The following is a 57671-nucleotide window of genomic DNA, read 5'->3' as shown; positions in this document are numbered from 1 at the left end:
ATCATTTTCGGCTTGCTGGTGATTCGACTGCGCCGCCCGGTGGCGCATTTGATCCGCAATCGTTCGCTGAGCCAGCGCCTGAAACAACCGTCGTTGCAGGAGTCGCTGCGGATTTTCTCGGGACTGTGGTACTGGCCAATCGTGCTGATGGTGCTGGTCTCGGCAGTGAATCTGATCGGCATCGGTGAGGACAATCAGAAGGCCCTGCGTTGCGCGTTGTTCACCACGGTGTTGCTGATTGGCACGGTGTTCCTCAGCACGATCCTGCAGCATCTGTTCAAGTCACGAAAGGCTGAGGCAATCCAGCGCAGCAGTGCCTACAAGGAGCGGTTTCTCAGCCTGCTGCACGCTTTGCTGCGGATTGTCATCGCCATCGCGTTCATCGATATCCTCGGGCGGATCTGGGGCGTTTCGCTGCTCGATTTCGCTCAGAGCAGCACGGTTGGACGAGCCATCAGTAACGCGCTGAGCAGCATTGGCCTGATCTTCCTGGTCACGTGGTTGCTGTGGGTGGTGCTCGACACAGCGATTCAGGAAGCGTTGAAGCCGCCGCTCAGCAAACGCGCGGCGCGCCAGCCAAGTACACGGGTGAAAACCATCCTGCCGCTGCTGCGCAACGCGATCAAAATCATCCTCGTGGTGATCTGCGCAATCACCACTATGGCCAATCTGGGGATCAACGTTGCGCCACTGCTGGCCGGTGCCGGGGTGGTCGGGCTGGCCATCGGTTTCGGCTCGCAGCAACTGGTGCAGGACGTGATCACCGGGCTGTTCATCATCATCGAAGACACACTGTCGATTGGCGATTGGGTGGTGCTTGATTCCGGGCATGCCGGCACCGTCGAAGGGCTGACCATCCGCACTCTGCGTCTGCGCGACGGCAAGGGCTTTGTGCACTCGGTGCCGTTCGGCCAGATCAAGGCTGTGACCAACCAATCGCGGCAGTTTGCCTTTGCGTTTTTCTCGGTGCAGTTCACTTACGACACGGATGTGGATAAAGCCATCGAGCTGATTCGCGAGACCGGTGATTCGATCCGTGAAGACCCTTTCCTCAAGTACAACCTGCAAGGGCCGCTGGATGTGTTTGGTGTGGACAAGATGGATTTGAACGGCGTGGTACTGACGGCGCAGTTCCGCACGGTATCCGGTGGGCAGTATGCGGTGAGCCGGGCGTTCAATCAGCGCTTGAAGAAGCTTGTGGATAACAGCCCGGTGGTGCATTTCGCGCAGACTTATCCACAGCAGGTTTTGTTGCCGAAGCGGCAGCAGGAGGGGGCGGTGGTGGTGAGCGAGGTGCCGCAGGAATCGCGGACTTAACGGGGTGGATTTTGGGTGGGAATGCCGGCGCTATCGCGAGCAGGCTCACTCCTACAGGAGAACGCATTCCAAATGTAGGAGTGAGCCTGCTTGCGATGGCGCCAGACCCGCCAACCTCAATGTCTGATTAATTTGCCGCGCACCTGCTCCATGCCGATCTGATCCAGCTCCAGCCAAAACTGCTGCTTTCCGGCAATCTCCGCAGCCGCCGGCAAACCATCCCGATAGACCAACCGATTACTCACCAGCGCCGGCACTTTCGTTCCTGGCAACAACGTCCCGGCCAGGTTCAATGGATCGACCCCGCACACCGCGACCAGACTGCCGTCATGCGGCCGCCGCCGTACTTCGCGCAACAATGGAATCGCCTCGGGCAAGGCAAACTGTTCCCCCGCCAAACCACTGACAAATCGTCCACCGCGAATCTCGCCCCGTGCTTCCAGCCGATGAAACGTGCGCAGCAATTCACGCCAACTCGGCAACCAGTCCGCCTCACGCTCCAGCAAGCGCCAGAACACCACGCCATATCGGCGCAACAATGTCATCGCGACATGTTCCAGAGTTTCGCTGTTATCCACAGCCGTTCCGCGCCGCAGCAACGCCCAGCGTCCGGCATCATCCATTCCACCGACAAACGCCCCGCGCCCGCGACGACTGCTGCGCTGCTGGCGTTTGCTCGGCGGGGTGATCAAGGCGCGCAGGCCGGCGAAGCTGTCGGCGTTCACCAGGCCGGCGCCAACCAGCTCCTGCAAGGCGATTTCCAGCTCGGTGCGCAGCAGATGCGCTTCATGACTCAGCTCGTCAAAAAACAGCGCGCCGTGTTGACTCAAGGCTTCAAAGACCTTCTGGGTTTTTGGCGACAGTTCGTTCACCGGCGTCTGTTCGGCCAACGCACTCCACAAACCGACCTGACTACGTGGCAGCAGCACGATCGGCGTGCTGCGCAACGCCGTGCCGCTGACTTTCTGCCGGGCACTGAGGCGCGTCCACACCAGTTTGCCGTTGCGGCACAAATCATCCAGCCAGCTCGGTGAGTAGTCTTTGAGGCGGGCCGGAAGAATGTCGCTGTCCCACGCCGAAGCGGCCGCCGCGTAGCCTTCGAACTGGCCGACAATCGCTGGCAACACGGCGCTGCCCTGACCGCGAGTTGTGGGCGACAGATGCTGCCAGTCGAACAGAAACCGCATGAAGTCCTGCAGCGCGACCGGTTCGATTTCCCGGCGAAGGCGCTTGACCGTGTAACGATGAATGCGCGCGAGCAGATGCCGTTCGCACCATTCCTCAATGTTGACCTTGGGCGTGAACTGGCCGCGTAGCACGTAACCTTCGCGCTCCAGTTGGGCAAGGGCTTGATGGACTTCAGTGGCCTGCAACGCGAGCGGTTCGGCAATCGCGGATAACGGCAGCGGTCCGAAGGCACCGAGGCGTGCGCGGATCACTTCGACCAGCGCTTCATCGAATGTCCACGCCTCATCGAATCCCGGCAACGCCTCCGGTTCGGCTTGCAATTTGGCCTGTGGATAAAGCGCTTGCAGACACGTCAGGCGTTCGCGGGCCAGCCACAAGCCATGCTCGGCATCGATCTGTAGACGGCAGGCGCGACCACTGCTGGCCAGATTTTCCAGCCATGCACGCCAGCCTTCGTTCGTTTGCACTTCCTCATCGCTGATGCACGCCAGGCGCATCAGCGCCTCATGCATTTCATCCACTGCGTTCGGCGTCGGCCACGCCTCTTCACGCACGGCGGCAATCGCGTCCGCATCCAGCGCACCGAGGTCATCGGTCGATTGCGGATCGCTCCAGCGGCGGTTGATCACTGCTTGCGTGCGCCGTTCTTCCAGCGGTGCATCGTCGAGAAAGGTGTACGGCCGCGCACTGAGAATTTCTGCGGCGAGCGGCGATGGCGCCGGCAAGTCGCGGCTGATCAAGCGCACGTCGCCACGCTCCATGCGCCGCAGCAGATTGAGCCAGCCCTTGCTGTCCATCGCCTCGTGGAGGCAATCGTCGAGAGTTTGCTCAATCAAGGGATGTTCGGGAATCTCGCGCTCGCCGGCGAGGTTTTCCAGACAGGCGATTTGGTCGGGAAACACGCTGGCGATCAGGTCTTCGCTTTTCATCCGCTGCAACTGCGGCGCAACTTTGCGCCCACCGGTAAAACGCGGCAATGCCAGTGCCACCCCGGCATTCCAGCGCCAGCGCACGCCAAACAGCGGTGCATCGAGTACGGCTTGAATTAGGATGTGCTCGGCGTTGTTGCTGTGCAGGTAACGCCAGACGTCATCGAGTTCGAAGCTGTGGCTGGTGGACAGCGACAGGACGATCGCGTCTTCGCTGGCGGCGGCCTGCAATTCGAAGTTGAAGGTGCGGCAGAAACGCTTGCGCAGGGCCAGGCCCCAGGCGCGGTTGATGCGGCTGCCGAACGGCGAATGGATGATCAATTGCGTGCCGCCGGATTCGTCGAAAAAACGCTCCATCAGCAGCGTGTCTTGCGAGGGCAGGGCGCCGAGGGTTTGGCGGGCGCGGGCCAGGTATTCGACCAGTTGCTCGGCGCTGGCGAGGTTGAGGCCGAGGGTCTGAGCCAACCAGTCGAGTGCCGGTTGCAGATTGCCGGGGCTGGCGCTGAGCAGTTCATCGAGCTGTGCTTGCAGGCGTGCGACAGCCGATGACAATTCATCGCTGCGCCCCGGCGCTTCGCCGAGCCAGAACGGAATGGTTGGCGGCTGGCCGTGGGCATCCTCGACACGGACCTTGCCGGTTTCCACGCGCAGGATGCGATAGGAGGTGTTGCCGAGCTGAAACACGTCGCCGGCAATACTTTCCACCGCGAAGTCTTCGTTGACGCTGCCGATGTTCAGGCCTTGCGGCTCGAGCATGACGCTGTAGTCGGCGTTATCGGGAATGGTGCCGCCGCTGGTCACGGCGGTCAGTTGTGAACCGCGACGGCCACGCAAGGTGCGGCTGACGGCGTCGCGGTGCAGGTAGGCGCTACGGATGCCCTGGCGACCGTTGTAGCCTTCGGCGAGCATGCTCAGCAGGGCTTGATAGTGTTTTTCGTCGAGGTCGCGGTAGGGCGAGGCGCGGCGGAACATCGCCAGCAAGGCGTCCTCCGGCCATTCCTGACAACTGACTTCGGCGATGATCTGCTGCGCCAAAACATCCAGCGGCGCGACCGGGATGTGCAGGGTGTCGAGTTCGCCTCGGCGCACGCAATCGAGCAGGGCGGCGCATTCGATCAGATCATCGCGGGTGGTGGCGAACAAACGGCCCTTGGGCGTGCCGCCCACCTGGTGCCCGGAGCGGCCAACACGTTGCAGAAACCCGGCGATAGAGCGCGGTGAGGCAATCTGGCAGACCAGATCGACTTCGCCGATATCGATGCCCAGTTCCAGCGAGGCGGTGGCGATCAACACCTGTAGCTCGCCGCGTTTGAGCCGTTGTTCGGCGTCGAGGCGAAACTCCTTGGCCAGGCTGCCGTGGTGCGCGGCTACGGCGTGTTTGCCCAGACGTTCGCTGAGGTGCCGGCTCAGGCGTTCGGCCAGGCGCCGGGTGTTGACGAATATCAGCGTGGTGCGGTGCTCGCGCGCAAGTTCGGCGAGGCGGTCGTAGACCCGTTCCCAGACATCGTTGGCCATCACTGCCGACAACGGCACGGGCGGCACTTCGATGCCCAGATCCCGTGGCCGCGCATGGCCGATGTCGATGATTTCGCAGGGGCGCTCATGGCCGACGAGAAATTGCGCCACGGCCTCGACCGGTTTCTGCGTGGCCGACAGGCCGATGCGGGTCAGCGGATCGCCGCACAGCGCCTGCAGTCGCTCAAGACTGAGGGCCAGATGACTGCCGCGTTTGCCAGCGGCCATCGCGTGGATTTCATCGATGATCACCGTGCGCGTGGTGCCGAGCATTTTTCGTCCCGATTCCGAACCGAGCAGCACGTAGAGCGATTCCGGGGTGGTCACCAGAATGTGCGGCGCGTTCTTGCGCATGGCCGCGCGTTCTTTTTGCGGGGTGTCGCCAGTGCGCACGGCGGTGGTGATTGCCAGCCCAGGCAGATTCATCTGCCGCAGGTGTTCGGTGATCCCCGCCAATGGGTTTTGCAGGTTGATGCGGATGTCGTTGGACAGTGCTTTCAATGGCGAAACGTAGACCACCAGGGTTTCGTCGGGCAGGCCGTCGGGATCTTCAAGGCCTCGGTGGACGAGGTCGTCGAGCACGGCCAGAAAGGCAGTGAGGGTTTTGCCGGAGCCGGTGGGCGCGGCGATCAGCGTCGAACGGCGCTGGCGGATCAACGGCCATGCGCGGGCCTGGGCGGCGGTGACCGTCGCGAATGTGTTGCTGAACCAGGCGCTGACGGCGGGGTGAAAGCCTGCCAGGGCCGCGTCCGTGGGGAGGGGCAGATTCATGGCTTAAGTTATGCGGGCGTAGGGAGGAAGATGCAAGTACCGTTCGGGCCTCATCGCGAGCAGGCTCACTCCTACAGGGGAATGCATTTCAATTTGTAGGAGTGAGCCTGCTCGCGGTGGCGCCAGTCGAAGCGCTACAAATATCCGGTATGTACACTTTACGGATGACGGTTGCGCACTAAACCCGCAAAATGCAACGATTCCGACAATTATCGACGACGGTTCCACAAGAGCCGTCGCTAAAGCCATCGTTCCAATCAGACTGGGCCTGCTGACTCTATGCGAATGCGCCTTATGTTACTGGGCGGCGGAAATGCCCTTGGGCAGGCGCTGATTCGCCTCGGTGCAGAGGAAGACATCGGTTTCCTCGCCCCCCGCCCGCCCGAAAACGGCTGGGATGCAGCGAGCCTGACCCAATTGCTCGACGACACCCGTCCCGATGCATTGATCAATCTCGCCTACTATTTCGACTGGTTCCAGGCCGAAACCGTCAGCGAAAGCCGCATGGCCGGGCAGGAACGTGCGATCGAGCGTCTGGCCGAACTGTGCCAGCACCACAACATCGTCCTCGTGCAGCCCTCCAGTTATCGGGTGTTCGACGGTTCGCGTGCCACGGCGTACAGCGAAAAAGACGAACCGGTGCCACTGGGTTTGCGCGGTCAGGCGTTGTGGCGAATTGAACAAAGTGTGCGCGCCACCTGCCCGCAACACGTTTTGCTACGATTTGGCTGGTTGCTCGATGACAGCCCGGACGGCACTCTGGGGCGCTTCCTCGCCCGCGCCGAACAACCGGAAGAGCTGCTGCTGGCCGATGACCGCCGTGGCAATCCGACCCCGGTCGACGATGCCGCGCGAGTGATCATTTCGGTGCTCAAACAACTCGATTGCGCTGCGCCACTGTGGGGCACTTACCACTACGCCGGCCACGAAGCGACCACACCGCTGGCGCTGGGTCAGGCGATTCTGACCGAAGCGCGCAGCCTGCACGCCTTGGCGATCGAAGCACCAACCGCCCAGGCTCACGCCGCGCGACCGGACGCTGCCGAAGAGCCGCAACACGCGGTGCTGGCCTGCAAGAAAATTCTGCACACTTTCGGGATCAAACCGCGCGCCTGGCGCGCCGCACTCCCGGGCTTACTGGATAGGTTCTACCGTCATGGCTGAAGGGACTGTTTTAATCACCGGCGGAGCCGGATTCATCGGCTCGCACCTGACCGACGCCTTGCTTGCCAAGGGGCATTCGGTGCGCATTCTCGACGATCTGTCGACCGGCAAGCGCAGCAACCTGCCGCTGGATAACTCCAAGGTTGAGCTGATTGTCGGCGATGTCGCCGATGCGACGCTGGTGGCCAGAGCCATGCAAGGCTGCAGCGCAGTCGCTCACCTGGCGGCCGTGGCGTCGGTGCAGGCCTCGGTGGACGATCCGGTGAAAACTCACCAGAGCAACTTCATCGGCACGCTGAATGTCTGCGAAGCCATGCGTCTGGCCGGGGTCAAGCGCGTGTTGTATGCCTCCAGTGCGGCGGTGTACGGCAACAATGGCGAGGGCGAGTCGATCGATGAAGACACGCCCAAGGCTCCATTGACGCCTTATGCTTCGGACAAACTGGCGGGCGAACATTATTTTGATTTCTATCGCCGCCAGCATGCGCTGGAACCGGTGATTTTCCGCTTCTTCAATATCTTCGGCCCGCGTCAGGATCCGTCCTCGCCGTACTCCGGGGTCATCAGCATTTTCAGCGAACGTGCGCAGAAAGGCTTGCCGATTACCGTGTTCGGTGACGGTGAGCAAACGCGCGATTTCCTCTATGTCGAAGACCTGGTCGATTTGCTGGTACAGGGCATCGAAAAACCTGAGGTGGAAGTCGGTCCGGTGAACGTTGGATGGAATCAGGCGATGAGCCTCAAGCAGATGCTTGAAGCCCTGCAGGCTGTTGTCGGTGAATTGCCGCCGATCAGCTATGGCCCGGCGCGTTCAGGTGATATCCGTCACTCCCGGGCGAATAACGCTCGTTTGCTCGAACGCTTCACGCTGCCGCAGCAGACGCCGATGAGCGTGGGTTTGGCGCGGTTGCTCGGTCGTTCCTGAAAAGAGCCCCTCACCCTAACCCTCTCCCTGAGGGAGAGGGGACTGATCGAGGTGTAATTTCGAGTTACGCCGACGTGAAATACCGAGTCGAACTGAGATTTTGAAGAACACACAAATCGGCTCCCTTTCCCCCTCGCCCCCTTGGGGGAGAGGGCTGGGGTGAGGGGGATAGATCTCAACCTCACCACGCATTCCAGGCAGACATGAAAAAGGCGCCCTTTGACAGGCGCCTTTTTCACGGCCGGAATATGTCGCTAATCCTGTGGCAAGGGGATGTTATCCCCCGATCAACTGCGTACGGTCGCCGTCAGTTCTATGCCTGCTCACCACCAAGCCTCATTCACCACCACGTGAACGTTCGGTCAATCGACTTAGAACTTATAGCCCAAACCGACCATGTAGATGAACGGATCCACATCCACATTCACCCGTGCGCGAGTGCCCGGCGCAACGGCGTTGTTTTCGACGGTGGCGCGGGTGTCGATGTCGATGTAACGCACTTGGGCGTTGAGCATGATGTTGTCGGTCAGCATGTAGTCGGCACCGACCTGCCAGGCCAGACCCCAGGAGTTTTTCGCCTTGAAGTTGCTGAAACCGTTGGCACTGGCTTCGCTGCCGACGTGTTCGTCATAGATCCAGGTGTAGTTGATACCGCCACCGACATACGGCTGGAACGGCGACTTCGAATCCAGCGGGTAGTAGACGACGCTGAGGGTCGGCGGCAGATGTTTCAGGGTGCCGAGCTTGCCGTTGGCCGCTGGCAGGGCAGTGCCCTTGAGTTTGACGTCATGCTCGAATGGCGTGGCCGCGAGCAACTCGAGGCCGACGTGATCGGTGAGCATGTAGGCGAAGTTCAGACCCAATTGAGTGTCGCTGCTCATGGTCGCTTTGCCGCCCAGATTGGTGCCGCTCAACGGACCCTGATCGACCTTGACGCTGGAGCTGTCGGCCTTCGGGTTGACGGTGATCGCACCGGCGCGGATGAGGATGTCACCGGCTTCGTGGGCGTGGGCGAGCGGGGCTGCGAGCGCGAGGGCAAACAGCGAAGCGCTGAGCAAGGACTTGTTCATGGGGGCTCCGAAAGGACGTTAAAAATGTTCGATGTCCTATGGTACGAAGCCAACTGATACGGTCTTTTGACTCAGCTCAATGAAACAGTGAAGGGGCAGACTTTTGCGGAACCTTTGCCGGCCCCTTCGCGAGCAAGCTCGCTCCCACAGTGATTGAGTCGACCACAAAATTTATGGTCACCACCGAAACCTGTGGGAGCGAGCTTGCTCGCGAAGGGAGCATTGCAAACGGTACAAAACTACCGGGGATTACTCCGGCAGTTCATACACATAAATCTTGTCGGCATCCATCTGATACCCGGCATCCGCCAGTTCGCTGCTCGACGCCTTGACCTGCAACGGTCCCTCGACCCAGTACGGCTGATACAGCTCATCAAGCTTCACGCCCAACTCGCTTTTCACATGCACAATCTGGTTCGACGGCGGTGGCGGCACGTGGATGCAGGCGCCGAAATACGGCACCAGTAAAAAGTCCGTGGTGCGTCCTTCTTCATTGACTTCCAGCGGCACGATATAACCCGGCAAACGAATGTTCTGACCGTCGAGGGACTTCACCACCGGCGCGTTCGGCAGGTCCTGCTTGGCCGCTGGCGCAGACTCGGCGGACAGCGCATCGCTCATCTTCGACATGTCGTGCAGCGGGGTCATGTTCGGCACTTCCGGCGCGGCGTCCGGCGGAATCATTTCCGACCACGTCAGGTCTTTCGGCGCCGCTGCCCACACGGGCAGAGCGATCAACAACAGCAGCGCGAGTGCAGCGCGGGGCATGGTGAACATCCTCATAAACGGATCGACAGGCCATCGGCCAAGGATTGGCGATAAGCGCGCCAGGCCGGCACGCTGCCCATCAGCAGCGCGGCCGCCAGAATGCCACCGAGCAGCGTCCATTCATACTCGCTCGGCCACGCGAGCGGCAGATACAAACCGTAATTGGCCTGTACATAACCCTGCGCGGCGGCGATGCCGATGTACAACAACGCCACCCCGGCAATCACCCCGGTCAGCGCCAGTGCAAACGCCTCGAGCACCAGCAGACTCGCGATGTGCCACGGCCGCGCACCGACCGAACGTAGAATCGCCATCTCGCGGCGCCGTTCGTTAAGGCTGGTGAGAATCGCCGTGAGCATGCCGATCAACCCGGTCAACACCACAAACAACGAGACCACGAACAGCGCTTTTTCAGCGGTGCTCATCAGGCTCCACAACTCCTGCAAGGCTACACCCGGCAGAATCGCCAGCATCGGCTCGCCACGGAATTCATTGATCTCGCGTTGCAGGGCGAAGGTGGAAATCTTGCTGTTGAGGCCGAGCATGAATGCGGTGATCGCCTGCGGCGTCAGGTCCATATTGCGCGCCTGATCCGCTGTGATCCGCCCATTGCCACGCGCCGGAACACCGTTGTGCCAGTCGATGTGAATCGCCTCCATGCCGCCGAGGCTGATGTGCAATGTGCGATCGACCGGGGTGCCGGTGCGCTTGAGAATGCCGACCACGGTGAACGGTTTGTCGTCGTGCTTGACCAGACTGATCGCGGCCACGCCGTGGGCCAGCACCAGTTTGTCACCGAGCTTGTAATGCAGTGCATCGGCCACTTCCGCACCGAGCACCACTTCAAAAGGATCGGTGGCAAACGCACGACCGTCCGCCAGTTGCAGATGCTGCTGGCGACCGTACTGGTAATGCTCGAAGTAGGCTTCGGTAGTGCCCATCACCCGGTAGCCACGATGGGAGTCGCCGAGGGACATCGGGATCGCCCACTTCACTTTCGGGTTGCTGGCGAAGTGTTCGAAGCTGTCCCAGCGGATGTTGTTGGTGGCGTTGCCGATGCGGAACACCGAGTACAGCAACAAGTTCACCGAACCCGAGCGGGCGCCGACGATCAGATCGGTGCCACTGATAGTACTGGCGAAACTGGCTTTGGCCTCGGTACGCACCCGCTCAACGGCGAGCAACAGACACACCGAGAGGGCGATGGCAAAAGCCGTGAGCAAAGCGGTGAAGCGGCGGTTGGCCAGGCTGGCCATGGCCAGACGAAACAGATACATCTCAGACCTCGGCAGACGTGGCGGCGCGATTGAGTTCGGCCAGGGACAGGTGACGGTCGAACAGCGGCGCCAGGCTCTGGTCGTGGCTGACGAACAGCAGACTCGATCCGGCCTCGCGGCATTCGGCGAACAACAGGCGGATGAAGTTTTCCCGGGCGTCGTAATCCAGTGCCGAGGTCGGTTCGTCGGCGATCACCAGCTCAGGCTGACCGATCAAGGCGCGGGCTGCAGCAACCCGCTGCTGTTGGCCGATCGACAGCGAATCGGCGCGACGGCTGAGGATGCTTTCATCCTTTAAACCGAGGTGGGCGAGCAGGGTGGCGGCGGCTTGATCGACGCTGCCGTGGCGCTGTTTCGCCCGTTGCGCACGCAGCTTGGAAAAGTGACACGGCAGCTCGACGTTCTCGCGTACCGAGAGAAACGGCAGCAGGTTGAACTGCTGGAAGATGTAGCCGGTGTGGTCGACGCGGAAGGTGTCGCGAGCGCCGGCGGAGAGTTCGGTCAGCTCCTGGCCGAGCAGACGGATGCTGCCGCGACCGGGCTTCTGCACGCCGCCGAGCAGGCCGAGCAGGGTGGTCTTGCCGCTGCCGCTGGGGCCCTTGAGGAACAGGGTTTCGCCGGCTTCCAGACGAAACGCCGGAATGTCCAGCAGCGGCGGATGACCGGGCCAGTTGAAGCCCAGGTCGGACAGTTCGATGAGTGCTTGGGTCATGGCACCAGTTTCATGAGGTGAACACATTTCCCCCTGTAGGAGCTGCCGAAGGCTGCGATCTTTTGATCTTGGTTTTTTACAATCAAAAGATCGCAGCCTCGTTTCACTCGACAGCTCCTACAGGGGATTTACGGTGTGATCAGAATTTCAGCGCGGCAGCCTTGGCCGTCACTTCGGTACCTTGCTGGCCGCTGGCGCTGATCAGTTGTACCTGAATTTTCTGCGTTGCCGGGAAGGTATTGAAGACATTAGCCAGGTCCAGGGTCTTCAAAGCACCCGGTGTGGCGCAGTTGAATTGGTAATGCGCGTGGATTTCGCTGTGGTCGTGGTGATGCTCGTGACCGTCCTTGTCCGCTTCATCGTCGTCGTGATCGTCGGCATCCGGTTTGTCGCCGAACAATGGACTTTCCAGTTCCTGACTGACCACTTTGCAACCGGCAGCAGTGGGCAGGCTGAACAGGGTCAGCGGCTTTTCCAGTTGCGCACGGGCAGCGGCAACTTTGGCCTTGTCGGCGTCCGTGGTCGCAACGTGTTCGAAACCAACGAGGTTCATCGCCGGGCTTTCCAGCTCCAGCTCAAGGGTCTGGCCATCGAGCGCGGCATTCAGACGGCCAACACCATGTTCATGCGCACCGAGGCTGCCGTGTTCATGGTCGTGATCGTGCTCATCGGCAGCATGGGCGATGGCCAGCGGCAACAGGGCAAACGGCAAAGCGAGCAGCAGACGACGCATGACGGTCTCCGGGAAGTAAAGTGAAGAGTTTGTTATGTAATCTTATAACGAAAGTGCGCAGAGTTTGCCCGTGCGCTTGGCGTTGCACAAGTCCCGTGGGAGCATGCACGTCAGAAAAGTGCGGGAGCGAACTCAATGTTGCGGATACGCGGAACTGTCGGCGACGTGCCGGTGGATTTGACGGTGGAGCTGGATGACGGGGACTGGGCGAAGCTCGGTTCGGCACTGAATGGGCAGGCGCCGGTTGCTCAATCTGAGGCGGTCGCGTCCGCCCCGGCGGCGAAACCGCTGAATCAGGACGATGCGTTGTGGCAGGTGGCCAAGGATCTGTTGCGCAAGGCCGGGCAGCTCAGCGGTCCGGATCTGCTTGATCAACTGGAAGGGCTGACCGGCAGCGCGGCGGCAGGCAAACGCTTGCTGGTGCGCCTGCGCCACAGTGCGGACGTGAAAGTGGTGAGCGGCGGGGATACGCCGCTCTACAGCTGGATCGAGTGAACCGCAAAAGATCGCAGCCAGCGCATCTCCTGCAAGGGTGTACACGATCCCAATGTAGGAGCTGCCGCAGGCTGCGATCTTTTGATCTTAATAAAGCGCAGCAAACATCTTGCGGCGGTACATCGTCACCAACGGATGATCATTGCCCAGCAGCTCGAACACTTGCAGTAAGGTCTTGTGCGGCAGACCTTCGCCATAGTTGCGGTTGCGGACGAACAGCTTGAGCAAAGCATCCAGCGCCGCTTCGTACTGCTGACGCGCCAGTTGCTGGATCGCCAGTTGATACGCCGCCTCATCGTCCTGCGGATCTTTCGCCAGGCGTGCTTTCAGGTCGGCAGCATCCGGCAAGTCACGCGCCAGACCGAGGAACTTGATCTGCGCCTTGGCCCCGGCCAGTGCAGCCTTGTGCTCGTCGCTCTTGACCGCATCCAGTACGGTTTGCGCTTCGTCCAGTTCGCCGCGCTCAGTCAGGCAACGCGCGTAGAGGATCAGTGCCTTGGCGTTTGTGTTGTCTTCAGTGAGCATCACCACCAGCGCTGCCTCGGCATCGGCGTAACGGCCGTCATCAAACAACGCCTGAGCCTGTTCGAACGGATCGGCTGCGGCCGGTGGTGGCATCTGCACGTGCGGCTCAAGCAGGGCGCGCACGGCGGATTCCGGTTGTGCACCGGCAAAGCCGTCGACCGGTTGACCGTCCTTGAACAGCACCACGGTCGGCAGGCTGCGAATACCGAAGCGGGCGACGATGTCCTGCTCGATGTCGCAGTTGACCTTGGCCAGCAGCAATTCACCCTGATAGCTTTCGGCAATGCCCTGCAGCATCGGCATCAACGCCTTGCATGGCGCACACCATTCGGCCCAGAAATCCACCAGCACCGGTTTGTTGAAAGAGGCCTCGATCACCGACTGGTCGAAATCGGCCGTCGTGGCGTCGAAAATGTATGGCGTTTGCTCACTCATGGGGAATCTCGTCAAAGCGTTAATGAACGCACTATAAGCGGTGGCGCAAAAGATCGCAGCCTTCGGCAGCTCCTACAGGTTCAGCGTCCGCCCGCAATATGGACGACAAAGCCGATCACTGTAGGAGCTGCCGAAGGCTGCGATCTTTTAACGATTCCAATCACGCCGCGCGTGGTACAGGCTGACATGCCGAAATTCCTCAGGCTCCGCCAGATCCGGCAAGGTCAACGCCTCAAGCATTTCAATGCGCTCATACAATGGATGCCTAAAATCCCGAACCCGCGAATCCGCCACCAACGCCTCTCGCCCACGGCTCAAAAACGCATCGAGCAACGGCAGATTCGCCCGGTCATACAACACATCCGCCACCAGAATCAGATCAAACCGATCCGCTTCGGCAAAGAAATCCGTCGAATAACTCATCTGCACATCATTCAGCTCGGCATTCGCCCGACACGCGGAAATCGCCAGCGGATCGAGATCGCACGCCACCACCTCCAGCGCCCCGGCCTTCACCGCCGCGATCCCGGCAATCCCGGAACCAGCGCCGAAATCCAGCACACGCTTGCCGCGCACCCACTCGGGAAATTCCGCCAGATAACGCGCCACCGCCAGACCGCTGGCCCAGCAGAAACCCCAATACGGTGGCTCATGCAGGATTCGCTGAATTTCTTCCTGGCTGAATTCGCGACCCATGTTGTCGCCATCGATCAGCCATAGCTGCAAATCAGTGTCGGGCAGCGCACAGACCTTGAGTCTGGCGTCGCCGAGCAATTCACCTAACGCCTGTTGCAGGTCGAGCGGTGCATTCATGGTGCTTTGACAAATTGCAGTTGGCCCAGCGCCTGGGTGGTCGGCTGGCTGATGGTTTGCGACGGCAGATGCAGAATCAACTGGCCAGACTGGCTGGCGCGACCGCGCAGCTCAACCCGCGCGCCGGCCGGGAACGCGTCCGGGTTGAAGCGCAGGCGGAACGGCAGGATCTGGTTGTTGCCGATCAGGCTGGAACTGGCGAGCAATTGTTGCGGGCGATCCTTTTCGTCGATCACCAGCAGCGCCAGTTCGACTTCGGCACCGGCCGGAACGCCTTGCAGGGTGCCGCTCAATTCCCGTTGATAAGCCGGCAGCGGGCCAAGTTCGGCAGCCTCTTTGGCTTTTTTCTGCGCTTGCTGCGGCGCAGGTCCCGGTGTTGGCGGCTGGGGCTTGGGTGCATCGCTGCCACAGGCCACCAGCAGGCTGAAAAGACTGAGCAAAACGAGCGGACGTAACGGCATTGGATGCTCCAGCAAAATGAAATCCATGGATCAAACGATCATGCCGTTCTGTATACCGCAAAGCCTATGGCTTGTCTTGCCACCGGGATGCGCTACCATGGCCCTCCCTTTTTTTGTTGCCAGCCACCATGCACTGTCCCTTCTGCGGTGCCAACGACACCAAGGTCATCGACTCGCGTCTGGTCGCCGAGGGCGAACAGGTGCGCCGCCGGCGTGAATGCCTGGCCTGCGGCGAGCGTTTCACGACGTTCGAGACGGCCGAACTGGTGTTACCGCGCCTGATCAAAACCGACGGCAGCCGCCAACCGTTCGACGAAGAAAAACTCCGCGCCGGGATGCAACGCGCCCTGGAGAAACGTCCGGTGAGCGTCGAGCGCCTCGAATCCTCCCTTGTTCACATCAAGCACAAGCTGCGCGCCACCGGCGAGCGCGAGGTCAAATCCCTCGTGGTCGGCGAACTGGTGATGGCTGAGTTGCAAAAGCTTGATGAAGTCGCCTACATCCGCTTCGCCTCGGTGTACAAACGCTTCCAGGACCTTAACGAGTTCCGTGAAGAAATCGACCGCCTCGCCCGCGAACCGGTGAAAGAATGACCGGCGCCGGCGAGCAGGCCATCCTCGACGCTCACTTCATGGCTCGCGCGCTGGAACTGGCGCGCAAAGGTCATTACACCACCCATCCCAATCCTCGGGTCGGCTGCGTTGTGGTGCGTGATGGGCAGATCGTCGGCGAAGGCTGGCATGAGCGTGCCGGCGAACCGCACGCCGAAGTCCACGCCCTGCGCGCCGCCGGTGAATTGGCCCGGGGCGCGACCGCTTATGTGACGCTGGAACCGTGCAGCCACCATGGCCGCACGCCGCCGTGTGCCGAAGCACTGGTGAATGCCGGGGTTGCCCGGGTGGTGGCAGCGATGCGCGATCCGAACCCGCAAGTCGCCGGACGTGGTCTGCAGCGCCTGGCCGATGCCGGCATTGCTACCGAAAGTGGCGTGCTCGAAGCCGAGGCGCGCCAACTCAATCAAGGTTTTCTGAAACGCATGGAGCACGGCTTGCCGTTCGTGCGGGTCAAGTTGGCCATGAGTCTCGATGGTCGGACAGCCATGGAAAGCGGCGAGAGCCAGTGGATCACCGGTCCCGCCGCACGTTCGGCCGTTCAGCGTTTGCGCGCTCAGGCCGCCGTGGTGCTGACCGGCGCCGACACCGTGCTGGCCGATGGCGCGCGTTTGACTGTGCGTGCCGACGAGTTGGGTCTGGATGCCGAGCAAACCGCGCTGGCCATGAGCCGACCGCCGCTGCGCGTACTGATCGACGGTCGCTTGCGCGTGCCACTGGATGCGCCGTTCTTCAAGGCTGGCCCGGCATTGGTCGCCACCTGTGTTGCGATCGAAGAGCAATACGCGCATGGCCCCGAGTGCCTGATCGTGCCGGGTGATGACGGTCAGGTCGATCTGCATCAATTGCTGATCGAACTGGCCAAGCGAGGCGCCAACGAAGTGCTGGTCGAGGCTGGCCCACGCTTGGCCGGTGCCTTTGCTCAACTCGGTCTGGTCGACGAATTCGTGATCTTCATCGCCGGCAAGTTCCTCGGTTCTTCGGCGCGTCCGCTGCTGGACTGGCCGCTGGCTTATATGAAGGATGCGCCGGAGCTGAAAATCACTGAAATTCGCGCGGTGGGCGATGACTGGCGAGTCACTGCCATCCCTGTCCTTTCGGCGAGCGTATAATTCCCGGCCATCGCGTTAGCGCTGGCCCAGTTCTCAAGGAGAACCCCATGTTTACAGGCATCATCGAATCCATCGGCAGTATCCGCGCATTGACCCCAAAGGGCGGTGATGTGCGGGTCCACGTCGCCACCGGCAAGCTCGACCTGAGCGACGTCAAACTCGGCGACAGCATCGCGGTCAACGGCGTCTGCCTGACCGCTGTTGAGCTGCCGGGCGACGGCTTTGCCGCCGACGTCAGCCGTGAAACCCTCGACTGCACCGCCATGAACGACCTGAAAAGCGGCAGCCCGGTCAATCTGGAAAAAGCCCTGACCCCGACCACCCGTCTCGGCGGGCACCTGGTCAGCGGCCACGTCGACGGTGTCGGCGAAATCGTCTCGCGCAGCGACAATGCCCGCGCCGTGGAATTTCGCATTCGCGCGCCGAAGGAACTGGCCAAGTACATCGCCCATAAAGGCTCGATCACTGTCGACGGCACCAGCCTGACCGTGAACGAAGTCGATGGCGCCGAGTTCATGCTGACGATCATTCCGCACACCCTGAGTGAAACCATCATGGCGTCGTACAAGCCAGGTCGCCGGGTGAATCTGGAAGTTGACTTGCTGGCGCGGTATCTGGAGCGTCTGCTCCTCGGCGACAAGGCCGCAGAGCCGAGCGCTGGTGGCATCACCGAAAGCTTTCTGGCCGCCAACGGCTACCTCAAATCCTGACTGAAGGGGGTGCCTTGTGGCGCTCAATAGCATCGAAGAACTGGTTGAAGACATCCGCCAAGGCAAGATGGTCATCCTCATGGATGACGAAGACCGTGAGAACGAAGGCGACTTGATCATGGCCGCCGAATGCTGCCAGGCCGAGCACATCAACTTCATGGCCAAGCACGCCCGTGGTCTGATCTGCATGCCGATGAGCCGCGAGCGCTGCGAACTGTTGAAGCTGCCGCTGATGGCGCCGCGCAACGGTTCCGGTTTCGGCACCAAGTTCACCGTGTCGATCGAAGCCGCCGAAGGCGTAACCACTGGCATTTCCGCCGCCGACCGTGCGCGCACCGTGCAAGCGGCGGCCGCCAAAGACGCCAAGGCTGAAGACATCGTCAGCCCGGGCCACATTTTCCCGCTGATGGCCCAGGCCGGCGGCACCCTCGCTCGTGCCGGCCACACCGAAGCGGCTTGCGACCTCGCGCGCATGGCCGGTTTCGAGCCAAGTGGCGTGATCTGCGAAGTGATGAACGACGACGGCACCATGTCCCGTCGCGCTGAACTGGAAGCGTTTGCCGCCGAGCACAACATCAAGATCGGCACCATTGCCGACCTGATTCATTACCGGATGATCCACGAACGTACCGTTCAGCGGATTGCCGAGCAGCCACTGGACAGCGAACTGGGCCAATTCAACCTGGTGACCTATCGTGATTCGGTGGAAGGCGATGTGCACATGGCCCTCACGCTGGGCACCGTTTGCGCTGAAGAACCAACACTGGTTCGCGTGCACAACATGGACCCGCTGCGCGACCTGTTGATGGTCAAGCAGCCGGGCCGCTGGAGCCTGCGCGCCGCCATGGCTGCGGTTGCCGAGGCGGGCAGCGGTGTGGTGCTGTTGCTCGGTCACCCGCTCGATGGCGATGTGTTGCTGGCGCATATCCGTGAAACCGGCGATCAGGCAGCGCCGAAAAAACCGACCACTTACAGCATCGTCGGTGCCGGTTCGCAGATCCTGCGGGACCTCGGTGTACGCAAAATGCGCTTGATGTCTGCGCCAATGAAATTTAATGCGATATCCGGTTTCGATCTGGAAGTTGTAGAATACGTGCCCTCCGAATAATGACCGGTTGTTTCCGGTCTCCGATTCGCGGCAAATAAATCACTGAGGGACGCGTAGCAGACGCGTCCCGGCTCTTTAAGAGAACTGACGAATGACCCTGAAGACCATCGAAGGTACCTTCATCGCCCCTAAAGGCCGCTACGCTTTGGTAGTGGGCCGCTTCAACAGCTTCGTCGTTGAAAGCCTGGTCAGCGGTGCAGTTGATGCCCTGGTTCGCCACGGCGTGAGCGAAAGCGACATCACCATCATCCGCGCACCTGGCGCCTTCGAAATCCCGCTGGTTGCGCAGAAAGTCGCCCAGAAAGGTGAATTCGCAGCCATCATCGCCCTCGGCGCGGTCATTCGTGGCGGTACTCCGCACTTCGAATACGTGGCAGGCGAGTGCACCAAGGGCCTGGCCCAGGTGTCCATGGAGTTCGGCGTCCCGGTTGCCTTCGGCGTCCTGACCGTTGATTCCATCGAGCAAGCCATCGAACGTTCCGGCACCAAGGCCGGTAACAAAGGTGCCGAAGCTGCCCTGTCCGCTCTGGAAATGGTCAGCCTGCTGGCACAGTTGGAGGCCAAGTGATTAGCGACGAAAGCGATCGTTTCAACCCGCGCGATCCGAAACCTGCGGATGCCGGCAAGCCCTCGAAAAGCGTCAAGCGTCGCGAAGCCCGTCAGCTCGCGACTCAAGCGCTGTACCAGTGGCACATGGCCAAGCAATCGCTGAACGAGATCGAAGCGCAGTTTCGCGTTGATAACGATTTCACCGATGTCGACGGTGCCTACTTCCGCGAAATCCTCCACGGGGTTCCGCAGTTCAAGACCGAGATCGACACCGCGCTGACGCCTTGCCTGGATCTGGCGATCGAAGAGCTGGACCCGGTTGAACTGGCCGTGCTGCGCCTGTCGACCTGGGAACTGCTCAAGCGCGTCGACGTGCCGTACCGCGTGGTGATCAACGAAGGTATCGAGTTGGCGAAAGTCTTCGGTTCGACCGACGGCCACAAGTTCGTCAACGGCGTGCTCGACAAGCTGGCCCCGCGCCTGCGTGAAGCTGAAGTGAAGGCGTTCAAGCGCTGATCGGCGCTTGAACACTTTGTCTCAGCCATGGGCGAGTTTGAGCTGATCCGCAATTTCTTCGCCGCCGCGCCTTGTGCGCAGGGCGGCGAAGGCGTTGCGCTGGGGATCGGCGACGACTGCGCCTTGCTCGCTGTTCCTTCCGGGGAGCAGTTGGCGATTTCTACCGATACGCTGGTGGCCGGTGTGCATTTCGCCGACCCCTGCGATCCGTTTCTGCTCGGTCAGCGCTCGCTGGCCGTTGCGGTCAGCGATCTGGCCGCCATGGGCGCCACGCCCGTTGCCTTTACCCTTGCCCTGACTGTGCCGACGGTGACTGCTGATTGGCTGCAAGCCTATGCCCACGGTTTGAACCGTATGGCGCAGAGCTGCGGCGTTGCGCTGGTCGGCGGCGATACCACGCGCGGGCCGTTGAGTCTGACGGTAACCGTGTTTGGTCGCGTGCCTACTGGTCAGGCATTGACCCGTAGCGGTGCGCAGCCGGGCGATTTGCTCTGTGTCGGCGGTGAGCTGGGCAATGCGGCCGGCGCCTTGCCGCTGGTGCTCGGTCAGCGTGACGCTGAAGCGCATATTACCCAACCGCTGCTCGATCATTACTGGTCGCCACAACCGCAACTCGCCCTCGGCCAGGCCCTGCGTGGCAAAGCCACGTCGGCACTGGATATCTCCGATGGCTTGCTCGCCGACTGCGGCCATATTGCGCTGGCATCAAAGGTCCGACTTGAGATTGAACGCGAGTGCGTACCGCTGTCGGATGCATTAGTGGCGTTTCTCGGTCAGCGCGGCGCCGAGCGTGCTGCGCTGAGCGGTGGCGATGATTACGTGCTGGCGTTTACCCTGCCGTCCGTCGAATTGCCGGCGCTGCTGGCCAACGGTTGGCCGATCCATGTAATCGGTCGTGTGGCAGAAGGTCAGGGCGTGGTCCTGCTGGATCGCGAAGGTCACGACATCACCCCGCAAATCCGGGGTTATCAACATTTTCAGGAGACACCGTGACAGATCACCCGAAACAGGTTCCGGCCGAATTCGTTCCGCCGTCGGTCTGGCGCAATCCCTGGCATTTTCTCGCGTTCGGCTTTGGTTCCGGCACCCTGCCGAAAGCCCCGGGCACGTGGGGTTCGTTAGTTGCGCTACCCTTTATCCCGTTGTGGCAGATGTTGCCCGACTGGGGTTACTGGCTGATGCTCGGGATCACCATGCTGTTCGGCTTCTGGCTGTGCGGCAAAGTCGCTGACGATCTGCGGGTACACGACCACGAAGGCATCGTCTGGGACGAAATGGTCGGGATGTGGATCACCCTGTGGCTGGTACCGGAAGGCTGGTACTGGTTGCTCGCGGGTTTCCTCGTATTCCGTTTCTTCGACATTCTCAAGCCATGGCCGATCCGCTGGATCGACCGGCACGTGCATGGCGGCGTCGGCATCATGCTCGACGACGTGTTGGCCGGCGTGTTCGCCTGGCTGGCCATGCAGGGACTGGTGTGGATTTTCGCCTGAGTCCAAGGGATATCAGGGTCAAGTGAGGGGACTAGGGATGGCTCGACGCTGGTTGGCGCTAGTGGTTTTGGCTTTACTGAGCACCGTGGCCGGTGCGCAGGAAGCTGCGCCGACGCCGGCAGTCATCCATCTGGCCAGCGAAGACTGGGAAGACTACACCGCCGCTGACGGCCATGGCCTGGGCTGGGACGTGCTGCGCAAAGTGTTCGAACCGGCCGGGGTCAAGCTCGATATCCGCAGCGTGCCATACACCCGCTCGGTCGGGCTGGTGCAGTTGAAGGAAGTCGACGCGCTGGTCGGCTCCTACCGCGACGAGGCCGAGCAGGTCTTGTACCCACACTGGAACTTCGATTCCGACCATATTTACGCATTGGGCCTGGCGAGTAATCCGGCGCCTACCGAAGCGACGCTGGGCAAGTATCGCCTGGCCTGGGTGCGCGGTTATCGCTACGAAAACTACCTGCCGAATATCAAGCGTTACAACCAGATCGAGCGGCGTAGCGGGATTCTGTCGATGCTCAAGCAGGGGCGGGCGGATTACTACATCGATGCGCTGACCGAGATTGAAGCCGTGGTGAAATCCGCAGCCGATCCGGCGCAGTATCGCTATTCACACCTGGCCGAGCTGCCGCTGTTTCTCGGCTTTGCCGACACGCCACAGGCGCGAGCGCTGATGGCGCTGTATGACCAGCGTATGGAGCAGTTGGTGAAGAGCGGCGAGTTGAAGCCGATCTTCGAGAAGTGGCAGCAGCCGTATCCGTTCGGCTCGAACTGAAGGTCTGCACAAATCCCCTGTAGGAGTGAGCCTGCTCGCGATAACGGTGTGTCAGCCACATCAATGTTTGAATCGGACCGCAATCGCGAGCAGGCTCACTCCTACCAGTGGATCGCGGCTCCCGTGGGATTGTTATCAAACTTTTTGATCGTTATGCCCGATAATTCAGCCTAAGCGCCGGTAGGAACCTGCTGTTACAATGCCGGCCTGCGAATTTTCAGACTCTTTAGATCAGGAGCACACCGGTGCCTGTCGTCTTTGTCGCCGCTTCCAAGCTGCCAACGCCTTTTGCGCAATTCACCATGCACGGTTTTCTCGATGAAGCCACCGGCCGCGAGCACGTCGTGCTGAGCCTGGGTGAAATTGCCGACGGTGCCCCGGTACTCGGCCGGTTGCACTCCGAATGCCTGACTGGCGATGCCTTGTTCAGCCAGCGTTGCGACTGCGGTTCGCAACTGGAAGGCGCGCTGAAAGCCATCGCCCGTGAAGGTCGTGGTGTGTTGCTATACCTGCGTCAGGAAGGTCGTGGCATCGGCTTGTTGAACAAGATCCGTGCCTACGAATTGCAGGATGGCGGCGCCGACACCGTTGAAGCCAACGAGCGTCTGGGCTTTGCCGCTGATCAGCGCGACTACGCCATGTGCCTGCCGATGCTTGAGCATCTGGGCGTGAAGTCCCTGCGCCTGATGACCAACAACCCGCGCAAGGTCAAAGCCTTGACCGATATGGGCATTACCGTCGCCGAGCGTGTGCCGCTGCACACCGGTCACAACCCCCACAACAAACTCTATCTGGCGACCAAGGCCAGCAAGCTCGATCACATGATGGGCAACGAGCATCAGGGCGAGGTAGATCGCGCGTGACTCGCGGTCAGGTGCGGCGCCGATTGTCGGTCGATTGGTGGAAATACCTCGCACTGGCGCTGCTGCCGCTGTTCGTACTCAACGCGTTGTTCGGTCAGGGCGAAGGCATTCTTCCTGTGCTGGCGATGCCGTTCTTTATTGCCGGTGTGGCGTCGATGTTTGTCAGCCTGAAGTTTTTCGGCCGCTACAAACATGCGTTGATCGCCACACAAAAAGCCCTCGATACCCCGGGTGAACCGGCCGCGTGGATTGCGCTTGCAGCACGTCGTCGTTCGGCTTTTCTCGCGGCAGCCTTGCCGGCGTGGATCGGCGCACTGGCGGTGTTTGTCGGTCTTGAAGCCGTACCGTTGATGCTGCTGGCGTTGTCCACGGCGGTGCTGTTTTATCTCTACCGTATCCCGCGTCAACTCGGTTGATGCGCCGCCTCTGGCTGGCGGTTCTGCTGCTGGCCGTGTCGGCTCCGGTGCTGGCGGGCCTGCGAGTTGTCAGCCTCGCACCGTCGCTTTCTGAAATTGTCGTTGAACTGGATTCGGCTGACCTGTTGGTCGGCGTGCTGGATGCCGGTGAGCGCCCTGCCGAGATTGCCAGCGTGCCGTCGGTTGGCCGGTATGGCCAACTCGACATGGAACAGTTGCTAAGTCTCAAGCCTGATTTGTTATTGCTCTGGCCCGGTAGTGTGGGACCTGCGCAGCGCGATCAGCTCACGCGTCTGGGCATCCCGACCTTCGTCGCCGAACCGCATTCCCTCGAACAACTCGCCGCGCAGATCGAAGCCATTGCCGCGCAATTGGGGCGACCGGAGCGTGGGGTGGCGCGAGCGACCGAACTGCGCAAACAACTCGCTGAGCTACGCCAGCGCTATCGCCGGGACGTGCCGTTGCGGGTCTTCTATCAGGTCTGGGACAAGCCGCTGTACACCGTGGGGGGTGGGCAGATCATCAGTGATGCGCTTGAGATGTGCGGGGCGAGTAATGTGTTCGCTGATTTGAATCTGCCGGCGCCGCAGGTGAGTATTGAGGCGGTGTTGCAGCGCGACCCCGAGGTGATTCTGGCGAGTGATCAGGCGCAACTGAATGCGTGGAAAACCTGGCCACAGGTGGCGGCGGTGAAGCAGGAAAAATTACTGTTGGTCACCGACAAAGGCCTTGAGCGCCCAAGTGGCCAAATGATCAGCGCTACCGCCAAACTCTGCCAATTGATCGCGCCGGACAGGTAACCCTGTAGGAGCTGCCGAAGGCTGCGATCTTTTGAATTTGCTGTTTGACTGAGTCGGAATCGCCGAAGATCAAGATCAAAAGATCGCAGCCTTCGGCAGCTCCTACAGGGGATTTCAGTGGATTTCGGGAGTCCAGGTGACCCCAAACATCCACACCCGACCTTCCTCGCGATAACCATACTGGCTGCCGTCATAGCTGTAGTTCGCGCGGCTGTAACCCTTATCAAAAACATTATCGACCTTCAGATCCAGCTTGATCTCACGGTTCAGCGCCCAACTGCTGCGCAAGCCGAACAGCGCATAACCACCTAGCGGGTTTTCATTTTTCAGATCGTCATAACTGCTGCTGACCGCCTGCCAACTGGCGCCGAGGCTGACTTGATCAAATTGTCGATCGAGATCCCAACTCAACGTGCGCCGCGCGCGCCGGGTCAGGGTGTGGCCAGTATCACGGTCGCGCGGATCAATGATCGATACGCCAAGGTTGCTCTGCCAGTCGAACAGTTCCTGCTTCAGCGCCGCTTCAAAGCCGTTGATCCGTGCCGAAGCGACGTTCTCCGGGCGTGAGTTACTGCCGAAAATGATCGCGTCTTCCAGATCCGTACGGTAGATCGACGCCTCCAGACGGCTGTTATCAGTCAACTGACTGCGCCACTGCAACTCATAGCTTTTCGAGGTTTCCGGTTTCAAATCCGGGTTGCTGAAGTCGGGGTAGTACAGATCGTTGAAAGTCGGCGCACGAAAGCCTTCGCTGTAGCTCAGCAACAGATCGTTGTCCGGGTTCAGCGGCAAAGTGAACGTGCCGCTCCAGGTGTTCTGGCTGCCGAATTGCTGGTTGTCGTCGTGACGCAGACCCAGCTCCGTGGAGAAACTGTCGGCCTGATAACGATGCTGGATGAATGCGGCGCGGTTCCAGCGACTGTCTTCGTCGAATGCGGTGCTGCTGTTGACCCGGTCTTCGTACCAGTCGCCGCCGAGAATCAGGCTGTTGCGTGCATCCAGCGTCAGATCGTTCTGCCAGTTCACCGAGTCGCGGTAGGTGTTGAACACCGTGCGTTCGTCGCTGAGCTTGTCGAGGCTCTTCTCGCGGTTCTCGGTATGGCCGAACTCGACGCGGGTTTTCCAGATTTCGTTGACCCGTGCATCGACGTAACTGCTGACACTGCTGACGTTGAAATCGCTGTAGGGCTGCTGTTGGACCGATTCGAATGTATTCATGTCGAAGCGGCCGAACGGGTTGTCGAACTCGCTTTTGCCACGGCTATCCAGCAGATTGGCGCCGACTTCGATGTCATCGGTCAGCGCATGACTCAGGCTCAGGCTGACGGATTTATTGCGGTAGGCGTCGTGATCGCCATCGCTCGGGTACGATTCGTGAGTACGGTCAATCCCGGCGGTTTCATCGAGACTAGCACCGAGATTGAAGCGGGTTTTCTCGTCGCTCCCGGACAAGCCGAGGCTGCGCTCCCAGGTCTGGTTGCTGCCGAAACCGACGTGCATCCGTGGCTGCAAACCTTGCTCAGTGCCGCGCCGGGTGAAGATCTGAATCACACCGCCAATCGCATCGCTGCCGTAAATCACCGAACGCGAACCGCGCAGCACTTCCACCCGCTCGATCTGCTCGATGTTCAGATGCTGCAGGTTGCTGTCACCGGACGTCGAACTGCCAATGCGCTGGCCGTCGACCAGCACCAGACTCTGCGCCGACTGCGTGCCGCGAATGTAGATTCCCGGCAGACTGCCGTGCCCGCCGGCCTGCGCCACTTGCACACCGGGGACGCGACGCAGCAGGTCCGGCACGTCACTCGGCTGCAGGCGGTCGATGTCTTCGCGGGTGAACACCGTGTTGGCGGCGCTGCTGTCGTTGCGGGCTTCGACCTGACGGTTGGCGGAGATCAGCATGTCCGGCAGTTTCAGTGCCTGATCACGCTCGAAGGTATCGGCGAGGGCGTTGGCGGTCGGCAGCAGGAGGAAGGGCAGGGCGAGGCGCGAGAGGTTCATCAGTGGTCCGTTGACGCTTGGGGCGGATTCAATTTGGCAGTGACACAAACCACTGTGGGAGCGAGCTTGCTCGCGAATACGGTGTGTCAGTCAAAAATGAGTCGACTGACAGTCCGCTTTCGCGAGCAAGCTCGCTCCCACAGGGTTTTGTGCAGGTATTGCGTTTATTTGTCGAGTAAGGCCAGACGCTCACGAATCGACGCTTCGATCCCGGCCTCATCCAGCCCGCACTCGGCCAGCATCTGGGCAGGCTTGGCGTGTTCGACGTAGATATCCGGCAAGCCCAGGTGCAGCATCGACTTGAGGATGTTCTCCCGCGCGAGGAACTCGCTGACCGCGCCACCCGCGCCGCCCATGATCGCGTTCTCTTCGATGGTCACCAGTAACTCGTGGCTGCCGGCAATCTCGCGCACCAGCGCTTCATCCAGCGGTTTGACGAAACGCATGTCGACCACGGTGGCATCGAGTTTTTCAGCCACCTTCAGCGCCTCGGCCAGTTGCACGCCGAACACCAGCAGAGCGACTTTGCTGCCCTGGCGACGGACGATGCCTTTGCCGATTTCAATCGGCTCGAGGTCTTTGTCGATCGTCGCGTTCGGGCCGGTGCCGCGTGGATAGCGCACAGCCGCCGGGCCGTTGTACAGGTGGCCGGTGGTGAGCATTTTGCGCAGTTCGTTTTCATCACTTGGGGTCATGATAACCATGCCCGGGATGCAACGCAGGTAGGACAGATCGAAGCTGCCAGCGTGGGTCGGGCCGTCTTCGCCCACCAGACCAGCGCGGTCGATGGCGAACAGCACGTCGAGGTTCTGCACCGCGACGTCATGCACCAACTGGTCGTAACCACGCTGGAGGAACGTCGAGTAGATCGCCACTACCGGTTTTGCGCCTTCGCAGGCCATGCCGGCCGCGAATGTCACCGCGTGTTGCTCGGCAATCGCCACGTCGAAGTAGCGCAGCGGGAAGCGTTCGCTGAACGCCACCAGATCCGAGCCTTCCTTCATCGCCGGGGTAATCCCGACGAGGCGCGGATCAGTAGCAGCCATGTCGCACAGCCACTCGCCGAACACCGCCGAATACTTCGGACCAGCAGCCTTTGTCGGCGCAGCAGCCGGAGCATCGACCGGTTCGAGTTTGGTGATCGCGTGGTAGCCGATCGGGTCGACTTCCGCCGGGGCGAAACCCTTGCCTTTCTTGGTGACGATGTGCAGGAACTGCGGGCCTTTCAGATCGCGCATGTTGCGCAGGGTGGCGATCAGGGTTGGCAGGTCGTGGCCGTCGATCGGGCCGATGTAGTTCCAGCCCAGCTCTTCGAACAGGGTGCCGGGAACCAGCATGCCTTTGGCGTATTCTTCAGTGCGACGGGCGATTTCCCAGGCGCCGGGCAGGCGCGACAGGACTTTCTTGCTGCCCTCACGCATGCTCGCGTAGGTGCGGCTGGAAAGGATCTTCGCCAGATAATTCGACAGGCCACCGACATTGCGCGAGATCGACATGTCGTTGTCGTTGAGGATCACCAACATGTTGGCGTTGACTTCCGGCGCGTGGTTCAGCGCCTCGAAAGCCATGCCGGCGGTCAACGCGCCGTCACCAATCACCGCGATTGCCTTGCGATCGCTGTTCTGCAGGCGGGCGGCGATGGCCATGCCCAGTGCAGCGCTGATCGAAGTGCTGGAGTGGCCGACGCCAAAGGTGTCGTATTCACTCTCGGCGCGACGCGGGAACGCGGCAATGCCGTCCTTCTGGCGCAGAGTGCCCATGCGCTCGCGGCGACCGGTGAGGATCTTGTGCGGATACGCCTGGTGCCCGACGTCCCACAGCAGACGGTCGTCCGGTGTGTCGAAGACGTAATGCAACGCGATGGTCAGCTCGATCACGCCCAGGCCGGCACCGAAATGCCCACCGGTCTGACCGACCGTGTAGAGCAATTCCAGGCGCAACTCATCGGCCAGGGTTTCCAGCTCGGCTTCGCCTAACCGGCGCAGGCCGTCCGGCGTGTTCGCGCGGTCGAGCAGGGGCGTGGTCGGGCGCTTGCGGGGAATCTCATGAAACGTCGTGGGCATCAGGCGAATCGTTATAGGTATAGAAGATGCGGCAGTTTACCTGATGCATCGCCCCCTGCCCACGCGTTGGTCTTTTTTGGCGGATACGCCGTCAGTTGCGCCGCTCGACGATATACCGGGCCAGCTCGCGCAAGGGCTCGGCGGCCGCGTCAAACGGTCGCAGGGCGTGCAGAGCCTGATCACGCAGTTCCAGCGCGTAAGCCTTGGCGGCGTCGAGGCCGAGCAGCGCCGGGTAGGTCGGCTTGTCGCGGGCGATGTCGGCGCCCTGGCGTTTACCGAGGGTTTCGGTATCGCTTTCGACGTCGAGGATGTCGTCCTGCACCTGAAAGGCCAGACCGATGGCCTGTGCATAAGTCTGCAGGGCCTTGAGTTCATCCGGTTCGGCGCGGCCGCTGGCCAGGGCGCCGAGTTTGACGCTGACTTCGATCAGTGCGCCGGTCTTGTGCCGGTGCATCTGTTCGAGGGCTTTCTGATCGAGCTTGAGGCCGACCGAGCCGAGGTCGATGGCTTGACCGCCGACCATGCCTGCCGGGCCTGCGGCGTTAGCCAGTGCTGTGACCATTTGCAGGCGGATATCGCTGCTGCAGTCGCTCAGGCGCGGGTCGAGCAGGGCGCTGAAGGCCAGGCTCTGCAAACCGTCGCCGGCGAGAATCGCGCAGGCTTCATCGAATTTCTTGTGGGTGGTTGGCTGGCCGCGACGTAAATCGTCGTCGTCCATCGCCGGCAAATCGTCGTGAACCAGCGAATAAGCGTGAATCAACTCAACCGCGCAAGCCGCGCCGTTGGCTTGCTCCGCCTTGCCACCGAGGGCTTCGCACGCGGCGTAGGCGAGCAGCGGACGCACGCGTTTGCCACCATTCATCACGCTGTAGCGCATGGCTTCGTAAAGTCGCGCCAATTCCGGCAACGGCGCGTTGAACAGGGTTTCCAGCGCCGCGTTTACCCGGGTCTGGCTGCTCGCCGTGTACGCCGCAATCATTCTGGCTGTTCCGCGTCGAAGGGTTCCTCGGCGAGTTCGCCATCGCGCTCCAGCAGCACTTGCACCTTCTGCTCGGCTTGCGCCAGCGCTGCCTGGCAATCACGGGTCAGGCCGATGCCCTGCTCGAAAGCGGTCAGCGAGTCTTCCAGCGACAATTCACCGTTCTCCAGACGCTCGACCAATGTTTGCAGGTCGGCGAGGGACTGTTCGAAATCCAGTGCAGCTTTTTTGCGGGCCATGGCGGCGATTTCCGGTTGACGTTAAACCGGCGCGACACTAGCAGATAGGGGGGTTATGGGCAAATGAGGGGCCGGCCCTCAAGGGCAAACATGACTCTGTGGCGGTTGGGTTTAACGGGCTGCTCTGTCCGGATAATTGATCTGGTAGCGCGTGCTCCGACCGCCCCCCGGCAAGCGTTGCAGGCAACCTTTCTCAAGCAACTCCGCAAGATGTCGGGTCGCCGTGGCCTTCGACACTTTCGCCACCGCTTGATATTGACCGGCGCTGATACCGTGCTCAAAGCCCCGCTCGCCGCCGTCGAGCAGGCGATTGAGTACCTTGACCTGCTCCGCCGAAAGTTCGGACTCGCGGTGTGCCTGCCAGAAACGCGTTTTGCCCAGCACGCTTTCAATCCGGGTGATGGCTTGTTGCAGACTGCGTACCAAGGTTTGCAGGAACCAAGTGAGCCACTCGGTGATATCCAGTGTGGCTTTCTGGCTCGATTCCAGAATCCGGTAGTAGCCGGAACGATCATCCAGAATGCTCGCCGACATGGCGTAGAAACGGATGGCTTGCGCTTCGCCCTGTGCCAGCGCCAGATCAGTGATGGTGCGGGTGAGGCGACCGTTGCCATCGTCGAACGGATGCAAAGTGACAAACCAGAAATGGGCGATGCCCGCGCGTAGCATCGGGTCAAGAGCTGTCTGATGCTGGCTGGCCTCGAACCATTGGAGAAACTGGTCGAGCTGCTGCTCAAGGCCTTGGCGTGGTGGGGCTTCGAAATGAACCGTTGGACGATCAATGCGACCCGAAACCACCTGCATTGGCTCGTCACCGCGTAGCGCACCCGCATGTATTGAGCGTGCAGTTAGGTCAGCCTCTTGATCGGGAAACAGCCACTGGTGCCATTCCAGCAAGCGCTCCAGCGTTAACGGTTCGGCAAATCGACGGGTGGCATCAAGCATAAGCTGCGCCAGACCTTCACTGCGTTTGCTGACGTTATCGCCGTCGATCAACTCCAGGCCCAACCGTCGCGCCAAGGACGACCGTACGGAGCCAACATTCAGTTGCTCACCTTCGATGGCCGAAGACGTCACGATATTCTGCAAAAGGGCGTCCAGTTCGGTCTGAGCCCCCAAAGAGTCACCTACCGAACCGGCCATCCCCATCAACTGACCTTGGGCCTGTACACACTCGCGCAACAACGGTGCCAGGCGTTCCGCCTGCCAGTTGAAGTCGGGCCAATCGGGCTGCTGCCAGATCCAGTAAGTTGCCATTCGTTGCCTGCCTTGAGTCCGTGAGCCGAATAGAAATGCTATTCGGCTCATTTTATGAGCCGAATATGACGGCTATTCGGCTCACCGTCCACCGGATTGGCGTGATTCCTACAGCAAAAGCACATGTATCCGATTGTTAAAAAACCGCCAAATGGCTAATCTTCGCGCCTTCTACGACCCCATAGTCACGGGTCTTTCAGACGAAACGCAGTTTTCACCGCTGTGAAGTACCGAGGATCGGGTGCAAGGTTTCGTTCAGGCATGGCAGGAGGCATTACATGCGTTCATTTTTTTGGCTGCTGATCGGCCTGGCTTGCGCGCCCGCGCTGCTGGCGGCGCCGACGGCCGAGGTGTCGGAACCGGTGGGCGGCTGGCGCTATCACGGCTTGCTCGATCGCACGGAAAACCCGCAAGTCGCCTATCCCACGCCGCCGATTGATCGCGGCATTCAGCGCAATCGCACGATGATCCAGGGCCAGCTCAAGGCCATCGGCCATATGCGTCCGCCGCACAGCCTCGCCGTGAATGGCAATCCATTGAATCTGTACACCGACGACCAGGGCCGTTTCGCCCGGCCCTACGCGTTCGGCGCCGGCTCCAACAGCGTCGAAGTGATCAGCGCCGAAGGCCAGTCGCTCAAGCGCGTGCAATTTTATGAAGCAAACAATTTGCGCACGCCGGCGCGAATTCGTCTTGTCTTGGGCTGGGACGATCCGAAAGCCGAACTCGATCTGCACATTGTCACGCCCGACGGTCAGCATGCGTTCTGGGCGCAGCCGGCGCTGAGTAATGGCGGCGGTCTCGACCCGGATGGCGTCGACGGCCCCGGCCCGGAAATGTTCACCATGACTGCGCCGCTGCACGGCACTTATCTGGTTTACGTCAACTATTGGGGCAACTTCGGCAACGGCGGCTATAACTTCGAGGAGACCAGCAACCAGAACGAGGTGATCACCTCGCAAATCACGCTGGTGCTCAACGAAAACACCGTCGACGAAAAACGCGAAACGTTCATCGTGCCGCTGCGGGCGATCGGTGATCTGCTGCTGGTCAAGACTTTCAACTATTAATAAGCATCCCGCTGCACGGATGAAATCGGGCTTTGAAAAGATGAGCGAAAACACTGTGACTTCAGCTGTCGAAACGCCAGCGGCCAAACCTTCGCGACGCTGGCCTTTGCTGCTGGCCGGGTTGTGCCTGGTGGCCGGCGTGGCGGGTGGTTTCGGCTGGCTGCTGCTCAAGCCCAAGGCGCCGCCGGCGGAGTTGGCGAGTGACAAGCTTGGCCTGAGTCGCCCGGATGCATTGCTGGAAACCCGCTCGCTGAGCCAGTTGCCCAAGGATCTGCTCACCGTACCGTTCCTCAAAGCCACGCTCACCGAAGATTTCGTCTTCTATTACGAAACTCATGCCGACCGCCTCGGGCTGATCGGCAGCCTGCGCCGGATCATCTACGAGCATGACCTGAAGTTGCAGGACAGCCTGATCGAACAGCTTTTCGATCAGCCGGCAGACGTGGCGTTGTGGCGTGGCGCGGATGGTCGCTTGAAGGATTTCCTGTTGGTGATGGATCGCGGCGGTCTGGCGAAATTGCTCGAGCCGCTGGCGAAAGTAGCGCTGGATGACACGCAGCTCAGTCAGATGGGCGAACTCAAAGTCGGCGGCGATAGCGTGCCGCTGTACCAACTGACCTACAACGCCAGCAAAGCGCTGCTGTTCGCCTCCCACGGCGACAAACTGGTGGTGCTGTCCAATCCGGCCAAGTATTACGACCCGGAAAGCGGCGTGTCTGAAGAGTCCGGTCACGTCTCGCCACAAGCGCTGGCGGCGTTGCTCAATGGCGAAAAACTGTTCCCCGAAGCGTTCGGCCTGCCGGCGAAAACTCCGGAAACCAAGCAACGCCTATCGGTCAACTCCAGCGTTCTGGCCATGGGTTATCAGCGTTTCATCCCGAACTTCGCCGGGCTGCGCTTCGACATGGATGACAAGGGCTGGCACAGCTACCTCGCCATGGACGAACTGGACAACCAGCCCGACTTTGATTTCAAACCGGTCTGGCAAGCGATGCCGCTGGGCGCCAGTGCCTGCGTGACCCTGCCGGTCGCGGCCGAACCGCAAAAACCACTGCTGGTAAAACTCGGCGCCGAAGAAGCTGTGGCGCAAACCCTCACCGAACATGTGGCCGGTGCGGCAGGCCTGTGCTGGTACGCCGATTCGCGTTTGTACACGCCATTGCTGGTGGCCAGTCTGAAAGACGAGGACAGCAGCAAACTCGACGGTGATCTTGGCAAGCTGTTCGGTTCGATGGTCGGTGCATTCGAAGCCAACGTCGAAGAAAACGTGTTCCCGGTAGTCGAGAAGCAGGAAGGCCAGAACCACGTCTGGCAGCGTCAGGTCAGCTCCAACTTCGGCCCGTATGCGGCGAAGACTGCGGAAAATCCGGACGCGATTTCCGGCAAGGCTTTCATGAAGGTCAGCCTCGCTCGCCACGGTTCGACGCTGCTGTTTTCCCTCGACGACAAACTCGTCGACAAGGCCCTCGGCACCCTCGACAAACGCTTCCCGCCGATGGCCGACGTGTTGCCCAAAGACGTGCTGATGCCGATCTACTTCGGCCCGGATTCGATGGCGCAACTGATGCAGCAGGAAACCCTCGACAGCCTGCCGCAAGACATGGAGCCGGTGTTCTACAACGCCGCGCAAACCTATCTGATTCCGAAACTGCGCACCCTCGGCGGCTACGGCAAATACGCGCTGACGCTGCCGGAAGGCAGCGAGCCTGACGGCCACTGGCAATGGTTGCCGCTGGAATGGAAAGCGCTGTGACGACACTGATCCGCAGCCTCGGCCTGCTCGCGCTGTTGCTCAGTGCGGGCGCCCGCGCCGTTGAAGCACCCGCACTCGATCCGGCGCAATCCCAGGTGTTTCGCGCCTGGTTCGTGCGCATCGCTCAAGAGCAGTTGAGCCAAGGCCCAAGTCCGCGCTGGTATCAGCAGGACTGTGCCGGGCTGGTGCGTTTTGCCGCCAACGAAGCGCTGAAAGTCCACGACGACAAATGGCTGCGCAGCAATGGCCTGTCCAATCGCTATCTGCCGCCGGAACTGTCGCTCAGCGATGAGCAACGCAAGCTCGCCCAGCAATGGCAGCAGGGCGGCGGCAAGGTCGGGCCGTACGTCAACGCGATCAAACTGATTCAGTTCAACAGCCATCTGGTCAGCCGCGACGTGTCGCAAGCACGGCCCGGTGATCTGATGTTTTTCGATCAGGGCGACGACCAGCACCTGATGATCTGGATGGGCCGCTACATCGCTTATCACACCGGCACCACCACCCCCACTGACAACGGCATGCGTTCAGCAAGCCTGCAGCAACTCATGACATGGAAGGACACCCGATGGATACCCGACGCAGCCAACCCCAACTTCATCGGCGTCTATCGACTGAACTTTCTCTCCCAATGACCGGTGCCCGCATGTTGCGTATCTGTTCCCGAATTCCTCTGCTGTTGGCGCTATTGCTGCCAATGGCCACCGTCAGTGCCGAAGATTCGGTCGAGCCGAGCGGCTACACGCCGGTCTCGGGTGAAAGCTTTTTCCTGCTCGCCGACAGCAGTTTCGCTGCTGATGAACAGGCAATGGTCCGTCTCGAAGCGCCGGGCCGTGACTATCGTCGTTTCCGCATGGAACCTTACGGCGGCGCGGATATTCGTGTGTACCGCATCGACAAACCGCTGGATTTCCTCAAGCGTCAAAAGAACCTGCATCGGGTGGTCAGCGACGGCCAGTTCAAGGGCGAAGGCCTGTCCAACACCCTCGCGTATCTGTGGGACAACTGGTACCGCAAATCCCGGCGGGTGATGCAGCGCGCGTTCTCTTATGAATCGCGCAAACAGGTCACCGAAGAAGTGCCGGAACTGAAGATGGGCAACGCCATCGCAGCGCCGACGCCGTACGACGCGCAGCCGCAATTTGCGCTGATTCCGGGTCTGCCGGTGGTCAGCCAGTTCCGTTATCCGCTGTGGCAGGCCAAGCCGATTCAGCCGCCGGAAGGGGTGAATCTGGCGGGTTCATCCAGTGATTTCGTTAGCGTCGCACCCGGCAACGTTTACATCCCGTTGGGCAATCTGAAGCCGGGTCTGTATCTGGTCGAAGCGCTGATCGGCAAGTACCGCGCGACCACCATGGTCTTCGTTTCCAACACCGTCGCGGTAAGCAAGATTGCCGGCGATGAATTGCTGGTCTGGGCCGCGCGCAAACACGAAGGCAGCTCGGTACCGAAGGTGAATGTGCTGTGGACTGACGGCCTCGGCGTGATGAGCAGCGGTGCGACTGATACCGATGGTTTGCTGCGCCTGAAACACGTCAGTCCGGAGCGTTCGTTCGTCATCGGCGAGGACGAAGAGGGCGGTGTATTCGTCTCGGAAAACTTCTATTACGACAGCGAAATCTACGACACCAAACTGTATGCCTTCACCGACCGGCCGCTGTATCGCCCGGGTGATTGGGTGTCGCTGAAAATCGTCGGTCGCGAGTTCAAGAATGCGCGGGACTCGGTGTTGCCCGGTGCGGCGGATGTCACGGTCAGCGTGCTCGACGCCACCGGCACCGAGTTGCAACACCTCGACCTGAAACTCGATTCGAAGGCCGGTACTCAAGGCCGCTTCCAGTTGCCGGACAACGCAGTGGCCGGGGGTTACGAGATCCGTTTCAACTATAAGGACCAGGCTTACAGCAGCGCTTTTCGCGTGGCCGAGTACATCAAGCCGCACTTCGAGATTTCGCTGAATCTGGCCAAGCAGGATTACCGCACTGGCGATCCGGTCAAAGGCAGTCTGCTGTTGCTGTACCCGGACGGCAAACCGGTGGCCAACGCCAAACTGACCCTGAGCCTGCGCGCCCAGCAACTGTCGATGGTCGACAACGAGCTGCAATACCTCGGGCAATTCCCGGTGGAACTGACCAGCACCGAACTGACTACCGACAGCAAAGGCAACGCGACCCTTGATCTGCCGGCCGCCGACAAACCGAGCCGCTACATGCTCACCGTGTTCGCCAGCGATGGCGCGGCGTATCGGGTCAAGACCACCAAGGAAATCCTCATCGACCGTGGCGCCGCGAGCTTCCGCTTGAGCGCGCCGCAACGCTTCAGTGCAGTCGGCGACAAGGTTGCGTTCAGCTACGCCAACGAGGGCGGCACCGAGCAAAGCAAAGCGGTGACGCCGAGCACCTATGGCTGGGTGCGTCTGGAAGACCAGAGCACCGGTGAAGGCAAACTCGCGGCGACGGACAAGGGCTTCAGCCTGGCGTTTGATCGTCCGGGCACTTACAACCTGACCTTGAAAGATCAACACGGCCGCGTGCTCGGTGCCACGGGGCATTCGGTCACTGGCGACGGCGTCAAAGCAGTGCCGGGCACTGTGGAAATCGTCCTCGACAAAGCCGAGTACAAGGCTGGCGATGAAGCACTGGCGCTGATCACTTTCCCGGAGCCGGTCAGTGATGCGTTGCTCTCGCTGGAGCGCGACAAGGTCGAAGCCACCGCGCTGCTGGCCAAGGGCGGCGACTGGCTGAAACTGGAAAAACTCAGCGACACCCAATACCGCGCACGCATCCCGGTCAAGGACAACTTTGCGCCAAACCTGACCTTCTCCGTGCTCTACACCAAGGGCGGTCAGTACAGCTTCCAGAACGCCGGGATCAAAGTGGTCGCGCCGCAAATCGACGTGGCGATCAGCACTGATAAAGCGGTGTATTTGCCGGGCGACACGGTCACGGTTGATCTGAGCACGCAGTTCGCCGGCAAAGCGGTTCCGGCGCATCTGACCGTCAGCGTCGTCGACGAAATGGTCTACGCGCTGCAACCGGAAGTCGCGCCGACCATCGACCAGTTCTTCTACCACCCGCGCCGCAACAACGTGCGCACCAGTGCGAGCCTGTCGTTCATCAGTTACGACGTCGCGTTGCCGGGCAGCCCCGGCGCGCCGGGCAAAGCCAACCGCAGCGAGCGTGGTGTAAAAGTGCTGGAGCGGCCGCGTCGTGAAGATGTTGATACCGCCGCGTGGCAGCCGGAGTTGTTGACCGGTGCCGACGGCAAAACCCGCTTCACCTTCAAGATGCCGGACTCGCTGACCCGCTGGCGCATTACCGCTCGCGCGATCGCCGATGACGGTCAGGTCGGGCAGAAGAAGCAGTTCGTGCGTTCGGAAAAACCGCTGTACCTGAAGTGGAGCGGGCCGAGCAAATTCCGTAAGAGCGATCAGCCGCAACTCGGCGTGTTCGCCTTCAGCCAAGCCGAGAAACCGGTCAAGGCTGAACTGGTCACTCACTATGCGGGCGCCGAACAGCGTCTGCCTGTGACCCTGAACAACGGCATCAATTATCTGCCGCTGCCGGCGTTCACATTGGCTTCCGGCGAATGGACGGCGGAGTTGGTGCAGGACGGCAAGACCGCCGATTCCCTCGCCGTGCGCCTGAGTGCGACCGGTGACGGCTGGCAAGTCACTCAGACTCAAAGCCTCGACGTGGCCAGCGGTGACACACCGTTGAGTCTGCCGGCCGACGCCACCGATATTCGCCTGCGTCTGGATGACAGCCCGCAAGCGTTGTTCCGTTCGGCACTCGATGATCTGCTCAGCTATCCGTACGGCGGCGTCGAGCAGACTGCCAGCCGTTTGCTGCCGTTGAGCATTGCCTATCCATCGCTGGCATCGAATCCGCAGATTCGTGATCGCTTGCGTCTGATCATGCAGAACAGCCGTCTGCGTCTGGTGCAAATGGCCGGGCCGTCGGCGAGCTTCACCTGGTGGGGTTACGACGGTGAACCGGATGCGTTCCTCACGGCTTACGCTTACTACGCCGACTGGAACGCTAGCCAGGTGCTGGAATTGACCTTGCCGCCGGAGCATTGGCAGCGAGTCCTGGAGGTTTACGCCAAGCAAGCGCCGAACACACCGTTGCTGCAGCGCGCGCTGATTCTGTCGTTCGCCAAGCAGATGCATTTGCCGGTGAACACCTTGCTCAGCGGCTTGATGGAGGATCTGGCCAAGGCCGGTGAAGGCAACGCCGAAACCCTGATGGACGACGGCGAAGACAGTCTGGTGATGAGCGCCCCGGATTCGGCGCTCGGTCTGGCGGCGGCGCGGGTGTTGACCGCTGCGTTGGCCACGCAGTCGAAGGTCGCCTTGCCGGAAACGTTCAATCGTCAGGTAGGGGCTGCGCAACAGCGTCTGGCGGTCAGTTCGCAGCCGTTCGCCGAGGCGCTGAACCTGTCGCTGCAAGCGTTCGATCAGGCGCGTGCTACGGCGTTGTTGCAACGTTTGCTGCCGCAGCAGTCGACCCTCGAACGTGCGCTGGCGCTGACCTGGCTGCAACGCAGCATCGCCCAGGCGTCGCCGACCATTGCACTGACGCCGGGTGAAGGCTGGAAGAAGAACTACGGAGCCAGCGGCGAGATGTACTGGACGTGGCAGGGCGCGACGCCAGTGCCGAGCGTGTTGTCGGTGTCCGGTACGCAGGAGCGTCCGCTGCGCGCGGCGTTGAGTTTCCAGAGCCAGCAACCGGCAGTCGATCCGATGGCCGTGACCATCACCCGTCGCCTGTCGCGACTGGTGCCGGGCGAGGAAGCGTTCACCTTCAAACTGGAGCCGATCGGCAGCAAGCCGCTGTCCAGCGACAGCCTGTATTTGGACGAAGTGATCCTCACCAGCAAAGCGCCGAAACCGCTGCGCTACGGCATGCTCGAAGTGCCGCTACCACCGGGCGCCGATGTCGAGCGCACCACCTGGGGCATCAAGTTGCAGGGCAAGGACGGCACTGAACCGACCTCGTTGGAGAAGGCGCGTTTCGAACCGGGGCAACTGGCTTATGCGGTGCCGGTCGATGCGCTGAGCGGCGAATTGCGCTTGCGCCATCTGGTGCGCTTCTCGCAAAAGGGCCAGTTCAGCCTGCCGCCGGTGCGTTTCAAACAGGTCTACGCGCCGCAGCATCAGGCCCAGGAAGTGAAAGCCGCCCTTGGTCAGGTCACGGTCAACTGACATGAGCCGGCCGCTGCTGTGGCTGCTGATGTGTGTGATACCTGCGCTGGCGACGGCGCAGGATGAGCCGTTGCGCGTGGCCTATAAGGGCGAGTTGTTGTCGTTGAGTCAGACGCAATTGATCGCCCGGGAGCCCTTGCCGCCGACGCTCGATACCCCGTTGGGCAGTCTGTGGAAATTGTTCGTATACGCATGGCTGGTCGATACCGGTGCGCGTGAGCCTGCTTATGAATGTCGCGGACAGTCGAAGGAAGAGGTTTATTGCTGCTCGGCGGGCGGCAGGATCGAGCGTGATCAGGCGTTGGTGAAATCCTGCGGGTTGTACTTTGAGCCTGCGCGATTGGGGATTTCTTCTGCCGATTGGCGCACGTATTGGCAGGCGCGGCGGGCGCCATCGTGGCTGCTGGATTTGCCGTCGGTGCAGCCGGCTCAACGGGTTTCCGTGATTGAGTTGTTGAAGGTCTTGGCTGCTTTGCCGGCGCAGGATCAAGCGCGTCGCGTGCTGCTCGATGTGGTGCTGAATGCGGCGGACGGTAATGTCGTCGGCGAACTGGGCGGGCGTTTGCGGGCGAAAACCTGGAGCTGGCTTGGCGATCAGGATCCGCAGTCGCGCCAGGGTGGTTTCGCCGGTTGGACCGCGGACGGATCTCCGCTCTGGGCTGGCGGGCGTGGTACCAGTCAGATGGTTTTGCGCCATTACGGCCAGGCGTTGGCGACCGTTTTGCCAGCGGCATGGCCGGCAGAGGCGGGGCGCTGTGTTGAAGTCGGGTTGTTCTCGCGCTATCCGCTCACGCGGGTTTTGGCTGGTGAGCGGGTGGTGACGTCCGGCCCGTTGCAAGGCGATTACCGCGTCGAATTCGCCAATGGCAACGCGCTGGATATCCACAGCGACGGGGAACTGTTTCTGCTCAACGACAAACTCGTCGCCAGGCTTGATCGCGAAGAATACGTCGCTCGCGTACTGGAGCGTGAAGCCAGACCCGAACCTGCCGAAGCGGCCAAGGCGTTGGCCGTAGCGATCCGCACTTATCTGCTGCAAAACGCCACACGCAACGGCGACTGCCTGAGTATCGATGACAGCAGCAACCGCCAGCGCGTCGCACCACGCCCGGCCTCTGCTGAATCGCGCAACATCGCCGCATGGACGGCGGATCTGGTTTTGGCCGGTAGCACCGTCACCTATCACTCCGATCAACCCGGCCCGGACAAACTCGCCTGGCAACAAGCCGTCGAGCAGGCCAACGCCGGTCAGCGCTACGACGCGATTCTCCTGCACGCCTATCCGCGCGCCAGCCTCAGTCGCTGGGACAATCCGGTCGCGTCCTGCGAGGCACTACCCGCCGCCCAAGACTGGCTGCAGAAACAACGACGCGGCTGGCGCCCGAAGCTGGAAAGCGAAACCGGCTACAACGAAGTCAGCACCTTCGCCGTATGCAAACTGGCCTTCGGCAGGCCCTTCGTCGACCGCGAACGCCAACGTATCTACGTGCGCGGCGTACTGACCCTGCAGGATCGCCTCGACCTGACCCACGAATATCTGCACCTGGCCTTTGAAGCACACCCCAACGGCCAGGATGAAACCTACATCGAAGGGCTCGCCCGTCACCTTTTGCTGGAATAGACCATGACACTCCGTTATCCACAGGTCTTGCTGCTGCTCTGCACCTTGACTGCGCTCTCGCCAGCCATCGCTGCCGACGGCGTCAAACTCGATACCCCGATCGGCGGCTGGCGCAGCGGCGCACCCGAAGGCGAGGGCGAAAGCTTCCGCCAGACCGTCAATTACCCGGCATCATCGGTCAACACCCCGGTCGGCCAAGCCAACACTGCCCGCATCAGCGGCGAGATCAAAGCTGCGCGGAAGGACAACGACCCCGGCCGCCTGATCGTCAATGGCGTGAGCATGCCGCTGAAAATCGACGACAGCGGCCGCTTCGACCGCCCGTTCTCCTTCCCTAACGGCAGCAATAGCGTCGAAGTGCGCAGTCCCGACGGTAAACAACGCCACCGCACCCAATTCCTCAATACCAGCGGCGGCGCTACCCCGGCCAAGTTACGCGTACTGCTGGCTTGGGATAGCGACGGCACCGACCTCGACCTGCACCTCGTCACCCCCGACGGCGCGCACATCTGGTACGGCAACCGCAGTGTCGCCAACGGCGCCGCGCTCGACGTTGACGTCACCACCGGTTATGGCCCGGAAATCTTCGCCATGCCGGCGCCGATCAAGGGGCAATATCTGGTCTATGTGAATTACTACGGCGGTGGCTATCGCGGGGATGATGAGGGTGGAGATGAGGCGGTACAGGCACTGACCACGGCGCAGGTGACGGTGATTACTGAAGAGGGCACGCCGAGCGAGAAGATGGAGACGTTCCTGATCCCGATGCGCGCGGTGGGGGAGTTGACGTTGGTTAAGGCGTTTAGTTATCCGTGAGGGGGCGAGATGTTCCTGCACAAATGATTTAGGTCAGCAGGCTGTTGACCTATTTCTGGATATTGATAACGGCATGAGAACTACAGGTCATCCAGACTTGCTTTTACTCGTTGTGGGGCGGCGAGTCGTTCGGTAACGACACCAATGAGTTTTTCATTCTCTTCCCTGAGCATTGACTCATTAAGCGGCAGCTTGCCCCAGTCAACGACATCTTCAAGTGCCTGGCGTAGCCCCTCGCAGGGCGTGCCCACGATTTTTTCAGCTCGGACTATCCGCACTTTCTTTCAGCCATTAAACAGCCGGCTTGTGGGCGCGTTATTTTTGAGTTGTGGCCTTATTTTGGTGGGCTTTTTGGTGGGGCAAAATTCTGCTCCCCCATTTGTCCCTCAATCTCGCTGATGCGTGGCTTCTTTGACGAAAACGTCTCACTTTTCAATTGGCTACTTCGGTTGAAGCGATTGAGGAAGATATTGCGAGTATTTACTATGAAGCAAGGCTATACCTTCGTCTTTTGTAGCGGTGTAGTCCAGTTTTTCACGGAAGGCTTCTAGTCGAGCACGGGACGCACCAAGGATTTCACTCCAGGTAACAAGACCTATCTTCAGATTCGGCTCATCATGAAAGAAGCCGAAGGCTTTTCCTTGCTGGCGAACTGATCGCGCCGCTTCCTCTGTCATCTCGTTCGATACTGCTAGAAATGTCCAGTGGGTATTGTGCTTATCAAATCGCTCATCGGCGGCGACAGCCATAGCATAGCTTTCGACTTGTGCTTTTACCTCAAGGTCGATTTTCTGTGAGGGACGTTTCAACTCTACGACTAGGTATTCACGACGTGTCTTCGCATAGGCAGGTACTTCCCGCCCTAGTAGTAAATCGATGACTGCCTGGGAGCCATCATCTCGGAGCACTGCTTTTGACTTTCTGGGTTTTTTCTCGGAAGGCCGCAGTTTGCCCAAGTGTTTGCGCAAGACTGTATTCAGATTCTCATCGCTGCTGGTCAGCAGGTATTCCTCTCCAAAGATCCAGGTCTCACTCTCCAGCATCCTGTGCAACTGAGTACGCTCTTTCAGCTCTCGCTTCGACTCGCCGTCGAACAGAAGTTCGTTTAGTCCAACTAGAAATTGCAGTCGATCCGTAACTAGCTTGCTTGCTTCGATAATGGCTGAAAGAGTGGTGTATTGGAGTAGCTCGGCAAGCTCCGATTGCTTCTCTTTAGGAAGGTCTAAAACCTCCGTAAGAATGCGCTTCAAAGCTTCGGGATTTTCGTCAAGAGCGGTCTTGATCATTCGGAGGGTGAACTGACGATTCCGAGTATGGCCTTCGCGAAAAGAGTCGAGATACTGATGTACGTTTAGCGCACAGATGTCGAAGACTTCTCTTCGGGCTTGCTCTAGCTCGTCCCCAACATCTCCTGCGAACGGATAGACCCCTTCATCTTTCCACTGTTGAACCAATTCAGATGCGGTCTCTGCTTTTTTGCGACGGAAATGGGACCGCATTGCCGTACGCGCGCTGTCGACAAGACGGCGTAGGTCGGCATTTAAGTCATCGAGCGCGAGCAGATTCTCGTGCTGCAGCTTCGCGATGTAGTCCGAGCGTAGGAATGCCGTAAAATTAAATTCCCCTCCAGGTCGGATACCGGCCTCAACCTCGTGAAGGGCAAAACCGTCGCTATCGCAGAGGCATATCCGCCGCTCTTTCTTTGCAAAGCTCCATTCGACGATATCTAGTTTGGCCTGTACCTCGGTTCCATCTATTGCTTGGAATGCTGGTAGCTCAACAGAGTCGTGCGATTTCTGAACCGATTTCGGATCAATGCGCTCGTTACGAAAAGTTATATTCGTGGCCGGGTAATTGCGCAGGTAGAGAGCGAAGATCTCGGCGAACTGCCTAGTTGCTGAACCATCTTGCGTCAGTACGCCTAAGGAGTCTTGAAGATTGGAAATATGTACTCTGGTACCTCGATGTCGGCCTATCGGTGCTGGATGAGCTTCTTTGATTTCGAAGTCTTGCAGCTTGCTCGCTTGTCCTTTGATTGCGTGCTGGAGCAGACTGTCATAGCCGTCAAGAAATGTGGTGTCCCAAGTTACGTCATGCCCCAGCGCGAAGGCTTTGAACCGGCCCTTACCATTTCTGCCGTGTAATTTTTTTTGTTTTCCAGTAGTTGCTCTATGGTCTCTTTTCCATGAACCGCCTAGGTTGCCGAAAGCCTGCTCAGCTTCTTGCACAGTGATGCCGTTACCGTTATCCAAAACCTCGATTTCTACCGGACTACCCAGCTCATTGTCAGTGATTCGGATGTGTACCTGATCAGCGTCTGCGTCCAATGCATTCCAGATGAGCTCTGCGAGCGCATTGATGGGTTTTCCACGAGCGAGAGACTCCAGGTGATCTGGCTGCGCTTGAACATGAACGTATTTCGATACGCTCTGTTGCTCTACTGTCTCTCCACTCATCGTTCGATCCATGTTTTGTGATCCAATTCACCTGATTCAGAGTACCAGCAATCATGTCAGCGACGTGGCTAGCTCGGCCGAAGCGCAGGTGGCTTGATCCGTTGCGATTAGTGCACGGAGCATTGGTTCAGGCGCTAAGTCCCAAGGGTTCAATCCAGCCTTTGGCTGCCAATACGTCCACGGCGATACCAATTTGGCGCGGTGTGAATTGCTTCTTGTGGGCGTTCCACGCGTAAGTATGGGCAACAACCTCATCGACGCAGGACAAGGGTTCACCTTGTTCAATGATCCAGTGCACTGTTGAGAGCAGTTCCAAGCCAAAAGGTGTTTCAAACCCTTCTACTAACTCACCGACCCGATCAAATTTGGCGCGGGTTTTAGCATTCGCCTCCAAGAAAGCATTTGCTTCCTCGACTGCACCAGGCACCAGCGTTAATGGTTTATCTGGCGCGTCGCCACCATCGGCATAGCCGGCAACCAAGTGGCCTTCAATCGCTCGCAATACATGGCGCAGGTTCTCGGCGTAAGGACCATAGGGAGCCTGTACGTATTTGAGGCGAAGGGGTTCTCCCGCTACTTGCATGAAGTACATCAGCTTGTGCACCTCCAGCAGGCTAATTGTGGGATCAAGCAATCCGCGCACATAGCGATTCATCAGCTCGACAAGTGCGGCGCGGCCAGCGGTCATACTGGGCACTTCTCGGCTGTGATGCATTTTGTCTGCTGCTGGTGCGCCCATGGGTTCGTAGACGCGAACACGAACGTCCGGCAGGTCGATCATGGCTGCCTCGATACGTGGGCGTACATCGGCCCAATCAAGTCCGCCCAAACCGCTACCCAACGGTGGAATGGCGATTGAGCTGATTCCACGGGTCCGAATCTCGGCCACCAAGGCGCTGAGTCCCGAGTCAATGTCCTGTAGGCGGCTTTTGCCGCGCCAGTGACGTTTGGTTGGAAAATTGATGATGTAACGCGGTAGCGTGAGCTGATTCGTATCGAAAACGAACATTCGGCCTGGCTGCACCTCTTGGCGCTTGCAGGCAGCCTCGTAGGCCTTGAAGTTCTGTGGCCACATGTTCTTGAACTGCAAGGCAATGCCACGGCCCATCACGCCGACACAGTTCACTGTGTTGATTATGGCTTCAGACTCATCCTGCAGGATGTCGCCGCTGGTAAATTCAATCATGGCCGACTCTTCATTCAGTAATACCACTCAGGGCGTAATTCGACCGTTGGCCTGTGCCCTTGTACAGGTAACACATTAGCTACCTGCGTATAAATTTGCTTGGATTGCACCCCGATGCGCTCAATCAGGTGCCAGGGAAAGCTGTTTTCGAGTAGAAACTCGGCCTGCTTGCCTTCTTTACACTGGCGCCAGTCGCGTGCTTGCACTGCGTTCCAGTCAATCTCATTGAGATGGGCAAGATCTGCTCTGTCTTCAAAGTAGTAGGCTCCGGCGTTGGATAATGTGAATGCCCAGCGCCTAGTTTGGGCATTAGCCCATTGCACCGAAGCGTACAGGTCTGCTTCCAAATGCACGATAGGCCCCTGCCCACCCTTGTAGGTCAGTTCCTGGCTTTGCCGGTAGATCAAATACAGCATCACCGAACGCGGGCAAAAGTAGAACGGCACGCATTCGCCCACGTGCAAAATTGGATGGCTAGCCAGCCTCAGTTGCTGGAGTCGCCGCTGCTTGATGTGGTTCATGCCAATGACCGTGCCCGGCAACGTTTGATTCAACAGTACCGCATCAGACAACAATCCCGTGCTGGCGATGATGGACGGTAAGCGATCCACGTGGCAGATATGGTAAATCTTTGGTTGCGCAGGCGCTGCCATTTTACAAACTCCACACGTTCTTAATGCCGGCTTGTTAACCGGTGCTGAGGATAAGAGCTTGCTGGCGTACAGCGCTACTTTCGTATTAATTCTGCTAGTCGCTCTCCTGTCGCTTTTGCCTTTCTAGCAGACCCGACCTCACATTCCCATACACTGTCCCCCCACGTCATCGTCGGATGAGGTCGAATGGTGTTGAACACCATCGGACAGGGAAACGCTTGAGATGCCCGCAATAGCTAGGCTATCGGCAGGATTCTTGGATGGGATAGGATTATTTCGGACAATTAAAAAGCCGGCTTGTGGCCGGCTTCTCGGGGACTGGCTTGGCCTATTTTTGGTAAGCCTTGCCAGCCTTCAAAACGTACATCCGGATCTGCGTCCGGCTGTGGGACTTGGTCAGACGTTGGTCTGCCGCGTCGGGCGCTGTCTGAGCCGCGGGGCGGGTCGATGCGCAAATGTGGGGCGCAGGATACTGAGTTTTGCTTGGGATTCCCAGTCTGAAGTGCGGTTTAGAGCGACCGCAGTCGAACAAATTCACGATTTGTACCGATTATCAGGGTCTCATCGCGAGCAGGCTCACTCCCCCAGGGGGCTTTGCAGGCCGTTAGATCATAGAAACGGCACCACCGGCCGCCGCTTGCTCACTGTCGACCACCAGAACACCCAGCCCAATATATGAATCCTTTGCTCCTCGATCTGTGCCGGGCGGAAGACTTCGTCCGGGTATTCGGCGTTGTTGTGGCTGCGCAGGCGCAAGCCGTTGCCGGGCATGCGGTGCAGGTATTTGATGCGCAGCATGCCGTCGTGTTCGATGGCGTAGATCTCACCGTCGACGACCTGGGTCAGGCTGCGGTCGATGGCGACGACGGAGCCGTCTTCGATACGTTCAGCCATGCTGTTGCCGATCATGTGCGCGCAGATGGCGTCGGCGGGGCGGATTTCCAGTTGATCAAGCTGTGCGCGCAGCAGGCGGATGGACAGGTCCGGGTCCTGAATGACGTGGTTTTTGTCGGAGCCGTTGGTCAGGGGTGTTTCTTTGAAGAAGGCCAGTTCGATGTCGTTGGGATGGATGAATCGATAGGACCCCTGGGGATCCTGAGCGTCGAAGCTGTCGCCATTGCTGGCAGGCGGAGTCAGGCTCGGCAGCTCTTTTGTGCCTTGGCCGGTTTTCAGCCATTCGCTGTTGACGGACAGCAGGCGTGAGACTTCTTCCATGCGATACGCCGGGACGCCCCGGGTGTACCAGTTGTGGACATTTTGGGCTTCCGTGCCCCAGAACTTTGCGAAACCCGTCGTCGAGATGTTCGCAGCTTCCAGGAGTGCCTTGAATCTTGGACCGCTAGTGTTCTTTCTCATAAACACGGAGTCTACGGCCGTGCCAGAGCGGTTTGAATAAACCGGACGTTCAAAAACGGGCTGAATTTTGCGACGGGATGTAAGACGTTCTTGTGGGAAATTACACAGGCTAAAACTTTTCTGTAGTCCGCTATAAACGCTCTGTTTAAGACGGCTTTTACCGGGCACAAAAAACCCCGGATCAACCGGGGTTTTCTTCAAGCCTCACGCGTAGCGCAGGTGCTTAGCCTTTGTAGGCGGCAACCGACTTGGTGATCGCTTCGCGGGCGGCGTCTGCACCGGCCCAGCCTTCGATCTTGACCCATTTGCCTTTTTCGAGATCTTTGTAGTTCGCGAAGAAGTGCTCGATCTGCTGGATCAGCAGTGGCGGCAGGTCAGTGTATTCCTTCACATCGACGTACAACTGGGACAGCTTGTCGTGTGGCACTGCGATGACTTTGGCATCGCCGCCGCCGTCGTCGGTCATGTTCAGGATGCCGACTGGACGTGCGCGGATCACCGAACCTGGGGCAACCGGGTAAGGGGTCACAACCAGCACGTCGAGGGGATCACCGTCGTCAGCCAGGGTGTTCGGGATGTAACCGTAGTTGGCCGGGTAGAACATTGGGGTGGCCATGAAACGGTCAACGAACAGGCAATCGCTGTCTTTGTCGATTTCGTATTTGATCGGCGCGTGGTTGGCCGGGATCTCGATCGCGACGTAGATGTCGTTCGGCAGGTCTTTGCCAGCCGGAATCTTGCTGTAGCTCATTGGGCGTTGCCCCCGTAGTTGACCAAAAACACTTGGCCGGATTGACCAAAAAGTGGCGGCGATTATAGGCATATTCTGCCGTCGACGCCATGTACCGAAAGTCGTGCAGACCTTAGTCGTGCGCCTGATAGACCGGGTCTGTGGCCTGAAGTTGCCGCAACCTGCCCAGCGGGTCCTGACGGTAGAAAAGCTGTAGCTGCGCATAGACCTGTGGATAAGCCTCGTGCAGCAGATCCGGGGCGCTGAAAAAGTACTCGCTGGTGACCGCAAAGAACTCGGCCGGGTTCTCGGCGGCGTAGGGATCAATGGCGGTTTCGGCGTCAGGATCATGGTCGAGCTGACGGTTGAGGTCGTCGTAAGCCTTTTGCATGACGTCTGCCCAGTCGCTGACACGCATGTCGGCATGCAGCGGCGGCAGACCATTGGCGTCGCCGTTGAGCATGTCGAGTTTGTGCGCCAGTTCGTGGATCACCAGGTTGTAGCCTTCCCAGCCACCACTGGCCATCACACCCGGCCAGGCAAGAATGATCGGCCCTTGCTGCCAGGCTTCGCCGCTGTGTTCGCCGTCCCACTCATGCTCGACACCGCTGGCGTCACGATGACGTTGCGGGCTGAGGAAATCGTCCGGGTAGAGGACGATTTCATGAAAACCCTGATACCAGTTCAGATCGCCGAGATTGAGCAGCGGTAGCTGCGCCTGGGCGGCGAGCAACAGGCGTTGTTCCTGATGCAGTTCGACGCCGGGCAGGGCGCTCAGGTGTTTGTCTTCAAGGAACAGCACGCAGGCTTCGCGCAGCCACTGGTCTTCGGCAGCGCTGATGCCGTCAAGAAAACTCAGGTGATGGCGCACCCGTTGCCACATCTCGTCGGCAATCGGGTGCTTCGCCAGAAGGCGCCGGCGACGCCAGGCGCTCAGCGACCACATCGGCTTAGTGCGATTGGGCTTTGGTGCCGCCGAAGCGGCTGCGAACCACGCCGATAATCATCGGTACCAGCGACAGCAGAATGATGCCGACGACCAGCAACGACAGGTTTTTCTTGATGAACGGCACGTTGCCGAAGAAGTAGCCCAATGTGACCAGACCGCCAACCCACAACACCGTACCGAACACGCTGAAACCGAAAAAGCGCGGGTAGGGCATCTTCGCTACACCAGCGACGAAGGGTGCAAAGGTGCGGATGATCGGCAGAAAACGCGCCAGGGTCACGGTTTTGCCACCGTGCTTGTCGTAGAAGTCGTGAGTTTGTTGCAGGTAATCGCGACGGAATATTTTCGAGTTCGGGTTGCTGAACAACTTCTCGCCGGCCGTTCGTCCGATCACGTAGTTGGTACTGTCGCCCAGTATGGCCGCGAGCATCAGCAGGCCGCCCAGCAGCACCGGATCCATGCCACCGCCAGCGGCCACGGCACCGGCAATGAACAGCAACGAATCACCCGGCAGGAATGGCATCACCACCAGACCGGTTTCACAGAAAATCACCAGAAACAGGATGGCGTAGATCCATGGACCATAGTTGTTCACCAGCAAATCGAGGTACACATCGAGATGCAGGATAAGGTCGAGCGGGTTGAAATCCATGGGGGCACCTGTATGACGGCCCGACTCTGCAGGCCTGTGCGGATGATTCGGGTGTAAGCCTACAGCGGGGTGTAGTTTTTCTTACAAGCCGGAAAGCTCGGGATTATACGGTCTGAAAGATGAAAAGCGCGTTGGTTTTGTAGCGGGGGATGTCGGGGTGTGAACAATTGTCAGGCTGCATTCGGCGTGGCTGAGGGAGCAGGCTCCCTCATCACAGGCTGCATGCGCGGTCAAAGCTCTTCGCTGATCGGCAACACGTAGTTCTTGAACTCGGTGTCTTCCTTGAACCCGATGGACTCGTAGGTTTTCTGCGCGACTTCATTGTTGCTGCTGGTGGAAACACGCATGCGCACGGCCTGGGTTTCCTTGGCCATTTTCTTCGCCGTGCGGATCAGGTTGTCAGCGACCAGTTGCCGGCGCGCGTCTTCGGCGACATAGATGTCGTTGAGGATCCACACGCGTTTGAGCGACAAAGAGGAGAAGCTTGGATAGAGCTGACAAAAGCCCATCAGCTTCTTGTCGTCATCGTCGGCCAGGGCCAGGTAGATCACCGATTCCTTGCGGCGCAGACGCTTTTCAAGGAACGCACGGGAGGAATCCGGGTAAGGCAGGGAACCGTAGAACTCGCGATATTTGACGAACAACGGAGTCAACAAATCCAGATGTTCGAGGGTCGCTTGAATAATCCGCATGATAGGTCTCGTCTTCAAGTGGCTGTCTTCAACTGCTCTGACGGCGATGGGAAACCCGTGCGGCCGTGCATCGATCCTGCCTGAAACCGGCGCAGAAACGCAATGCGGAAACGGTTCAGGTTGTGGGCGGGTCGAGTAGGAAATTACCTTTCATGTCTACACCGGCATCCGATTCCAGCGTCTGAACCTGTGCTTCGTCCTTCAGGTTGACCCCTGACAGCTGCCGCCGACAGGCTTCGCGCATCAAATAGAGCAAGCGATGCGCCGCCATGCCGTAGCTCAAGCCTTCGAGCCGCACATTGGAGATGCAATTGCGGTAGGCATCGGTCAGTCCGACCTTTGGATTGTAGGTGAAATATAAACCGAGGCTGTCTGGCGAACTGAGGCCTGGGCGCTCGCCGATCAGCATTACGACCATTTTTGCGCCGAGCAACTGGCCGATTTCGTCACCGACCGCGACCCGACCCTGTTCCACCAGCGCTACGGGGGCGAGCGACCAACCGTCGGCAGTCATCTGCTCCTCCAGTCGGGTCAGAAACGGCAAGGTATGCCGATGAACCGCCAGTGCCGACAGGCCGTCGGCCACGACAATCGCCAGATCGACACCGCCGGGATGCGCCGCTGCGTATTCGCGCAAGGTCTGCGCCGCTTCATCACTGAGCTTGCGCCCCAGATCCGGGCGTTGCAGATAGCTGTTGCGATCCGCCGCGGCGCTGTGCAGCAGCAGGCTTTCGCGGCCACGTTCCGTCAGTTGCGCGCTGAGCGCGGCGTGATCGAACGGCAGGTGCACGGCGTCGCGTGCCTGCGCGTGGGCGAACTGAAAATCCAGTTGCGCGTTGGTCGGCAGACTGGTGCCAGTGCGGCCAAGGGCGATCCGCGCCGGGGTCAGGCGACGCAGCTCCAGCCAAGGGTTTTGCGGGTCGACGGGCGGTTTTTCCATGTGACTCATCCCAGTTGCGCCAGCGCCTGGCGAAAGGCCGGCGGCAGGTTGTTACCGAAACGAACCTTGCCGTCCGCTTGGGTGAAGATGCCCATGTTCGCCAGCCACTGCTCAAACTCCGGCGCCGGTTTCAGGCCCAGGGTCTGGCGGGCGTAGAGGGCGTCGTGGAACGAGGTGGTCTGGTAGTTGAGCATGATGTCGTCGGAGCCGGGGATGCCCATGATGAAGTTGATCCCGGCGACACCCAAGAGGGTCAGCAGGGTGTCCATGTCGTCCTGATCGGCTTCGGCGTGGTTGGTGTAGCAGATGTCGCAGCCCATCGGCACGCCGAGCAACTTGCCGCAGAAATGGTCTTCGAGGCCGGCGCGGATGATCTGTTTGCCGTTGTACAGGTACTCCGGGCCGATAAATCCTACGACGGTGTTCACCAGAAACGGCTTGAAATGTCGCGCCACGGCGTAGGCCCGGGTTTCGCAGGTCTGTTGGTCGACACCGTGGTGAGCGTTGGCCGACAGGGCGCTGCCCTGACCGGTTTCGAAATACATCAGGTTTTGCCCGAGGGTGCCGCGATTCAGGCTCAGGCCGGCGTCGTAGCCTTCCTGCAAGACATTCAGGTTGATGCCGAAACTGGCGTTGGCCGCTTCGGTGCCGGCAATCGACTGAAACACCAGATCCAGCGGCACGCCGCGATTGATCGCCTCGATGGAGGTGGTGACGTGGGTCAGCACGCAGGCCTGAGTCGGGATGTCGTAGCGCTGGATGATCGCGTCGAGCATTTCCAGCATCGCGCAGATCGAGGCGATGCTGTCGGTCGCCGGGTTGATCCCGATCATCGCGTCGCCGTTGCCGTAGAGCAGACCGTCGAGAATGCTCGCGGCGATGCCGGACGGTTCGTCGGTCGGATGATTGGGTTGCAGGCGCGTCGACAAACGTCCGCGCAGTCCGAGGGTGCCGCGAAATTTGGTGACGACACGAATCTTCTGCGCCACCAGCACCAGATCCTGCACGCGCATGATCTTCGACACGGCGGCGACCATTTCCGGGGTCAGGCCCGGGGCGAGGTTACGCAGACTGGTTTCGTCGGCGGCGTCGCTGAGCAGCCAGTCGCGGAAACCACCGACGGTAAGGTGGCTGACCACCGCGAAGGCCTGCTTGTCGTGGGTGTCGATGATCAGTCGGGTGACTTCATCGGACTCATAAGGAATCAGCGCCTCTTGCAGGAAATGCCTGAGCGGGATGTCGGCCAGCGCCATTTGCGCGGCCACGCGCTCGCCGTCGTTGAGCGCGGCGACGCCGGCGAGGAAGTCTCCTGAACGCGCCGGGCTGGCCTTGGCCATGACGTCCTTGAGACTGTCGAAGCGATAGGTCTGGGCGCCGACGGAATGGGCGAATGCGGCCACAATATCCTCCTGTAATCGATAATCCCCCTGTAGGAGCTGCCGCAGGCTGCGATCTTTTGACTTTGATTTTCTAAAAACAAGATCAAAAGATCGCAGCCTCCGGCAGCTCCTACAGGGTTCCAGCACAGTGCCTGAATGGGCGCTGTGCACTTTTAAATGGCAGTCAGATACCTTCGAGCATAGCGTCTGCCGGCGCTTCGGAGCGCTGCTTGGCGGTCAGCTGGAAATACAGGTAACCGGCGGCCATGAATCCCAGGAACACACAACCGATCAGCGTGTTGAACCACGCCATCGCCACCAGGCACACGACCGCCAGAAACAGCGCAATCGCCGGTACCACCGGATAACCCGGGGCGCGGAAGGTGCGCTCAAGATTTGGCTCGGTTTTGCGCAGTCTGAACAGGCTGAGCATGCTGATGATGTACATCACGATCGCCCCGAATACCGACATGGTGATCATCGCCGCCGTCAGGGTCATGCCTTGCAGATTGACCAGTCCGTCGCTGTAAATTGCCGCGATGCCGATCACGCCACCGGCCAGAATCGCCCGATGTGGCGTCTGGAAGCGCGATAGCTTGGCCAGGCCTTTAGGCAGATAACCGGCGCGGGCGAGGGCGAAGAACTGTCGCGAGTAGCCAAGAATGATCCCGTGGAAACTCGCCACCAGCCCGAACAGACCGATCCACACCAGCATATGCATCCACGACGAGTTATTACCGACCACGGCTTTCATCGCTTGCGGCAGCGGATCGTTGATATTCGACAACTGACGCCAGTCGCCGACACCGCCAGCCATGACCATCACACCGATGGCGAGGAACACCAGGGTCAGAATGCCGCTGACATAGGCCTTGGGAATCGTGCGTTTCGGGTCTTTCGCCTCTTCGGCCGCCATGGCTGCACCTTCGATGGCGAGGAAGAACCAGATTGCAAACGGTATCGCTGCGAATATTCCCGGAATTGAGCCCAGGGTGAATTCGTTGGCGCCCGACCAGCCATTGAGCACGAAATTGCTGAAGCTGAAGCCTGGTGCGACTACGCCCATGAACACCAGCAATTCGGCGACGGCGAGCACTGTGACCACCAGTTCGAAAGTCGCAGCGATGCTGACACCAAGGATGTTCAGGGTCATGAACACGAAATACGCGCCGACGGCGGCGATCTTCGGATCAAGTTCCGGATATTGCACATTCAGGTAAGCGCCGATGGCCATGGCAATCGCCGGTGGCGCGAAGACGAACTCGATCAGCGTGGCGATGCCTGCGATCAATCCGCCTTTTTCGCCGAACGCCCGACGGCTGTAGGCAAACGGCCCCCCGGCGTGTGGGATGGCGGTGGTCAATTCGGTAAAGCTGAAGATGAAGCAGGTGTACATGGTCGCGACCATCAGCGCCGTGACCAGAAATCCGAGGGTGCCCGCGGTGCCCCAGCCGTAACTCCAGCCAAAGTATTCGCCGGAAATCACCAGGCCGACGGCAATGCCCCACAGATGCAGGGTGCCGAGTGTGGGTTTGAGCTGTGTGGTGGAAGTCATAAGTCCTCTCTGTTTTTTTATTGTTCGATCTGTTGGACTTTCGGGTGCAGTAGTTGGGTGGATGAGTGCTGTTCACGCAGCGGCAGTTTTAGTGCGAAACCTGAATGACGGGTACGCAAGGGCCGTGCCAGAGCGGCCAGGCCTTGTGTTGTGTCATTGAGGACGCCTTCGCGAGCAGGCTCGCTCCCACAGTGGATTTGTGGCGGGCCTGTGTATGTGGTGCGACACAACTCCCTTGTGGGAGCGAGCCTGCTCGCGAAAGCGGTTGAACGGGCGACCCATAAATATCAGAGTCGCCCGAAGGCTTTAGAAGAAGCCCAACGGATTGATGTCGTAGCTCACCAGCAGGTTTTTGGTCTGCTGATAGTGATCGAGCATCATCTTGTGGGTTTCACGGCCGACGCCGGACTTCTTGTACCCGCCGAACGCGGCGTGTGCCGGGTACAGGTGGTAGCAGTTGGTCCACACTCGACCCGCCTTGATCGCCCGGCCCATACGGTAGGCGCGGTTGATGTCGCGGGTCCACAGCCCGGCGCCGAGGCCGAACTCGGTGTCGTTGGCGATGGCCAGGGCTTCGGCTTCGTCCTTGAACGTGGTGATGCTCACCACCGGGCCGAAGATTTCTTCCTGGAACACGCGCATTTTGTTGGTGCCCTTGAGCAGGGTCGGCTGGATGTAATAGCCGGTCGCGAGACTGCCCTCGAGTTTTTCCACCTTGCCGCCGGTCAGCAGCTCGGCACCTTCGCCCTTGGCGATTTCCAGGTACGAGAGGATCTTGTCGAATTGCTGCTCGGACGCCTGCGCGCCGACCATGGTGTCGGTGTCCAGCGGATCGCCACGTTTGATCTGGCTGACTTTCTTCATCACCGCTTGCATGAATTCGTCGTAGATCGACTCTTGCACGAGTGCGCGCGACGGGCAGGTGCACACTTCGCCTTGGTTGAAGAACGCCAGCACCAGACCTTCAGCGGCTTTTTCGATGAAGCTCGGTTCGGCCTGCATGATGTCTTCGAAGAAGATGTTCGGCGATTTGCCGCCCAGTTCCACGGTCGACGGAATGATGTTTTCGGCCGCGCACTTCATGATGTGCGAGCCAACCGGAGTCGAGCCGGTGAAGGCGATTTTGGCGATGCGTTTGCTGGTGGCCAGCGCTTCGCCGGCTTCTTTGCCGTAGCCCTGAACAATATTCAGCACGCCCGGCGGCAGCAGGTCGCCGATCAGTTCCAGCAGCACAGTGATGCCCAGCGGCGTTTGTTCGGCAGGTTTCAGCACTACGCAGTTACCGGCCGCCAGCGCTGGCGCAAGTTTCCACGCGGCCATCAGGATCGGGAAGTTCCACGGGATGATCTGGCCGACCACGCCCAGTGGCTCATGAATGTGATAAGCCACAGTGTTGCCGTCAATTTCGGCAGCGCTGCCTTCCTGAGCCCGCAGGCAACCGGCGAAGTAGCGGAAGTGATCGGCGGCCAGCGGGATGTCGGCGTTGAGGGTTTCGCGAATGGCTTTGCCGTTGTCCCAGGTTTCGGTGATCGCCAGCAGTTCGAGGTTCTGTTCGATGCGGTCGGCGATTTTCAGCAGGATCAGCGAGCGCGCCTGCACGGAGGTCGCGCCCCACGCATCGGCAGCGGCGTGGGCGGCGTCCAGTGCCTTGTCGATGTCTTCGGCAGTGGAGCGGGGGAATTCGGCAATTGGCTGGCCATTGACTGGCGAGGTGTTGGTGAAGTACTGACCTTTGACAGGCGCGACGAACTCGCCGCCGATGTAGTTACCGTACTTGCTCTTGAACGAGACTTTGGCGCCTTCAGTACCGGGGTGAGCGTAACGCATGATGATGTTCTCCTTGGCTTTGTACTTATTAGAGAAACGCGCAAGTGCGCTTGCTATAAGCGTAGAGCAAAGGTCGGGCCACTGCCGTGCAGGGCAGGTAAATCAAGGGGTTGGCAGGTTTTTGTCGGACGGGTGGATGGCACCTGTGACGGTTTCGGTACTGAGAGGGTGACAGTTTGTACCGCTTTTGGCACAGCCAGTGACCGGACAGTCTTGCCAGCATTGCAATGCGTCGATGGCTGGAGGATGCTGGGCATCACCTCAGCATTGGGCCGTCGAGCCTCGGGGAGAACAATAAGAAATGCACGACAATCATTTGAGTCGCCATGCCCAACAGGTTCTCACCGTGACCCAGGGCAAACCGCACCTGCACGGTCCCGGTGCCGACCCGTCGATTGCCCGTTCATGGCTGCGCTGTCTTGAGGACTATCACCTCGACCCGGCGCTAAGCATGGCGCCGACCGTGCTTGAACACGGGCGCGTACTGGAAAGCCGCGAACGCCTGCAACAAGTGCTGCAGATCGCCGGCAATGAAATGAGCAGCCTGCATCAACAACTCTCCGGCGCTGGCCACGCGGTGCTGCTGACCGACGCGCGCGGGGTGATCCTCAACTGCGTCACCGCGCCGGCCGAACGTAAAATTTTCGAGCGTGCCGGCCTCTGGCTGGGCGCCGACTGGAGTGAAGCCTGCGAAGGCACCAACGGCATCGGCACCTGCCTGGTCGAGCGTCAGGCCCTGACCATCCATCAGGACGAACACTTCCGAGGCCGTCACACCGGGCTGACCTGTTCGGCGAGTCCGGTGTTCGATCCGCACGGTGAACTGTTAGCGGTGCTCGACGTGTCTTCAGCGCGTCACGATGTCTCGCGGCAGAGCCAGTTTCACACCATGGCGCTGGTCAACCTCTCGGCGAAGATGATCGAGAGTTGCTACTTCCTGCGTTGTTTCGATAACCAATGGTTGTTGCGTTTTCATCTGCAGGCCGAATCTGTCGGGTTGTTCAGCGAAGGCTTGTTGGCGTTTGACGGCGAAGGGCGGATCAGTGCGGTCAATCAGAGTGCGCTGAACTTGCTCGGGCATATTCGCGGCGGCTTGCTGGGTAAACCGGTCGAGGCGTTTTTCGATTGTTCACTGAATGAGTTGCTTGGCCGCGCGAGTGCCAATGCCAGCGCCAGTTGGCCGTTGCGCACCCGCGACGGTCGGCATCTGTTTGCCGTGTTGCGCGGCGAATCGCGCAGGCCGACGCCGATCATGCCTGCGCCGGTCATTCCGGCACCCGCGCGCTTGTCGGGCATTTGTCTCGGTGATGAGGCCTTGCAGGCAGACTTCCGCAAAGCCCTGCGCGTCTTCGAGCGAGATGTGCCGTTGTTGATCAATGGCGAAACCGGCTCCGGCAAGGAGGCCTTCGCCAAGGCTGTGCACCAGGCCAGTCAACGCTCGAGCAAAGCTTTCGTTGCCCTTAATTGCGCGGCGATTCCTGAAAGCCTGATCGAAAGCGAACTGTTCGGCTATCGCGGCGGCAGCTTCACCGGCGCGCGCAAGGACGGCATGCGCGGCAAGTTGCAGCAGGCCGATGGCGGTACGTTGTTCCTCGATGAAATCGGTGACATGCCTTTGGCGTTGCAAACTCGTTTGTTGCGCGTGCTTGAGGACCGGCAAGTGGTGCCGATCGGTGGCGAGCCGGAATCAGTCAACGTGCGGATCATCAGCGCCACCCACCGCAATCTGTTGGAGCGGGTTGCGGACGGCAGCTTCCGCGAGGATTTGTATTACCGGCTTAACGGGCTGGAAGTGGCACTGCCGGCACTCCGCGAGCGCAGTGATAAATCGCAGCTGCTGGATTTCCTGTTGGCCGAGGAGGCGGGTGGAGAAACGATCCTGATCGACGAATCGGCGCGTCAGGCGTTGCTGGCGTTCAACTGGCCGGGCAATGTGCGCCAGTTGCGCAATGTGCTGCGCACGCTGGCGGCGTTGTGTGATGAAGGGCGGATCGGGCTGGAGGATTTGCCGGTGATGATTCGGCAGGGGCGTCCAGTCCTTCCGCCAGCCGAGTCTGGCGAACACCCACTGGCAGACGCAGAGCGGATTGCACTGCTTAAAACGTTGGAGCAGACGCGGTGGCATATGACGCATACGGCTGAGCAGCTTGGGGTCAGCCGCAATACCCTTTATAGAAAGCTGCGTAAGCATGGGATTGAGCGGCGGGTCAGTTAGAAAGCCCTCACCCTAGCCCTCTCCC

The 57671-nt window shown here is 60.0% G+C and carries 49 protein-coding genes (1 of these 49 running past the window's edge); 23 read left to right on the top strand and 26 right to left on the bottom strand.

Annotated features, from left to right (window positions below):
- Positions 1–1317, top strand: the 3' portion of a protein-coding gene (locus tag H8F23_RS15555) for a mechanosensitive ion channel family protein (protein ID WP_194934942.1). Its footprint begins 777 nt before the window's first position; 1317 of the gene's 2094 nt are visible here — the last part of the coding sequence; its start codon lies beyond the left edge, outside the window; the stop codon is at positions 1315–1317.
- Positions 1318–1433: 116 nt separating this feature from the next.
- Here H8F23_RS15555 and H8F23_RS15550 read toward each other — a convergent pair whose 3' ends face one another.
- Positions 1434–5720: a DEAD/DEAH box helicase gene (locus tag H8F23_RS15550; RefSeq protein ID WP_194934941.1), complete on the bottom strand. Its 4287-nt coding sequence runs from the start codon at positions 5718–5720 to the stop codon at positions 1434–1436.
- A gap of 279 nt (positions 5721–5999) precedes the next feature.
- On the opposite strand from H8F23_RS15550, the gene H8F23_RS15545 reads away from it, so the two are divergent.
- Positions 6000–6884, top strand: coding sequence for a sugar nucleotide-binding protein (locus H8F23_RS15545; protein WP_049802170.1), 885 nt, complete (start codon positions 6000–6002; stop codon positions 6882–6884).
- Complete coding sequence (locus tag H8F23_RS15540) at positions 6877–7809, top strand: NAD-dependent epimerase/dehydratase family protein (protein ID WP_194934940.1); 933 nt, start codon at positions 6877–6879, stop codon at positions 7807–7809. The genes H8F23_RS15545 and H8F23_RS15540 overlap by 8 nt, the downstream gene beginning before the upstream one ends.
- Positions 7810–8180: 371 nt before the next feature.
- On the opposite strand, the gene H8F23_RS15535 is transcribed toward H8F23_RS15540, so the two are convergent.
- The 5 genes from H8F23_RS15535 to H8F23_RS15515 all read right to left on the bottom strand — a co-directional run bounded on the left by H8F23_RS15535 (position 8181) and on the right by H8F23_RS15515 (position 12369).
- The gene (locus tag H8F23_RS15535) at positions 8181–8879 is read right to left on the bottom strand and encodes an OmpW/AlkL family protein (RefSeq protein WP_007910962.1); all 699 of its coding nucleotides are present in this window, start codon (positions 8877–8879) and stop codon (positions 8181–8183) included.
- 249 nt (positions 8880–9128) lie between these two features.
- Positions 9129–9647, bottom strand: a complete 519-nt coding sequence (locus tag H8F23_RS15530) for a DUF3299 domain-containing protein (RefSeq protein WP_093434953.1) — start codon at positions 9645–9647, stop codon at positions 9129–9131.
- Between the two features lie 11 nt (positions 9648–9658).
- Positions 9659–10924 (bottom strand): ABC transporter permease, encoded by a 1266-nt coding sequence (locus tag H8F23_RS15525; RefSeq protein ID WP_093434459.1) that lies wholly within the window; start codon positions 10922–10924, stop codon positions 9659–9661.
- 1 nt (position 10925) lies between these two features.
- Positions 10926–11636: an ABC transporter ATP-binding protein gene (locus tag H8F23_RS15520; RefSeq protein ID WP_016984101.1), complete on the bottom strand. Its 711-nt coding sequence runs from the start codon at positions 11634–11636 to the stop codon at positions 10926–10928.
- A 139-nt stretch (positions 11637–11775) separates the two neighbouring features.
- Positions 11776–12369: a DUF2796 domain-containing protein gene (locus H8F23_RS15515; protein WP_116255926.1), complete on the bottom strand. Its 594-nt coding sequence runs from the start codon at positions 12367–12369 to the stop codon at positions 11776–11778.
- Positions 12370–12504: 135 nt separating this feature from the next.
- Between H8F23_RS15515 and H8F23_RS15510 the strand changes: the two genes are divergently transcribed.
- Complete coding sequence (locus H8F23_RS15510) at positions 12505–12864, top strand: hypothetical protein (protein WP_194934939.1); 360 nt, start codon at positions 12505–12507, stop codon at positions 12862–12864.
- An 87-nt stretch (positions 12865–12951) separates the two neighbouring features.
- On the opposite strand, the gene trxA is transcribed toward H8F23_RS15510, so the two are convergent.
- The 3 genes from trxA to H8F23_RS15495 form a co-directional block, all read right to left on the bottom strand.
- Positions 12952–13824 carry a thioredoxin gene (trxA, locus tag H8F23_RS15505; RefSeq protein WP_194934938.1) on the bottom strand — a complete coding sequence of 291 codons (873 nt, stop codon included), beginning with the start codon at positions 13822–13824 and terminating at the stop codon, positions 12952–12954.
- A gap of 147 nt (positions 13825–13971) precedes the next feature.
- Positions 13972–14637: a class I SAM-dependent methyltransferase gene (locus tag H8F23_RS15500; RefSeq protein WP_194934937.1), complete on the bottom strand. Its 666-nt coding sequence runs from the start codon at positions 14635–14637 to the stop codon at positions 13972–13974.
- Positions 14634–15098: a YbaY family lipoprotein gene (locus tag H8F23_RS15495; protein WP_053124259.1), complete on the bottom strand. Its 465-nt coding sequence runs from the start codon at positions 15096–15098 to the stop codon at positions 14634–14636. Before H8F23_RS15495 ends, H8F23_RS15500 begins: the two co-directional genes overlap by 4 nt.
- A 128-nt stretch (positions 15099–15226) precedes the next feature.
- Here H8F23_RS15495 and nrdR point away from each other — a divergent pair, with 128 nt between their 5' ends.
- The 12 genes from nrdR to H8F23_RS15435 all read left to right on the top strand — a co-directional run bounded on the left by nrdR (position 15227) and on the right by H8F23_RS15435 (position 24051).
- Positions 15227–15691: a transcriptional regulator NrdR gene (nrdR, locus tag H8F23_RS15490; protein WP_007910946.1), complete on the top strand. Its 465-nt coding sequence runs from the start codon at positions 15227–15229 to the stop codon at positions 15689–15691.
- Positions 15688–16821, top strand: a complete 1134-nt coding sequence (gene ribD, locus H8F23_RS15485; RefSeq protein WP_194934936.1) for a bifunctional diaminohydroxyphosphoribosylaminopyrimidine deaminase/5-amino-6-(5-phosphoribosylamino)uracil reductase RibD — start codon at positions 15688–15690, stop codon at positions 16819–16821. Before nrdR ends, ribD begins: the two co-directional genes overlap by 4 nt.
- Positions 16822–16868: 47 nt before the next feature.
- A complete protein-coding gene (locus H8F23_RS15480) occupies positions 16869–17531 on the top strand; it encodes a riboflavin synthase (RefSeq protein ID WP_150694725.1) in 663 nt (220 codons plus the stop codon).
- Positions 17532–17547: 16 nt separating this feature from the next.
- Positions 17548–18639 (top strand): bifunctional 3,4-dihydroxy-2-butanone-4-phosphate synthase/GTP cyclohydrolase II, encoded by a 1092-nt coding sequence (gene ribBA, locus H8F23_RS15475; RefSeq protein ID WP_034153727.1) that lies wholly within the window; start codon positions 17548–17550, stop codon positions 18637–18639.
- A 91-nt stretch (positions 18640–18730) separates the two neighbouring features.
- Positions 18731–19207 (top strand): 6,7-dimethyl-8-ribityllumazine synthase, encoded by a 477-nt coding sequence (gene ribH, locus H8F23_RS15470; protein WP_003228649.1) that lies wholly within the window; start codon positions 18731–18733, stop codon positions 19205–19207.
- Positions 19204–19704: a transcription antitermination factor NusB gene (gene nusB / locus H8F23_RS15465; RefSeq protein WP_039761889.1), complete on the top strand. Its 501-nt coding sequence runs from the start codon at positions 19204–19206 to the stop codon at positions 19702–19704. Before ribH ends, nusB begins: the two co-directional genes overlap by 4 nt.
- Before the next feature lie 27 nt (positions 19705–19731).
- Positions 19732–20697: a thiamine-phosphate kinase gene (gene thiL, locus H8F23_RS15460; RefSeq protein ID WP_194934935.1), complete on the top strand. Its 966-nt coding sequence runs from the start codon at positions 19732–19734 to the stop codon at positions 20695–20697.
- Positions 20694–21197: a phosphatidylglycerophosphatase A family protein gene (locus H8F23_RS15455; protein WP_007910933.1), complete on the top strand. Its 504-nt coding sequence runs from the start codon at positions 20694–20696 to the stop codon at positions 21195–21197. Before thiL ends, H8F23_RS15455 begins: the two co-directional genes overlap by 4 nt.
- A gap of 37 nt (positions 21198–21234) precedes the next feature.
- Positions 21235–21972, top strand: coding sequence for a substrate-binding periplasmic protein (locus H8F23_RS15450; protein ID WP_194934934.1), 738 nt, complete (start codon positions 21235–21237; stop codon positions 21970–21972).
- 245 nt (positions 21973–22217) lie between these two features.
- Positions 22218–22835: a GTP cyclohydrolase II gene (gene ribA, locus H8F23_RS15445; RefSeq protein ID WP_016984117.1), complete on the top strand. Its 618-nt coding sequence runs from the start codon at positions 22218–22220 to the stop codon at positions 22833–22835.
- Complete coding sequence (locus H8F23_RS15440; RefSeq protein WP_194934933.1) at positions 22832–23251, top strand: MFS transporter; 420 nt, start codon at positions 22832–22834, stop codon at positions 23249–23251. Before ribA ends, H8F23_RS15440 begins: the two co-directional genes overlap by 4 nt.
- On the top strand, positions 23251–24051 hold the full coding sequence (locus H8F23_RS15435; protein ID WP_194934932.1) for a cobalamin-binding protein: 801 nt from the start codon (positions 23251–23253) through the stop codon (positions 24049–24051). The genes H8F23_RS15440 and H8F23_RS15435 overlap by 1 nt, the downstream gene beginning before the upstream one ends.
- A 114-nt stretch (positions 24052–24165) precedes the next feature.
- Here the strand turns inward: H8F23_RS15435 and H8F23_RS15430 are convergent, their stop codons facing one another.
- The 5 genes from H8F23_RS15430 to H8F23_RS15410 all read right to left on the bottom strand — a co-directional run bounded on the left by H8F23_RS15430 (position 24166) and on the right by H8F23_RS15410 (position 30590).
- The gene (locus H8F23_RS15430) at positions 24166–26052 is read right to left on the bottom strand and encodes a TonB-dependent receptor domain-containing protein (protein WP_194934931.1); all 1887 of its coding nucleotides are present in this window, start codon (positions 26050–26052) and stop codon (positions 24166–24168) included.
- 164 nt (positions 26053–26216) lie between these two features.
- Positions 26217–28115: a 1-deoxy-D-xylulose-5-phosphate synthase gene (gene dxs, locus H8F23_RS15425; protein WP_194934930.1), complete on the bottom strand. Its 1899-nt coding sequence runs from the start codon at positions 28113–28115 to the stop codon at positions 26217–26219.
- A gap of 91 nt (positions 28116–28206) precedes the next feature.
- Complete coding sequence (gene ispA / locus H8F23_RS15420) at positions 28207–29094, bottom strand: (2E,6E)-farnesyl diphosphate synthase (protein ID WP_194934929.1); 888 nt, start codon at positions 29092–29094, stop codon at positions 28207–28209.
- Positions 29091–29333, bottom strand: coding sequence for an exodeoxyribonuclease VII small subunit (locus H8F23_RS15415; protein ID WP_003228627.1), 243 nt, complete (start codon positions 29331–29333; stop codon positions 29091–29093). The genes ispA and H8F23_RS15415 overlap by 4 nt, the downstream gene beginning before the upstream one ends.
- Before the next feature lie 111 nt (positions 29334–29444).
- Positions 29445–30590, bottom strand: a complete 1146-nt coding sequence (locus H8F23_RS15410) for a Fic family protein (protein WP_194934928.1) — start codon at positions 30588–30590, stop codon at positions 29445–29447.
- 278 nt (positions 30591–30868) lie between these two features.
- Here H8F23_RS15410 and H8F23_RS15405 point away from each other — a divergent pair, with 278 nt between their 5' ends.
- The 6 genes from H8F23_RS15405 to H8F23_RS15380 are packed head-to-tail and all read left to right on the top strand — an operon-like array spanning position 30869 to position 41056.
- A complete protein-coding gene (locus tag H8F23_RS15405) occupies positions 30869–31660 on the top strand; it encodes a YfaP family protein (protein ID WP_194934927.1) in 792 nt (263 codons plus the stop codon).
- A 40-nt stretch (positions 31661–31700) separates the two neighbouring features.
- Complete coding sequence (locus H8F23_RS15400; RefSeq protein WP_194934926.1) at positions 31701–33413, top strand: DUF2138 domain-containing protein; 1713 nt, start codon at positions 31701–31703, stop codon at positions 33411–33413.
- A complete protein-coding gene (locus tag H8F23_RS15395) occupies positions 33398–34048 on the top strand; it encodes a DUF1175 domain-containing protein (RefSeq protein ID WP_095122135.1) in 651 nt (216 codons plus the stop codon). Before H8F23_RS15400 ends, H8F23_RS15395 begins: the two co-directional genes overlap by 16 nt.
- Positions 34045–38619 carry an alpha-2-macroglobulin family protein gene (locus H8F23_RS15390; RefSeq protein WP_194934925.1) on the top strand — a complete coding sequence of 1525 codons (4575 nt, stop codon included), beginning with the start codon at positions 34045–34047 and terminating at the stop codon, positions 38617–38619. Before H8F23_RS15395 ends, H8F23_RS15390 begins: the two co-directional genes overlap by 4 nt.
- Position 38620: 1 nt before the next feature.
- Positions 38621–40240: a DUF2300 domain-containing protein gene (locus H8F23_RS15385; protein WP_194934924.1), complete on the top strand. Its 1620-nt coding sequence runs from the start codon at positions 38621–38623 to the stop codon at positions 40238–40240.
- A gap of 3 nt (positions 40241–40243) precedes the next feature.
- A complete protein-coding gene (locus H8F23_RS15380) occupies positions 40244–41056 on the top strand; it encodes a YfaP family protein (protein WP_194934923.1) in 813 nt (270 codons plus the stop codon).
- A 440-nt stretch (positions 41057–41496) separates the two neighbouring features.
- Here H8F23_RS15380 and H8F23_RS15375 read toward each other — a convergent pair whose 3' ends face one another.
- From H8F23_RS15375 to exaC, 12 genes are all read right to left on the bottom strand, one after another.
- A complete protein-coding gene (locus H8F23_RS15375; protein WP_194934922.1) occupies positions 41497–43512 on the bottom strand; it encodes an ATP-binding protein in 2016 nt (671 codons plus the stop codon).
- A 127-nt stretch (positions 43513–43639) separates the two neighbouring features.
- A complete protein-coding gene (gene darG / locus H8F23_RS15370) occupies positions 43640–44698 on the bottom strand; it encodes a type II toxin-antitoxin system antitoxin DNA ADP-ribosyl glycohydrolase DarG (RefSeq protein ID WP_194934921.1) in 1059 nt (352 codons plus the stop codon).
- A gap of 14 nt (positions 44699–44712) precedes the next feature.
- Entirely contained in the window at positions 44713–45351 is a 639-nt protein-coding gene (gene darT, locus H8F23_RS15365; RefSeq protein ID WP_194934920.1) for a type II toxin-antitoxin system toxin DNA ADP-ribosyl transferase DarT, read from the bottom strand.
- Between the two features lie 609 nt (positions 45352–45960).
- On the bottom strand, positions 45961–46707 hold the full coding sequence (locus H8F23_RS15360) for a S24 family peptidase (RefSeq protein WP_186621772.1): 747 nt from the start codon (positions 46705–46707) through the stop codon (positions 45961–45963).
- A 223-nt stretch (positions 46708–46930) separates the two neighbouring features.
- Entirely contained in the window at positions 46931–47458 is a 528-nt protein-coding gene (gene ppa / locus H8F23_RS15355) for an inorganic diphosphatase (RefSeq protein ID WP_003205933.1), read from the bottom strand.
- 112 nt (positions 47459–47570) lie between these two features.
- Positions 47571–48383, bottom strand: a complete 813-nt coding sequence (locus tag H8F23_RS15350; RefSeq protein WP_194934919.1) for a M90 family metallopeptidase — start codon at positions 48381–48383, stop codon at positions 47571–47573.
- A gap of 4 nt (positions 48384–48387) precedes the next feature.
- Positions 48388–49038 (bottom strand): DedA family protein, encoded by a 651-nt coding sequence (locus tag H8F23_RS15345; protein WP_064118832.1) that lies wholly within the window; start codon positions 49036–49038, stop codon positions 48388–48390.
- A gap of 230 nt (positions 49039–49268) precedes the next feature.
- Positions 49269–49730 (bottom strand): GNAT family N-acetyltransferase, encoded by a 462-nt coding sequence (locus H8F23_RS15340; RefSeq protein ID WP_007910890.1) that lies wholly within the window; start codon positions 49728–49730, stop codon positions 49269–49271.
- Positions 49731–49845: 115 nt separating this feature from the next.
- Positions 49846–50679 carry an ethanolamine ammonia-lyase subunit EutC gene (gene eutC / locus H8F23_RS15335; RefSeq protein WP_407692561.1) on the bottom strand — a complete coding sequence of 278 codons (834 nt, stop codon included), beginning with the start codon at positions 50677–50679 and terminating at the stop codon, positions 49846–49848.
- On the bottom strand, positions 50676–52070 hold the full coding sequence (locus H8F23_RS15330; protein ID WP_099757283.1) for an ethanolamine ammonia-lyase subunit EutB: 1395 nt from the start codon (positions 52068–52070) through the stop codon (positions 50676–50678). The genes eutC and H8F23_RS15330 overlap by 4 nt, the downstream gene beginning before the upstream one ends.
- Before the next feature lie 163 nt (positions 52071–52233).
- Complete coding sequence (gene eat, locus H8F23_RS15325; RefSeq protein ID WP_194934917.1) at positions 52234–53604, bottom strand: ethanolamine permease; 1371 nt, start codon at positions 53602–53604, stop codon at positions 52234–52236.
- A 306-nt stretch (positions 53605–53910) separates the two neighbouring features.
- On the bottom strand, positions 53911–55431 hold the full coding sequence (gene exaC / locus H8F23_RS15320) for an acetaldehyde dehydrogenase ExaC (protein ID WP_194934916.1): 1521 nt from the start codon (positions 55429–55431) through the stop codon (positions 53911–53913).
- Between the two features lie 301 nt (positions 55432–55732).
- Here exaC and H8F23_RS15315 point away from each other — a divergent pair, with 301 nt between their 5' ends.
- Positions 55733–57646: a sigma-54-dependent Fis family transcriptional regulator gene (locus H8F23_RS15315; protein ID WP_194934915.1), complete on the top strand. Its 1914-nt coding sequence runs from the start codon at positions 55733–55735 to the stop codon at positions 57644–57646.
- Positions 57647–57671: the final 25 nt, after the last annotated feature.

Origin of the sequence: Pseudomonas neuropathica, from assembly GCF_015461835.1 — a bacterium.
GTDB lineage: Bacteria > Pseudomonadota > Gammaproteobacteria > Pseudomonadales > Pseudomonadaceae > Aquipseudomonas > Aquipseudomonas neuropathica.
Note: the sequence above shows the minus strand (reverse complement) of the source record. Positions and strands in the feature narration are given on the sequence as shown.

Coding starts and splice junctions, on each gene's coding strand:
- H8F23_RS15550 (WP_194934941.1), bottom strand. CDS start 5,720: ATGAATCTGCCCCTCCCCACGGACGCGGCCCTGGCAGGCTTTCACCCC.
- H8F23_RS15545 (WP_049802170.1), top strand. CDS start 6,000: ATGCGAATGCGCCTTATGTTACTGGGCGGCGGAAATGCCCTTGGGCAG.
- H8F23_RS15540 (WP_194934940.1), top strand. CDS start 6,877: ATGGCTGAAGGGACTGTTTTAATCACCGGCGGAGCCGGATTCATCGGC.
- H8F23_RS15535 (WP_007910962.1), bottom strand. CDS start 8,879: ATGAACAAGTCCTTGCTCAGCGCTTCGCTGTTTGCCCTCGCGCTCGCA.
- H8F23_RS15530 (WP_093434953.1), bottom strand. CDS start 9,647: ATGCCCCGCGCTGCACTCGCGCTGCTGTTGTTGATCGCTCTGCCCGTG.
- H8F23_RS15525 (WP_093434459.1), bottom strand. CDS start 10,924: ATGTATCTGTTTCGTCTGGCCATGGCCAGCCTGGCCAACCGCCGCTTC.
- H8F23_RS15520 (WP_016984101.1), bottom strand. CDS start 11,636: ATGACCCAAGCACTCATCGAACTGTCCGACCTGGGCTTCAACTGGCCC.
- H8F23_RS15515 (WP_116255926.1), bottom strand. CDS start 12,369: ATGCGTCGTCTGCTGCTCGCTTTGCCGTTTGCCCTGTTGCCGCTGGCC.
- H8F23_RS15510 (WP_194934939.1), top strand. CDS start 12,505: ATGTTGCGGATACGCGGAACTGTCGGCGACGTGCCGGTGGATTTGACG.
- trxA (WP_194934938.1), bottom strand. CDS start 13,824: ATGAGTGAGCAAACGCCATACATTTTCGACGCCACGACGGCCGATTTC.
- H8F23_RS15500 (WP_194934937.1), bottom strand. CDS start 14,637: ATGAATGCACCGCTCGACCTGCAACAGGCGTTAGGTGAATTGCTCGGC.
- H8F23_RS15495 (WP_053124259.1), bottom strand. CDS start 15,098: ATGCCGTTACGTCCGCTCGTTTTGCTCAGTCTTTTCAGCCTGCTGGTG.
- nrdR (WP_007910946.1), top strand. CDS start 15,227: ATGCACTGTCCCTTCTGCGGTGCCAACGACACCAAGGTCATCGACTCG.
- ribD (WP_194934936.1), top strand. CDS start 15,688: ATGACCGGCGCCGGCGAGCAGGCCATCCTCGACGCTCACTTCATGGCT.
- H8F23_RS15480 (WP_150694725.1), top strand. CDS start 16,869: ATGTTTACAGGCATCATCGAATCCATCGGCAGTATCCGCGCATTGACC.
- ribH (WP_003228649.1), top strand. CDS start 18,731: ATGACCCTGAAGACCATCGAAGGTACCTTCATCGCCCCTAAAGGCCGC.
- thiL (WP_194934935.1), top strand. CDS start 19,732: ATGGGCGAGTTTGAGCTGATCCGCAATTTCTTCGCCGCCGCGCCTTGT.
- H8F23_RS15450 (WP_194934934.1), top strand. CDS start 21,235: ATGGCTCGACGCTGGTTGGCGCTAGTGGTTTTGGCTTTACTGAGCACC.
- H8F23_RS15435 (WP_194934932.1), top strand. CDS start 23,251: ATGCGCCGCCTCTGGCTGGCGGTTCTGCTGCTGGCCGTGTCGGCTCCG.
- H8F23_RS15430 (WP_194934931.1), bottom strand. CDS start 26,052: ATGAACCTCTCGCGCCTCGCCCTGCCCTTCCTCCTGCTGCCGACCGCC.
- dxs (WP_194934930.1), bottom strand. CDS start 28,115: ATGCCCACGACGTTTCATGAGATTCCCCGCAAGCGCCCGACCACGCCC.
- ispA (WP_194934929.1), bottom strand. CDS start 29,094: ATGATTGCGGCGTACACGGCGAGCAGCCAGACCCGGGTAAACGCGGCG.
- H8F23_RS15415 (WP_003228627.1), bottom strand. CDS start 29,333: ATGGCCCGCAAAAAAGCTGCACTGGATTTCGAACAGTCCCTCGCCGAC.
- H8F23_RS15410 (WP_194934928.1), bottom strand. CDS start 30,590: ATGGCAACTTACTGGATCTGGCAGCAGCCCGATTGGCCCGACTTCAAC.
- H8F23_RS15405 (WP_194934927.1), top strand. CDS start 30,869: ATGCGTTCATTTTTTTGGCTGCTGATCGGCCTGGCTTGCGCGCCCGCG.
- H8F23_RS15400 (WP_194934926.1), top strand. CDS start 31,701: ATGAGCGAAAACACTGTGACTTCAGCTGTCGAAACGCCAGCGGCCAAA.
- H8F23_RS15395 (WP_095122135.1), top strand. CDS start 33,398: ATGGAAAGCGCTGTGACGACACTGATCCGCAGCCTCGGCCTGCTCGCG.
- H8F23_RS15390 (WP_194934925.1), top strand. CDS start 34,045: ATGACCGGTGCCCGCATGTTGCGTATCTGTTCCCGAATTCCTCTGCTG.
- H8F23_RS15385 (WP_194934924.1), top strand. CDS start 38,621: ATGAGCCGGCCGCTGCTGTGGCTGCTGATGTGTGTGATACCTGCGCTG.
- H8F23_RS15380 (WP_194934923.1), top strand. CDS start 40,244: ATGACACTCCGTTATCCACAGGTCTTGCTGCTGCTCTGCACCTTGACT.
- H8F23_RS15375 (WP_194934922.1), bottom strand. CDS start 43,512: ATGAGTGGAGAGACAGTAGAGCAACAGAGCGTATCGAAATACGTTCAT.
- darG (WP_194934921.1), bottom strand. CDS start 44,698: ATGATTGAATTTACCAGCGGCGACATCCTGCAGGATGAGTCTGAAGCC.
- darT (WP_194934920.1), bottom strand. CDS start 45,351: ATGGCAGCGCCTGCGCAACCAAAGATTTACCATATCTGCCACGTGGAT.
- H8F23_RS15360 (WP_186621772.1), bottom strand. CDS start 46,707: ATGAGAAAGAACACTAGCGGTCCAAGATTCAAGGCACTCCTGGAAGCT.
- ppa (WP_003205933.1), bottom strand. CDS start 47,458: ATGAGCTACAGCAAGATTCCGGCTGGCAAAGACCTGCCGAACGACATC.
- H8F23_RS15350 (WP_194934919.1), bottom strand. CDS start 48,383: ATGTGGTCGCTGAGCGCCTGGCGTCGCCGGCGCCTTCTGGCGAAGCAC.
- H8F23_RS15345 (WP_064118832.1), bottom strand. CDS start 49,038: ATGGATTTCAACCCGCTCGACCTTATCCTGCATCTCGATGTGTACCTC.
- H8F23_RS15340 (WP_007910890.1), bottom strand. CDS start 49,730: ATGCGGATTATTCAAGCGACCCTCGAACATCTGGATTTGTTGACTCCG.
- eutC (WP_407692561.1), bottom strand. CDS start 50,679: ATGAGTCACATGGAAAAACCGCCCGTCGACCCGCAAAACCCTTGGCTG.
- eat (WP_194934917.1), bottom strand. CDS start 53,604: ATGACTTCCACCACACAGCTCAAACCCACACTCGGCACCCTGCATCTG.
- exaC (WP_194934916.1), bottom strand. CDS start 55,431: ATGCGTTACGCTCACCCCGGTACTGAAGGCGCCAAAGTCTCGTTCAAG.
- H8F23_RS15315 (WP_194934915.1), top strand. CDS start 55,733: ATGCACGACAATCATTTGAGTCGCCATGCCCAACAGGTTCTCACCGTG.